Consider the following 55,942-nt stretch of genomic DNA (forward strand, 5'->3'; position numbering starts at 1 on the left):
TGCCGCTGCTCCTGCGTCTGGTCGCGGCCGCCGGACTCGCCGTCGACGCCGCCGTACCCGCCCGCCCGCTCAGACCAGCAGCTTGTCCTTGGCCTTCTGGTACTCCTCCTCGGAGATGGCGCCCTTCTCCCGGAGGTCGGCCAGCCTGGCGAGGTCGTCGACGTGGCTGCCGCCCGTGCCGCCCTCCGGCCCGCCGGCGGCCGCGTCGCGGATGTACGTCTTGAACGCGGCCTCGGTCTGTCTGGCCTGCTCGACGTCCCGCTCACCCATCGACTTCCCGCGGGCGATCACGTAGATCAGCACGCCGACCAGCGGGATCAGGATCACGAGGATCAGCCAGCCGGCCTTGCCCCAGCCGCTCATGTCGCGGCTGCGGAAGATGTCCGTGATGATCTTGAACAGCAGGAAGAACCAGAGGATCCAGAGGAACAGCTCCAGCATCGTCCAGAAGATGTTGAGCAGCGGGTAGTTGTCCATAGCCGAGTCATATCACCGCAAAACGGACATCGTGCTCCGGTGTACGGCCATTCCGGTGGTTCTCGGTGCCGGCGGGAATAACCCCGGCCGCGGGAGACCGGGTGTCAGCCGGCGCCGGCAGCCGGGTGCCGGCCGACCTCGGGTGCCGGGCCCCGGCCGATGCGGCAGGCCGGGTGCCGGGCCCTGGTCGATGCGGCAGGCCGGAAGTCGGCCGTTGCGGCCGGACCGGTGTCAGCCGAGCCCTGCGCGGCGGCGCAGCTCCACCGCCAGGCCGACCAGCTCGCCCCACCACTCCTCGTGCCCGGCCAGCAGCAGCCGCTGCGCCTCGGCCGCCGGCACCGCCCGCACCTCGACCACCTGCTCGCCGTCCGCCGGGTTGGTCGGCGTCGAGTCCACCGAGACCTCCGCCCAGCCCCACAGCCACGCCTTCTCGGGGTGCGGCTGCCACGGCCGGTACGGCGTCGGGTCGTCGGTGCGGCAGCGGTGCGCGCCCAGCCAGTCCGGCTCGCCCAGCAGCCGGGCGCCGGCCTCCTCCCGCAGCTCGCGCTCCAGGCAGGAGGCGATGCTCTCGCCCTGCTCCCGGGTGCCGCCGGGCAGGAACCAGTGGTCCCGGTCGTCGCGGCAGAGCACCACCCGGTCCCCGGTGAAGCCGACCAGGTGGATGTTGGTGACCAGTTCGTCCGGCGGCAGCTCGGTGGAGAACAGGGCGTCGTACCTGCCCCACGTCCAGTACTGCGGCGCGTGCAACGCCGGGAAGAGCGCCGCCAGTTCGGCGGCTCTGCCGGAGGTGTCGGTGCGGTCCGTGGTGTCTGTCATTCGGTGATCGTAGTGCCGGCCGGGAAACGGCGGGGGGCGCTCGGATGGACGAGGGAGATGTCGGAGGTGGAGATGGCGCGCGGCCGCCGGACCCCCGAACCGGTCGCTTCGCCGACCCAACTCCCCAGCGCCATCTCGGCGGTGATGCCCGGTCCGAAACCGGCGATCAGCCCCGGGGTGCCGTCCGGCACGCCCCCCTCGGCGAACAGCCGGGCGAGCGCGTCGAACACCACGGCGCTGGCGATGTTGCCGCGTTCGGTGAGGGTCGCGCGGCTGTGCCGGAAGGCGGCCGGCTCCAGGCCGAGGAACCGGCAGAGGTCGTCGAGGATCCGCGGGCCGCCGGCGTGCACGATGTAGAAGCCCAGCCCGGAGGCGTCCCAGCCGTGGTCGCCGGCCAGGCCGCGCAGGGCCGGGGCGAGCATCTCCATGGTGCCGGGCACCCGTTTGTCCAGCTGGAAGTGGAAGCCGGTGTCCTTCACCCCGTACGAGATCCAGTCCTCGGTGTCCGGGACGAGGTGCGAGCCGTTGCGCTCCACCTGTACGCCCGTGCCGCCGCGCCCGCGCATCACGACGGCGGCGACGGCGTCCCCGAACAGCCCGTTGGAGAGCAGCGAGCCGACGCCGAGGTCGGTCGGCTGGTAGCAGAGCGAGCAGAACTCGCAGGAGACGATCAGCACGTTGGCGCCCGGGTACGCGCGGCAGAAGTCGTGCGCGCGGCTGACCGCGGCCCCGCCGGCCGCACAGCCGAGCTGGGCGACCGGCAGCTGGCGGGTGTCGGGGCGGAAGCCCAGGGTGTTGATCAGCCAGGCGGTCAGCGAGGGCATCATGAAACCGGTGCAGGACACGTAGATGATCAGGTCGACCTCCCGGGCGCCCAGCTCGGCGTGGAGCAGGGCCCGCTCCACCACCTCGGGGACGCGTCGCCGGGCCTCCCGCTCGTAGACCGCGTTGCGGGCGGTGAACCCCGGGTGGGTGAGGGTCCGCTCGATCGGCTGGACCAGGTGCCTGGTCCGCACCCCGGTGTTCTCGATCAGCCGCAGGGCGAGGCCGAGTTGCGGGTGGCCGGCGTGCAGGGAGCGGGCCAGGTCGAGCGTCTCGTCGAGGGTGACGACGTGCTCGGGCACGGCGATGGCCGGGCGGCAGAGTGTTGCCATGGGTGAGGGTCTCTTGTGAGGGGCCTGGACGGGCGGGGTGCGGGGGGTGGGGGTGTGCGGGCGGGGGTGCGTGGGTGGGGCCTGGACGGGCAGGGGGGCGCGGGCTGGGGCGTGCGGGCTGGGGTGTGCGGGCGGTCGGTCGCCGGGGGCCGGTCACCGGACCGCTCGGTGACCGGCCCCCGGGGTCGGTCACCAGGCGACCGGCAGGGTGCGCGGGTAGCGCCAGATCGAGCCGGTCTGCCAGTCCAGTTCGGACGGGTCGACGGCGAGCCGCAGCCGGGGGAAGCGCCTTAGCAGGGTGCCGACGGCGACCTGCAGCTCCATCCGGGCCAGGTGAGCGCCGAGGCAGTGGTGCTGGCCGTGGCCGAAGGCCATGTGGGTCGGCGCCCCCCGGTCGAGGTCCAGCTCGTCGGGCCGCTCGTAGACGGCCGGGTCCCGGTTGGCGGTGAGGTAGGACACGTGTACGGCCTCGCCCGCCCGGATCGGCGTGCCGCCGAGCTCCACGTCCTCGGTGGCGACCCGGGCGATGCCGACGCCCTGGCGGAACGGGATGAACCGCAGCAGCTCCTCCAGACCGCGCGGCAGCAGTTCGGGCCGGGCGCGCAGCTTGGCCAGCTGCTCGGGGTGGGTGAGCAGCGTGTAGGTGATGTTGCTGAGCTGGTAGGTGCTGGTGTCGTGACCGGTGACCAGCAGGACCATCGCCATGACGGCCAGCTCCTGGTCGTCCAGCAGCTCCTCGCCGTCCCGGGCGGTGGCCAGGGCGCTGATCAGGTCCTCGCCGGGGTGCGCCCGCCTGGCTGCCGTGAGCTCGGTGAAGTAGCCGCGCAGCGCCGCCTTGGCGGCCTCCTGGCCGTCCCGGCCGCCCGGGCCCGTCGCCATCATCGCCACGGCGTGCCCGCGCAGTTCGGCGCGGTCCGGCTCCGGGATGTCCAGCATCTCGCAGATGGTGGTGAGCGGGAGCCGGCCGGACAGGAAGTGGGCCAGGTCGGCGGGGGAGCCGTGCTCGGCCATCTCGTCGAGGCAGCCGTCCACGATCCGCTGGGTGGCCGGGCGCATCCGCTCCACCTGGCGGTTGGTGAAGCCCCGGGCGACCAGCCTGCGCAGGCGGTTGTGGGCCGGCGGGTCCATCAGGTTGATCGACTCGACCTGGGCGATCGGGGCGGGCGTCATCCGCGGCAGGTCGCGTCCGATGCCGGCGGCGCGGCTGAACCGGCGGTCGGTGGTGACCACCTTGACGTCCTCGTAGCGGGTGGCCAGCCAGGCCTCCCCCTCGCCGTGCGGCAGCCGGATCCTGGCGACCGGGGCCTCGGTGAGCAGCCGCCTGAGGAGGGGGTCGAACTCCAGGCCGTCGGTGTGGTCGAAGGGGCAGTCCCACACGGGGGCGGTGGTGGTCACGGGCCTGTCCAATTGTCCTGGTACTGCTTTCTGTGTCCTGCCTGCCGTGAACGGCCTGCTGTGAGCCGCCCCCGGTGCGACCCGGCCGGATGGGCCGGGTGGAGCGCCGTGGGCGTACCACCCGGGGGCGGATTCCTCGCCGGGCCCTGTTGTTCGGGCCCGGACAAGCCGATGTTCCCCCATGGATCGGCAAAAATCTTGCCTGCCAAGGGAGTTCGCTCAAATGAGTGAGCCGGATGATGGTCATGTGATGCGACGGCATTCTCGCGGTGTTCTCGCCGTCTTCTCGCGCGGTATTTCCGGCGTGCGCGGGGCACCGGTGGCCGGTGGGTGGCGGTCGGTGGCGAGGGCGTGGCGGGGCGTCGGCCGTTCGGTGCGACCCGGTGGCCCGACACCTGACGTGCGGTCAGGGGCGGGTGTTCGAGCGCCTATCATCACGCCATGGCCACCCCTGAGCTGATCCGCATCGTCTCCCGCTCCTCGCCCATGGCGCTCGCCCAGGTGGAGCGCGTCCGCGCCGAACTCGCCGCCCTGCACCCGGGGCTGCGCACCGAGGTGGTGCCCGTCACCACCTCGGGCGACCGCTGGACCGGAGACCTCGCCCGGCTGGGCGGCAAGGGCGCGTTCACCAAGGAGGTCGACGCCGCACTGCTCGCCGGGGAGGCCGACGTCGCCGTGCACTGCCTCAAGGACGTCCCCGCCGACCGCCCGCTGCCCGCCGGCACCGTCTTCGCCGCGTACCTGCGCCGCGACGACATCCGCGACGCCCTCGTCCACCCCGGCGGACTGACCCTGGCCGAACTGCCGCCCGGAACCCGGATCGGCACCTCCTCCGTCCGTCGGGTCGCCCAACTCGCCGCCTCCCACCCGCACCTGGTGTGCGTGCCGATCCGCGGCAACGCCAACAGCCGGCTGGCCAAACTGGCGGCGGGCGAGGCCGACGCCCTGCTGCTCGCCGTCTCCGGCCTCGAGCGCATCGGCGAGCAGGCGCGGATCACCGAGGTCCTGGACGTCGACGCGATGTGCCCGCCGATCGGGGCCGGCATCCTCGTCCTGCAGTGCCGTGAGGACGACGAGGCGACGATCGAGGCCGTCGCGGCGATCGGCCACCGTGACACCTGGCGCGAGGCCGCGGCCGAGCGGATGTTCCTGCACGTGCTGCAGGGGCACTGCAACAGCCCGATCGCCGGCTACGCCAGGGCCGAGGCGGACGGCCGGCTCTCGATGCGCGGCCGGGTGTTCAGCCCGGACGGCAAGCAGGTGCTGGACGCCCACGAGTGGGCGGGTGCGCTCAGCCCCGAGGACCTCGGCACCTCGACCGCGCTGGCGCTCAAGCGGCAGGGCGCGCAGGAGCTGATCGCGGGCATCCCGCACTGATCGGGCGGTGGGCGGGTGCCGGGCGGGTGCCGGTCTTGTGCTGACTGCGCCGGTCGGGCCCGGAGGCCGGTCGGGTCGCCCGACCGCCGGGCGTGCGTCCGGATCGTGCACGCCCGATCGTCGGGTGGGCCCGGAGGCCGTCCGCCCGCCCGAGGGCCCCGGCGGGTCAGGCCGCCCGGGTCGTGTGCCCGCCCGTCCGTCCGCAGGTCAGGCCGTTCGCACGCCCCTCTTCCGGCCGCTCGGTTCGCCGGGCTTGCGGCAGAACCGGGCGGGTGTTCGAAGCGTCCGTTGGGGCGTGATCAGTGGAGTTATCGACCGAATCCCGATGTTCTGGCCCGGACTGCTGCTCGCCCTGGTCCCGGCGGCGCTGCTGAACCGGCCGGCGGGGCGGCTGCTGCGCGCGCACTGGGCGGTGGGCTTCCTGCTGCTGCTCGGGCTCGGCGGGGTGGTCACGGCGACACTGCTGCCGGACGCGTTCCGACTGTCCGCGGACGCCGTCCGGCACTGCGCCGTGGCCGGCGGGCGGCCGCGCTCGGCACACGAGCTGCTGACCGTCCGGCACCTGGACCTCAAGCTGGCGGCCTTCGCCCCGGTCGGGCTCGCGGCCGCCCTGGCCGGCACCCGGCGGCGGGCCGTGCAGGCGCTGATCGGCGCGGCGGCGCTGCCGTTCGTGGTGTCCGCGGTCCAGTACGCGGTGCCCGCGATCGGGCGCCAGTGCGACGTACAGGACGTCTGGGACGGCGTGCAGGGCATCGTCATCGGCGCGGGCACCGGACTGCTGGCCGGGCCGCTGCTCCGCGCCGGGTGGTCCCGGTCGCGCCGGGAGGGCGCGGCCGGCTGAGGCGCGTCCGGCGGATCCCGCCGGATCCTCCTCGGCCAGTGGGAGGGTGCGGCCGGGCGCGGCCAGTGCTCGGGTCGGTGTTCGGGGCAGTGCTCCGGGCAGTGCTCGGGGCAGTGCTCAGGCCAGTGCTCGGGTCAGTGCTCCGGCCCGTCCTCGCCCGGCAGGAGCGGGAAGAGGCGGGCCACGGCGGCGACCGGGCGGGCGTCGGCGGGCCGGGCGGCCGGGTCGTCGTCGCGGTCGCGGTAGCGGGCGAGCACCCGGCGGATCTCCGCACCGACGGCGGACAGCTCGGCGGGGGTGAGGTGGACGACGGCACTGAACGCCTCGTCCCGGCGCCAGTCGGCGCGAGCCCCGTCCCGGTGGGCGAGCCAGCGACGGTAGCTCTCGTCCTCCAGGCCGCGCGCGAGCTCGCCGAACCCGTCCGCCTCCTGTCCCGCCCCCCGGGCCGGGTGCCCGGCGGGGGCCTCGGCAGGGTCCGGCTCCCGCGGCAGGCGCCAGGGCCGGGCACGTCCGTCGACGGGCGGGGCCTCCTCGACGAGCCCGTGGCGGGCCAGCTGGCGCAGGTGGAACGAGCACAGTCCCGAGCTGAACCCGAGCCGGGCGGCGGCCTCGGTCGAGGTGAGCGTGCCGGTCTCGGCGAGCAGCCGGAGCAGGGCCGTGCGCACGGCGTGCTCGGGCAGTGTGCCGGTGGCGGGGGCGGTGAGGTCGTCGGTCACTTTGCAAAGTCTGCTACTTTGCAAAGCAGCTGACAAGCCGTCGGCCACCCGTGGCCGGAGCCGAATCGACGAGGGAGCGCCGATGTCCGAACTGCGTGAACGCCCGACCGTCCTGCGGATCACCGAGGTCGGGGAGGAGATCCTCCGTCGCACCTGCCGCCCGGCCGACGCGACGGACTACGGCAGCGAGCGGCTGGCCCGGCTCATCGACGACATGTTCGCCACCATGTACGCCGCCGACGGGTGCGGACTCGCCGCCAACCAGGTCGACGTGGACCTCGGCCTCTTCGTCTACGACTGCCTCGACGACCGGGGAACCCGGCACGTCGGCCACGTCCTCAACCCGGTCGTCGAACCGCAGGAGCCGGGCCGCCGACTGATCGAGGACGCCGAGGGCTGCCTCTCCGTACCCGGCGCCAACACCGAACTCGCCCGCCCCGCCCGGGTGGTGGTACACGGCTTCGACCGCGACGGCGAGCCCGTCACCATCGAGGGCACCGGCTACTTCGCCCGCTGCCTCCAGCACGAGACCGACCACCTCAACGGCGGCCTCTACATCGACCGGCTGTCCGGCCGCGACCGCAAGCGCGTCCTGCGGCAGTCCGCCGACCGCCGCGAGTCCGTCTTCGCCGAGCGCGCCGCCCGAGCCGCAGCCGCAGCCGCCGCGAGGCCCGCGGGCTGACCATCGCGCCTGTTCACGCGGTCCGGCCCCGTCGAGGATCCTCGGATGCGGTCCGGCCGAGTGGGCCGACGTTCCGGCGACGGGCGACGTGACCGGCGCGGTCAGGGAAGCACACCCTGCCGGTTCGTCCATGGCCTGCTCCGCCGGATCGGTCGGATCGGTCGGGTCGATCGGCGAGGCGGCGTCCGGCCTCCCGTCCACGGGGTCGGTCGCTCCCGACTCGCCTGACTCCGAACGAGTTTCACCGCTCCGGGCGGCGGCCCGGGCGGCGGCCGGGCGTGGGTGGGGCGGTGCGCCGGTAGATGCTGCCGCCCGGTGCGTACCAGCTCGCCTTCTTCCGGACGGCCGGGCTCGGATCCCCGGTGCGGGACGCTTCCAGCGCGGCGGCGGCGCGCGCGTCGACGTGGACGAACTTGCCGACCAGCTCGGCGGCCATCGACCGGACCAGCGGGGAGGAGTCGGTGGCCAGATGCCGCAGCGCGGGTTCCAGGACCCGGTCCGCCCCCGGCGCGCAGGTGTCCCCCTTGCACCGGTCACAGGCCAGCGCGTGGAACGCGGCCACCCGCACCCGGGCGTCGGAATCGTCGGCCATGGTGATGAGCGCGGGCATGGACTCGATGTCCACCAGGTGGTCCAACAGGCGGCAGCAGCCCTCCCGGACGGCCGCGTCCGGATGGGACAGCCCGGCGCGGACGGCGGCGATCACGCCCTCCCCGCGCCGCAACAGCTCCTGGTAGGCCGGCACGGCGCGTTGCGGGTCGGCCAGGCAGGAGACGAGGGACTGGTCGTCGGTGCTGACGAATCCGAGCATGGCCCGAGTGTCCGGCGGCCCGGCCCCTTCCGGCAACGGGATTTCGCCGCCCCCGACGGCGCCGCCGGCCGGGGGTCGGCGTCGGCCCCCGGTCAGGCGTCGGCCCCGGTCAGGCGCCGGTCCCGGTCAGGTGCCGGTGGAGCGCCCGTGCCGAGGAGGCCACCTGCGCGGCGGGCACCTCCAGGTGGCCACCGGGATTGGCGTGCAGCACCTTCGCCCGGGTGCCGAAGGCGTCGAACAGCGCGAGCGCCGCCTCGCGCGGCACCAACTCGTCGTCCCACTGCACGACGAACTCCACCGCGGCCTCGACCCGGGCCGCCGGCCGGTCCAGCGAACCGTGCCCGGCCAGCCCGAACACGGCCGCCGTGATCCGGGGTTCGGCGGCGGCGAGCGGAACGCCGACCACACTGGCCAGCGACAGACCCCAGTACCCGACGGGACCGTCCGCACCGACCTCGTCCAGCCGCTGCAGGGCGTCCAGCACCGCCCGCCACTCGGGGACGGCCCGTTCCGCGAGCGCGGCGGTGTGCCGGGCGACCCGTTCGCCGATCGGCTCACCGTTCGCCAGCAACTCGCCGACGGCGGCCGGGAACCACTCGTCCTCGGCGGTCCGCGGGCGTTCACCGTGCCCGGGCGCGTCGAGGCCCGCGACCGCGAAGCCGCACCCCGCCACCCACCGGCGCGCCCGCTCCACCAGCCCCGGTGCCAGCTTGTGCTGACCGCCACCGTGCCCCTGCAGCACCAGCGGGCGGCCGCCGACCGCACCGGCGGGGGACCACAGCACCCCCGGGACGCCGTCGAGCGTGAACCGTCGTTCCGTGACGCTGCCTTCGGTCGTCTCCGAACTGAAGCGCATGAGCCCCCCGACCCTCGCGGGCGGCGCCGGATCCCGCCCTGCCCCCGTCCCCGCCCGCCGCATTCTCGCCGAGAACCCTCGCACGCTCCTCCCGGTTTCGCCCTCAGCAGCCGTGCGACGATCCCGGACGGCTCTGCGCTCCCCCTTGGACGACGACGGAAGCGGCCCGGGGAGGGGCTCCTCCGCGCCACCGACCGGGCGGCGCAACCCCAGCAGGCCCGGTCCTTGCTGCGCAGGAAGTCGGCCCATCCGACTTCCCGTGCGCAGCTCCTGTGTCGCCCGTGCGGTTGGAATATGTAGACCGGGCGTCATATTCTGCGGGGTGGCGAGGCGTGGAGTGAGAAGTCGGTGGGGTCGACTTTCTGTGCGGCGGCTGCTGTGGAGGGGGCTGCATATGTAGACCGGTCGTCATATTCGATTGCCCGCTTTCTCGCTGATTGCTGGGAAGGCGCACAGGAAGTCGATGGCTTCGACTTCCTGTGTGTGAGGGGTGCGACACTCGCGGAGTCTGTAGACCGGTCGTCATATTCGCTTCGGGTGCCCGGGGTCCTGGGGGCGGGGGTGTGTCGGGGGGCGGGGCTAGGGTGTGGCTGGTGGACGACCAGTACTTCGCGTTGGCGTACAGGGGTGAGGCTCGGTGCCCCGTCTTCCTGAACGGTGTTCTCCACGAGGAGTTCGCCGAGGGGGCCTTCGACCGGCCGATGACGTACGGCTGGCAGCACGACGCCCCCGGGCAGGGGCCGCCCGATGACCTTCCGGCCGAGCTGTGGCTCGTCACCAAGGACCGGTCCTACGGCTTCGACTTCCACACGGCCTTCGGCGGACACGTCGTCAGTGCGGGTTTCCTGGAGCTGCTGCGGGCCGGGGACACGGGTGACTGGCAGGTGTCGCGGCTGCAGGTGGTGTCCGCGAAGGGGCGTCCGATCCCGGCGAAGGAGTACTACTTCGTACGGTTCCCGCGGTCCGCGCTGCTGAGCACCGAGCGGCTGGTCGATCTGGAACGGTCGCGGATCGACCTGCGTCGTGACGGTCAGGTCAAGAAGGTGTGGGAGTTGCGCTTCGCGGAGTCGCCGGAGCGGGACTTCTTCCTGCTCGACTCGGTGGCGCTGTCGGGGGTCGCGTTCTGCTCCCGCCGCTTCGCCGAGGCCGCGGAGCGGCTGGGGCCGAAGGGTGTCGAGTTCGTGCCGTTGCCGGGGATCGGATCGCTGCAGAGCGCCTGACCCGGACTCGTCCGAGCCCGGGCCGGGCGCCCAGGGCCGGGTGCCGTGGGCGGTCAGTGTGGAACGGGCGGCGAGGTGGGGCCGAAGGCGCGCTCGGCGGCGGTCATCACCCAGAGCGGGAACTGGTCGAGGGGGAGTGCCGGCGAGGCCGGGAAGTCCGGGCGGATGGCGGCGTCGGGGAAGAACGCCGTCCGGCAGCCGAGGCAGAGCCAGCCGGCCTGCCAGACGCTCAGGTTCTGCTGCCACTGGGCCTTCTGGGCGGGCAGGACGATCGCGGCCGCCTGGCGGCGCCGCCGCCGGGACACGGCCTGCACGATCAGGCCGCAGACCACCAGGAGGCCGGGGAGGACGAACGGGCCCAGGCGGTAGCCGAGCCGGTAGGCGGCGTCGTAGCGGTCGAGGTCCCGGGCTCCGTGGAGCAGCGAGACGACGCCGAGCACGGCGAGGGCGGCGGCGATGCCGTAGAGCACCGTCGATGCCGTGCCGGCCTGCCCGGGTGCCGGTCGGGGTTCGGGCGGCGGGGCCAGCAGCGCGCGGGTCGGGCCGTCGAGGGGTGTGCTCGGGTCGGCCACCGCCCGGGGTATCGGGACGGTGTGGTCCGGCGCGGCGCACTGGGGGCAGGTGGCACTCATCGAACGGGTTCGCTCCTGGTGCGGACTGGTGCCTGAACGGTGGACCCGCGTAGTACACCACGGGCGGTCGGGCGGCTCGGTGCCCGGTCGGGCGGTGCCCGGCCGGTGGGCTACCGGCCGTTGCCGTCGAGGAGGGAGCGGGTGAGCCGGTCGGCGACCGTACCGTCCAGTGGGGCGTGGCCGAGCAGGAAGCGGTACCAGAAGACCCCGTAGACCTGGTCGACGACCAGGTCGAGGTCGGTGTCCTCGGCGAGTTCGCCGCGTTCGCGGCCGCGGGCGAGGAGTTCGCGCAGGGCGGTGCGGCGGGTGGCGGTGAAGCTCTGCATGAGGTCGGCGAGGTGGGGGTCGCGGGCGGCTTCGCGGACGAGGGTGCGCAGGGCGGGGGCGGTGGGGCCGCGTTGGGCGCCGTCGAAGGTGGTGGCGACGAAGGCGCGGAGGTCGCTGCGCAGGGTGCCGGTGTCGGCGCCGGGGACGTCCTGGTCGGCGCGGTCGGTGAGCGCGTCGAGCAGGACGGCGCCCTTGGACGGCCACCAGCGGTAGACGGTCTGCTTGCCGACGCCAGCGGTGCGGGCGATGGCGTCGATGGTGACGGGTGTGCCGTCGGAGGTGGCGAGCAGGCGGAGAGCGGCGTCGAGGATCGCCTGGTGGGCGGCCTCGTTGCGGCGGCGTCCGGTGTGCGGGCGGGTGGGGGTCGCGGGGGCGCCCGGGTCGGTGGTGTCCGGAGTCGCGGTATACGGAGCCGCGGTGTCCGGAGCAGGGGCGCCCGGGTTGGCCGGGGTGTCGGGCCGGGGGTCGGTCGCTGGCATGGCGGTCCCTCTTCTCTGCTGCGGTTCGCTGCATCCCCTTGACAAGACTAACAGTCTCGACAACCATCATTACCGGAACTAGCGGTCTCGACAAACCGGAGGATGCACCACCATGAGCACCACCTCTGAACTCTTCGCCGGACAGCACGTCGTCGTGATGGGCGGCAGCTCGGGCATCGGCGAGGCCTCGGCCGCCGCCTTCGCCGCGGACGGCGCCGAGGTCGTGATCACCGGCCGCGACCGGGAGCGCCTGGACGCGGCCGTCGCCCGGATCGGCGGCAAGACCACCGGTCACCGGGTGGACGCCGCGGACGCCGAGGCGGTCGCCGCCTTCTTCGCGGAGGTCGGCACCGTCGACCACCTGGTGGTCGCGGTCAGCGGCGCCGCCGGCAGCGGCCCGTTCGCCGGGCTCGATCTGGCCGATCTGGCCACCGGGTTCGACGCGAAGTTCTGGCCGCAGGTCCGCGTCCTGCAGGCGGCGCTCCCGCACCTGCGCCAGGACGGTTCGGTCACCCTGATCACCGCGGCCTCCGCCCGCGCCGCCATCCCCGGCACCGCCGGGCTGGCCGCCATCAACGGCGCCCTGGAGGCCATGGTCCCGCCGTTGGCCGTCGAGCTCGCCCCGCTGCGGATCAACGCGGTCTCGCCGGGCGTGATCGACACCCCGTGGTGGGACCGCGTCGCGGTCGAGCAGCGGACGGCGCTCTTCGACGGCCTCGCCGCGACCACCCCGGTCGGTCGGGTCGGCCGGGCCGAGGACGTCGCGCGGGCGATCCACCTGCTCGCCGCCAACACCTTCGTCACCGGTGTCGTGTTCGACTGCACCGGTGGGGCCAACCTTCCCACCGGGCGCTGAACCGGGGATAGTCGGATGATCGCGCCCGGTCCGGAGTCAGCCCCGGACCGGGCGCGCACCCGGGCGGACGACCCGGGTGCGGCCGGGCGGTCCGCTGCCCGTGCGCACATCCGTGCGGTGGAGGTTGACGACCCGTCGCCGCGGCCCGGGGTGTCACCCGTGCGGGGGCGTCACCACGCGGCCTCGCGGTAGTCCTTGAGGAACACTCCCGACACCGGGTGGCCGGCCTCCCCGCGCACGATGGGGTCGTAGACCCGGGCCGCGCCGTCCACGACGTCCAACGGGGTGCGGAAGCCCTGGTCGGCGAGGTGGGCCTTCTTCGGCGCCGGGTTCTCGTCGGTGATCCAGCCGGTGTCGACGGCGCACATGTGCACGCCCTGTCGGGCGAGTTCGGCGGCACTGGTGCGGGTGAGCATGTTGAGCGCGGCCTTGGCCATGTTGGTGTGGGGGTGGCCTGCGGTCTTGTTGCGGACGGCGAAGCGGCCCTCCACCGCGGTGACGTTGACGATGTAGCGGGCGGGGTGCGGCGAGGCGAGGAGGAGGGGGAGGAGGCGGTCGCACAGGAGGGTGGGGGCGAGGGCGTTGACGAGCTGGGTCTCCAGGACCTCCGCCGGGTCGAGCGAACCGAGCCGGACGGACCAGGAGTTGGCCGGGGAGAGGTCGGGCAGCAGCCCGGCCTCGTCGGTGAGGTCGAGCAAGGAGGCGGCACCCGAAGGGAGTTGGGCGAGCGCGGAGAGCGGCTGGAAACCGGGGGCGTGGGTGACGGCCCGGCGCTCGGCGGCGGGCAGGGCGCTGCGCTCGCCGGCGGCCAGCAGGGCGTAGGACTCCGGCGGGCGGCGCAGGGTCTGCGCGGCGTTGTTGACGAGGACGTCCAGCGGCCGGCCCTCGGCGGTCAGCCGGTCGGTGAGCCCGATGACCTGGCGCGGGTCGCGCAGGTCGATGCCGACCACGGTGAGCCGGTCCCACCACTGCCCGCTGCCCTCGGCGGCGCGGAAGCGGCGGACGGTGTCGTGCGGGAAGCGGCTGGTGACGATGAGCTCGGCGCCGTCGCGGAGCATCATCAGGGCCAGGTGGTAGCCGATCTTGACGCGCCCGCCGGTGAGCAGGGCGCGGCGGCCGCGCAGGTCGGTGCCCAGGGTGCGGCGGCCGGTGTTGTCGGCGGCGCAGTCCGGGCAGAGCATGTGGTAGAAGGCGTCGACCTGGTGGTACGGCCCCTTGCAGACGTAGCACTTGCGCGGGATCCGCAGGTCGCCGACCGGCCCGTGGGCGGTGGCGAGCGGTGCGTCCTCGCGGCGGTGCCGGGCGCCGGTCGCGGTGCCGGCGAGCAGCTCGGCGTCGGCCTGGCGCAGGGTGTCCCTGGCCTCGCGGCGGCGGAGTTTGCGGCTCTCCGTCACGAAGGAGCGGAGCTGCCGCTCGGCGTGCTGCCGGGTGCGGGAGTGTGCGGGGAGGGTGCGCAGTCGGCCGAGGGTGCGGTCGAAGGCGGCGAGCTCCTCGGCGGTGAGGTCACGGCCCGCATCGCCGACGCGGCCCGCATCGCCGACGCGGCCCGCAGCTTCGACACGGCCTGCATCGCGGACGCGGCCCGCAGGGCCGGTCGTGCCGCGGCCGTCGGCGGCTTCGGCCGCCGACGTGGTGCCGGTGTGCTGGTTCTCGTCGTCCCGGACCGTCATGCCGGTCATGTCCGCCCCCTCTGGTCGTGCAGGTGGGTGGGACTGTAGTGGACGGTCCGGCCTGATGAGATGCCAATTTCCGGGCGGTCGGCCCCCCGGCATCGCCGCCCGCCGGGAACGGGCCTCGGTCCTCCGGAACGCCGAGGTGCCGGCGGCCTCCCGGCCCGCCGGCACCTCGCCCCGCGGTGATCGGCCCGCGGATCAGCCCGCGTACTGCGCGAAGATCTTCGCGAACTCGTACGGCTGCTGCGGGATGTTGGTGCACTTGGACAGCGAGCCGCCGGTGCAGGCGTTGGCGTCCCGGGTGGCGTCCCAGAAGGCCAGCATGCCGAGGTGGTTCTGCTTGGCGAAGTTCACCAACTGCTGGGCGGCGGCCTGGTTGTAGATCTGGTGGTCGTCGTTCTCGCCGAGCATCGGGGTGACCCCGACCATGGCCCACAGCTGGGCGTCGGTCCGGGCCGGGTAGAGCGCCTTGAGCTGCCCGAAGAGCGCCTGGGCGGCCTGGACGGCGGCGTTGCCGTAGTCGGTGCCGGCCCGGTAGTAGTCCATGGCCATGATGTTCACCAGGTCGACGGCGACGCCCGCGTCCCGGGCCGACTTGACGATGGCGACGCCCTCGGAGGTCAGGCCCTCGGGCAGGACGGGCAGGGTGAACGAGACCTTGAGGCCCGGGTGGGCCTGCTGGAGCCTGGCGAGCGCGGCGGAGCGGCGGTCGTTGGAGACGGTGTCGGCGATGGCCGCGCCCTCGATGTCGAAGTCGACGTAGCGCAGGCCGTAGGCGTTGACCACGGCGTCGTACTCGTTGAACAGGGAGTCCACCGAGGTGCAGGCGGCGGCGAGTTCGGTGCCGCTGGCGCCGCCGAAGGAGAGCTTGACGTCGCCGCCGGCCGCCCGCAGCGCGTCGATCTGGTCCTTGGCCCAGCCGGTGCGCGGGTCGTAGGCGTTGAACCAGCTGGCCTTGCAGCCGACGGCGGTGACGAAGCCCATGGTGTAGGCCTTGAGGTTGCCGGCCTTGGCCATGGCGGGCATGGACGGGGTGGGCCAGGCGCCCATGTCGATGTACGGGGCGACGGGCACGGCGACGTTGGGCGGCGGGGTGCTCGGCCCGCCGGTCGGGGTGCCGGTCGGGCCGCCGGTGGGCGTGCCGGTCGGGGTGCCCGAGGTGGGCGGGGTGGTGGGGGTGCCGCCGGGGCCGGTGAGCGTGACGTCGTCGGCGAGGTAGGCGCCCTGCCCGTACCAGCCGTGCAGGTAGACGGTGACGCTGGTGGTGGCCGGTCCGGTGGTGAAACTCGTCGACAGCTGCTGCCAGTCGGCGCCGCCCGGGGTCCAGGTGGCCGGGTCGGTGACGCCGCTGCCGGTGGCGCCGAGGTAGACGTACTGGCCCTGCACCCAGGCGCTGAGCTGGTAGGTGGTGTTGGGCCGCACCGCGACGCTCTGGCCGCACTGCGCGGTGTCGCTCGCGCCCACCGCCCCCTTCAGCGCGTGGCTACCGCTGTGGGCGCCGGAGTTGACGACGCTGCCGGTGCCGCCGGAACAGCTCCACGGGCTCAGTGCGCCGCTCTCCAGGCCCGGGTTGGCGAGCAGGTTGCCGGGAGCGTCGGCGGCTCCGGCGTTCCCGGCGACGACGGCCAGACCGCCGGCGGCGAGCGCGGTGGCGGCGGCCAGGCCGAGCAGCTTGGTGCGGCCGCCGGAACGGCGGTGCGTGGGGGTGGGTCGGGGCGCGCTGGGCATGGGGGTGCCTCTCGGGACGTGGGGCCGCCCGCGCCGCGAGGGGGGAGACACGGTGCGGGCGGCAGCTTGGGGGCTGGTCCGGTGCGGGGGCGGATCCGGTGCGTGGGGAGCGCGGTGCGGGGGAGCGGTGCGGGGTGGGGCTGCGCGGTGCGGGGGAGCGGTGCGCGGTGGGGCTGCGCGGTGCTGAGCATCAAACTGGACTAGACCAGCTGTGCACGTCAAGCACTTCCGGCGCATCGGAAGGCCGCCCTGGGAAGGTTTTAGGAAGTGTTTAAGGCGGGGTTCCGGACGCGCCGGTGGGCCGACGGCGGTGCCGTCGGCCCACCGGGCCCGCGGGTCGGCCGGAGCCGGTCAGTGGCCGCAGCAGGAGGTGCACTCCTTCACCTGGACGTCGTCGAGGACCGGGCCGTACGCGCCGCCGACGGTGCTGACGAAGCTCAGGGTGGTGGACGTGCCCTGCGCGACGAAGGTGAACTGGCGCCCCACGTAGCCCATGGCGGCCCTCGTCCTGCCGGTGACGTCGAAGGAGAAGTCCTGGAAGTCCTGGCCGTCGATCAGCGCCCGGCCGGTGCGCAGGGCGACCCCGCCTTCGGGGTTGCCGGCGAGCGCGTAGGTGACGGAGTAGGTGGTGCCCGGGGTGGTGGTGAAGCCCTGGGCGACGGTGCCGCTGCCGGAGCCGTTGAGGTCGAGCGACTGGTCGCCCTCGGCGGCCTGCCAGAACCCGGCGCCGATCAGGTCGACGTTGCCGGCGGTGACCTTCCACGGGCCGATGGTCTGACCGGCGGACACCCCGGTGAAGGAGTTCGCCGGGACCTTCGGGGTCTCGAAGCTGCCGTCGTCGAAGCGGCTGAGCGCGCGGTGGCCGCCGGCGGCCTGGGCCGGGGCGGCCAGGGCGGTGGCGCCGACGACGAGCAGGACGGCGAGGGCGGTGCGGGTGCGGGAGAGCGGCACGGGTGGTCCTCCGAGGAGTGGTGGGGATCAACCGATGATCGGCCGATGATCGGCTGTGCACAGAGCGTCTTCGGTCACGGTGATCGCTGCCAAGACGGGACGGGCGGCGCCCGGTGGCGTGCACGGCCCCCGGGCAGGCTCTCGCGCGCCGGTTTCGACCGGGCCGGTGCGGCGGCGCCGGGCGGGAGGACCGTTCCCGGCGGTCGGCCCGGGCCGATCCGCCGTCATCAGGACGGCCCCGTCCAGGGAGTGGGACGATCCGCGCGAGCCCCCACCCCGTCGTGCGCTCCGGCCTAGGCTGAGCCGGTGATCGACGACACGCGCATCTGCTTCATCGGGGACTCCTTCGTCCAGGGCCTCGGCGACCCGGAGTTCCGCGGGTGGGTCGGCCGGGCGCTCCAGGCCTGCGCGGCCGACGTCACCGCGTACAACCTGGGCGTCCGCCGCAACACCTCCACGGACGTGCTGCGCCGCTGCTGGGCGGAGGTCGAGGCGCGTACGGTGCCCGGCGCCGACCACCGGCTGGTCGTCTCGGTCGGCAGCAACGACTCCACCGAGTCGCCGTCCGGCGGCCCGCGCGTCCCGCCGGACCGGACGCGGACGAACCTGGCCGCGCTGCTCGACGGCGCCCGGGACCGCAGCCACGGCGCCCTGGTGGTCGGGCCGCCCCCGGTGGTCATGGGCGGCGCCCGGCAACTGGACCGGATGCTGGCCCTGGTCCCGCTGCTCGCCGAGGTCTGCGCGGAGCGCGCCGTGCCGTTCGTCGACGTCACCCGGGCGCTGGCCGGGAACCCCGCGTGGGTGGCCGAGGCCACCGCGGGGGACGGCGCCCACCCGGGCGCGGGCGGCTACGCGGCGCTGGCCGAGCTCGTCCTGGCCGGCGGCTTCCGGGACTGGCTCCTGGCGGGCCGGGCCGACCGGGCGGCGCGCGCGGGCAGCGCGGACCGGCAGACCCCGACGGCCCCGGAGGCCCTGGCGACGCCCGAGGCCCCGACGGCCCCGGAGTCCCCGACGGCCCGGCCGGCCTGACGCACACCCGGCTCCGGGAGACCCGCCCGCCCCGGTGGCCCGGCCCCGGCGGACGCGCTTGACCTCGAGAGCACTCCAAGGTGAATGCTGGACGCGTCGGTCCACCGCACGACCGCCGCACCACCACCGCACAGATGGGAACACCGCCATGCGCAACGCCACGTTCGGTACCAACGGCCCGGAGACCGGTGTCATCGGCCTCGGCTGCATGGGGATGACCTGGGCGTACGACGTGCACAACCGGGACGACGACAACTCCGTCCGGGTGATCCGCCAGGCGCTGGACCTCGGGGTCACCCTCATCGACACCGCCGACATCTACGGCCCCTACAGCAACGAGGAGGTGGTGGGCGCGGCCCTGGCCGGCCCGTACCGGGAGCGCGCCTTCCTGGCCACCAAGGTCGGCCTCGTCCCGGGCGCCGGCGGCGAGCGGGTCGGGCGCGACGGCCGGCCCGAGCACGTGCGGCGCGCGATCGACGACAGCCTGCGCCGGCTCGGCACCGACCACGTCGACCTCTACCAGCTGCACCGGGTCGACCCGGAGGTCCCGATCGAGGAGACCTGGGGTGCGCTCGCCGAGGCCGTGGAGGCCGGCAAGGCCCGCCGGATCGGCCTGTCCGAGGTGAGCGTCGAGGAGATCGAGCGGGCCCGGGCGGTGCACCCGGTGGCCTCCGTGCAGTCGGAGCTGTCGCTCTGGACCCGGGACGCCCTGGCCGACGTCCTGCCGTACACCGAGGAGCACGGGATCGCCTTCCTGCCGTTCTCCCCGCTCGGCCGGGGCTTCCTGACCGGCAGCATCTCCTCCTTCGACGAGCTCCCGGCGGACGACTTCCGCCGTGCCCTGCCGCGCTTCCAGCAGGACGCGCTGAAGGCGAACCTGGAGCTGGTCGGCAGGGTCGAGGCGGTCGCCGAGCGGGTCGGCGCGACCCCGGCCCAGGTGGCGCTGGCCTGGGTGCTGGCGCAGGGGCGTCACGTCTTCCCGATCCCGGGGACCCGCACGCCGCGCTACCTGGTGGACAACGCGGGGGCGGCCGAGGTCGTGCTCACCGCCGCCGACCTGGCCGAGCTGGACGCGCTGCCGGCGCCGACCGGCGGGCGCTACTGACCGGCGGGCGCCACCGGCCGGCGCCCGCGCCAGCCGCGACGAACCCGCGCCCGCCACCGCCGGCCACACCGGCCGCCCGCCACCCGTGGGCGCGGCCCCGCTACCGCTCCATCACCCAGATCAGCTGCCGCCCGGTCTCGGCCGGCGCCCGGACGGCGGCCGCGGCGACCCGGTCGAGCCGGTAGCCGAGCTTGCGCGGGACGGCCGCGCTGGCGCCGTTCGCCTCGTCGCAGTGGATCTCCACCCGGGCGATGCCGGGCAGGGCCAGCGCGGCCTCGGTGAGCGCGGCGGTGGCGGTGGTGGCGATGCCGCGCCCGGCGTGCCGCGCGGCGACCCAGTAGCCGATCTCCAGCGCGCCGGGGCCGATCCGGCCGTGCAGGCCGAAGGCGCCGATCACCCCGCCGGGTTCGGCGTCCAGGCCGACCAGGTACATGAAGTCGGTGCCGGCCTCCCAGGCGAGGGCGCCGGCCCTGGTCAGCTCGGCGGACTGGGCCCGGCTGGGGGCCTCGGCCGCCCACTCCATCCAGGGCCGCAGGTGGTCGAGGTTGGCGCGGACGGCCTTGTTGAGGGCGAGCGCGTGGGTGGTGCGGCGGCGCAGCAGCGAGATCCCGCCGGGCAGCCGCAGCACCTCGGGCGGCCGCCCGGTGGTGACCTCCTGCGGGCCGGGGCCGGGGCCGGGGCCGGGGCCGGGGAACGGTGCGGGCGGGTGGTCGCAGGACCGTGGCTGCGGGTGGCTCATGACCGCGATTATGTCCTTGGCCGGGACCTGTCACCAGCCGGGTCCCGGGCGGCGCCCGCCCGCACGCCCCGGCGTGCGCGACCGGCCGCTCAGAGCCGGACGAGCACCTCGTCGAGCTCCTTGCGCCGCAGGTCCGGGACGCGCGCCCCGTCGGCCGGGTAGCCGACCGGGATGACGTAGGCGGCGCGCTCCTCGACCGGGCGGTCGCACACCTCGTTGAGGAACCTCATCGGGCTCGGCGTGTGGGTCAGGGTGGCCAGGCCGGCCTGGTGCAGGGAGGCCAGCAGCAGGCCGACGGCGATGCCCACCGACTCCTTGGTGTAGTACGGGCGCGGCGAGTCGGGCCCCTTGTGGACCTCGAACACCACGATCACCGCCGGTGCGTCCTCCAGGAACGGCTTGCGCCAGTCGGTGCCGATCGGTGCCAGTGCGGCCAGCCACTCCGCCGAGGCGCGGTGCGCGTAGAACTCGCGCTCCTCGGCCTCGGCGGCCTCGCGCAGCCGCCGCTTGCGCTCCGGGTCGGTGATCACCACGAACCGCCAGGGCTGGACGTGCGCGCCGCTGGGCGCGGTGTTGGCGGTCCGGACCGCCCACTCGACCACGCCGTCCGGGATCGGGCGGGTCGCGTAGTCGCGGACGGTCCGGCGCAGCGCCATCACGTCGTGGAAGGACCTGCTGCGGGCCTCGGCCTCGTGGGCGGGCACCGTCATGGGGCGGAGCGGGACGCTCGGGTAGGAGCTGCCGTCCGCCGTGCTGTCGATCGTACGGTTCTCAACCATGGTCGACAGCACAGCACATGGGCGCCGTGCCGGGAAGAGGTAGAGACCAATGGCGGTCTACAGCTCGTGCACCCGCCCGCCCCGGACCTCGATCCGCCGGTTCACCGCGACGGTGTCCAGCATCCGCCGGTCGTGGGTGACCAGCAGCAGGGTGCCGGTGTACGAGGAGAGCGCGGACTCCAACTGCTCGATCGCGGGCAGGTCCAGGTGGTTGGTGGGCTCGTCCAGCACCAGCAGGTTGACCCCGCGCGCCTGCAGCAGCGCGAGCGCGGCCCGGGTGCGCTCGCCGGGGGAGAGGGTGTCGGCCGGGCGCAGGACGTGCACCGCCTTGAGGCCGAACTTGGCCAGCAGGGTGCGCACCTCCTCCGGCGTGAGCTCCGGCACGGCGGCGGCGAACGCCTCCGCCAGCGGCTCGCCGCCGAGGAACAGCCCGCGCGCCTGGTCGACCTCGCCGACCACCACGCCGGAGCCCAACGAGGCGTTGCCGGAGTCGAGTTCGAGTCGGCCGAGCAGGGCGGCCAGCAGCGTGGACTTGCCCGCGCCGTTGGCGCCGGTGATGGCGATCCGGTCCGCCCAGTCGATCTGCAGGTCCACCGGGCCGAACGCGAAGTCGCCGCGCCGGGCGACGGCCGCGCGCAGGGTGGCGACCACCGCGCCGGAGCGCGGCGCGGTGGCGATCTCCATCCGCAGCTCCCACTCCTTGCGGGGCTCCTCGACCACGTCCAGCCGCTCGATCATCCGCTGGGTCTGGCGGGCCTTGGAGGCCTGCTTCTCGGTGGACTCGGCGCGCACCGCGCGGCCCATCTTGTCGTTGTCGCTGGACTTGCGGCGGGCGTTGCGCACGCCGTGCTCCATCCAGCCGCGCTGCATCCGGGCCCGGGCCTCCAGCCCGGCCTTGGTGTCGGCGTACTCCTCGTACTCCTCGCGGGCGTGCCGGCGGGCGACGTCGCGCTCCTCCAGGTACGCCTCGTAGCCGCCGCCGTACAGGTTGACCTGCTGCTGGTGCAGGTCCAGTTCGAGCACCTTGGTGACGGTGCGGGCCAGGAACTCGCGGTCGTGGCTGATCAGCACGGTGCCCGCGCGCAGGCCCTTGACGAAGGACTCCAGCCGCTCCAGGCCGTCCAGGTCGAGGTCGTTGGTGGGCTCGTCGAGCAGGAAGACGTCGTAGCGGGAGAGCAGCAGCGAGGCGAGGCCGGCCCGGGCGGCCTGGCCGCCGGACAGCGCCGTCATCGGCAGGTCGAGCGAGACCTTCAGCCCGAGCGAGTCGGCGACCTCCTCGGCGCGCTCCTCCAGGTCGGCGCCGCCGAGGTCCAGCCAGCGGTCCAGACTGACGGCGTAGGCGTCGTCGGCGCCCGGGCGGCCCTCGACGAGGCCCTCGGTGGCCTCGTCCAGCGCGGCCTGCGCGGCGGCCACCCCGGTGCGGCGGGCCAGGAAGTCGCGGACGGACTCGCCCTCGCGTCGCTCCGGCTCCTGCGGCAGGTGGCCGACGTTGGCGCTCGCCGGGCTCAGCCGCAGCGAACCGCCCTCGGGTGTGTCCAGGCCGGCCAGCAGCCGCAGCAGCGTCGACTTGCCGGCGCCGTTCACGCCGACCAGGCCGATCACGTCGCCCGGGGCGACGACCAGGTCCAGGCCGGAGAAGAGGGTGCGTTCGCCGTGGCCGGCGGCGAGGTCCTTGACTACGAGTGTGGCGCTCATGATGAGCCCGATTGTAGGAGGAGGGCGCCGGGCGGCGGAAAACCCGCAGGGTGCCGGGCCGGCGGGCCCGGCGCGGGCGGCGGGTGCAGGGGGACGCCCGGGGGCCGCGGCCGCGCCGGCCGCGGCCCCCGGGCGCGTGAGGGTCGCCCCTCAGCGGATCACTTGGCCTTCTTCGAGAAGTAGTCGAACATGTGCGCCGCCACGTCCTCGAGGTACGGGCCGGCCTCGTAGGTGTTCGCCCCGTTGCCGATGGAGGTGTCGCTGACCAGAGCCGGCTTGCCGTCCTTGGTCGCGTACCAGCCGCCGCCGCTGCTGCCGCCGGTCATGTTGCAGCCGATCAGCAGCATCGCCGGGCGGCTCGGGTCGCCGGTCTTCTTGGCGGGCTTGCCGCCGTCGCAGTGCTCCAGCTCGACGCCGTCGAAGGGCTTGCCCTCCGGGAAGCCGTAGTTGCTGACGGAGGCGAGCTGCTCGCGCGGGGCGTTGAACCACAGCGGCACCGAGCCGCCGACGGTCTCCTCGAGCGACTTGCCGTTCGGGTCGGGGTTGGCGACCTTGATGATGCCGAAGTCGTACTGGCTCCAGGGGCCGCCGTGCTCCGGGTCGGCCTCCGAGGTCCACTGCGGGGAGACCATGCCGGCGGTCGCGCCCCACTCGCCGTACGGCTCGGCGTCGTCCAGCTTGGACTTCTGCTTGTTGCCGTTGCTCAGCACGCCGTTGCTGTTGAAGGCCGGGGCGAAGGTGATGTCGGTGTAGTACTTGTTGCCCTTGCCGCCGTGCAGGCAGTGGCTCGCGGTCCACACCAGGTTGCTCTTGCCGGGGTTGGCCGGGTCGGAGACGACGGTGCCGGAGCAGACGTAGTCCTCGTTGCCGTCCTTGAAGAAGATCTTGCCGTTGACGTGCATGTTCTTCGGGAACGGGTGCGCCACGGGCTTCGCCGGGACGACGGCGGGCAGCTGGTCGGGCCCGGTCGGCGGCTGGGCGGCGGTGGGCTGGGCCGGGGCCGCGGTGGTGGGCTGCGCCGGGGCAGCGCCGGTCGGCTGGGCGGGCGCCTGCGTCGGGTCCTGGGCCGGGGCCTGCGGCAGCGGCTTGGGCTTGGCGTTCAGCAGCTTCTGCAGGGTCCAGTAGCCCTTGACCGCCGGGGTGACGACGTTCTCCTTGGCCCACTTGTCCCAGTCCTCGAGCTTCCAGGTCTTCAGCTCTTCGACGGTCGGCAGCTTGAGCGGCGCCGCGCCCGGCTTGCCGGAGGCGCTGGCGGCCACCGTGGGGGCCGCGGTCTGGGCCCCGGCCGGGTCGCTGTTGTCGGGGCCGCACGAGGTGGCGGCCAGCACGGTCAGCGCGGCGACGGAAGCGCCCAGGACGGCACGGCTCGGCCGGGATATCGGTGACATGAGTTCAGTTCCCCCTGTGAATAACGGCCGCACGCCCCGTTCCGCGGGTACGGCCCCGGGAGGGGCCGCAGGTGCGGCAGGTGAGGAGTCTGCCATGCGGATAAGGACCTCCTTACGCCCGCCCCGGGCTGGGACGGAGCCGTCACCGGATCGGCACCGGATCGGCACCCGCCCTCCTCCGGCGCCCGAAAACCGGTTGTCCGCGTCCGGCGGCGTGCGTAGCGTGGTCCGAGCCACCAGCCAGACAAGGAGAAGGCCGTTGCTCTACTGAGGTCCCGGGACACCGCCCCCGCCGCGCAGGCCTGTTGCCGTGCGGTGCGCGAGTGTGCGACCTCGGTCACGGCCCCCTGGCGAGCCCGGTCCCCGCGCGTCCTCCTGGACGCGCGGCCGACCTCCGGCGACTCCCCCCGGCCGTAGCGGCCCGCACCCGCGGTGTCTCCCCGTGTTGCTCCCCCTTCCTTCGGCAACCATCCGGGAGTCCCTTCATGGCACAACCCACCACCGCCGTGCTCTGCACCGACCTGTCCTTCGAGTGGCCGGACGGCAAGCCCGTCCTGGACGGCTTCCACCTCGCGGTCGGCCCCGGCCGCACCGGCCTGATCGGGCTCAACGGCGCCGGCAAGTCCACCCTGCTGCGGCTGCTGGCCGGCGAGCTGACCCCGACCGGCGGCACCGTCCGGGTCGACGGCGAACTCGGCCACCTCCCGCAGGGCCTGACGCTGGACACCGGGCTGCGGGTGGACGAGGCGCTCGGCGTCCGGGCCGCCCGCGAGGCCCTGCACGCCATCGAGTCCGGCGACACCGACCAGCGCCACTTCGACGCGGTCGGCGACGACTGGGACGTCGAGGAGCGCGCCCGCGCCACCCTCGACCGGCTCGGCCTGCACCGGCTCGACCTCGACCGCACCACCGGCGAACTCTCCGGCGGCGAGGCCGTGTTGCTGCGCCTCGCCGCGCTGCTCATGCGCCGCCCCGACGTCCTGCTGCTGGACGAGCCCACCAACAACCTCGACCGGGCCGCCCGGGAGCGGCTCTACGAGACGGTGGCGGGCTGGCACGGCGTCATGCTGATCGTCAGCCACGACCGCGAACTGCTGCAGCACGTCGACCAGATCGCCGACCTGAGGGACGGCGCGGTGACGTGGTACGGGGGCAACTTCGCCGCGTACGAGCGCACCCTGGCCGCCCAGCAGGAGACGGCCGAGCGGCTCCTGCGCAACGCCGAGGCCGACGTCCAGCGCCAGAAGCGGGACCTCACCGAGGCCCGCGTCCGGCTCGAGCGCAGCGCCAGCTACGGGAGGAAGCGCTCGATCGCCCGCAACGACCCGCACATCGTCGCGGGCAAGCTCAAACGCCAGGGCCAGGAGACGGCCGGGCGGCTCCAGGGCATGCACACCGAACGCCTGGAGGAGGCCAGGCAGCGGCTCACCGCCGCGGAGGAGGCCGTCCGCGACGACGCCGCGATCCGGATCGACCTGCCGCGCACCGCCGTCCCGGCCGGGCGCACCGTGCTCACCCTGCAGAAGGTCCGGCTGCCGCACGGCATCACCGCCGACCTCGATCTGCGCGGCCCCGAGCGGGTCGCCCTGGTCGGCCGCAACGGCGCGGGCAAGAGCACCCTGCTGCGAGCCGTCGCGGGCGAACTCGCGGCGCTGGAGGGGGAGATCACCACCCCGGTGCCGCTGCGCCACCTGCCGCAGCGGCTCGACCTGCTGGACGACGGGCTCACCGTGGTGGAGAACGTCAAGTCCTTCGCCCCCTCGGCGGGGGACAACGCGATCCGGGCCCGGCTGGCGCGCTTCCTGTTCCGCGGCGGCCGGGCCGACCAGCGGGCCGCCACCCTCTCCGGGGGCGAGCGGTTCCGGGCCACCCTGGCCGCCCTGCTGCTGGCCGACCCGCCGCCGCAGCTGCTGCTGCTCGACGAGCCGACCAACAACCTGGACCTCGCCAGCGTCCGCCAGCTCACCGAGGCGCTCGCCGCCTACCGGGGCGCGCTGATCGTGGCCAGCCACGACCTGCCGTTCCTGCGCGGCCTGGGCCCGACCAGGTGGTTGGAGCTGGACGGCGACCTGCGGGCGGTGGACCCGATGTGACGGCGCCGGTGCGGTGCCACCGCCGGCCGTGCCCGGGCCGTGCCCCGGGCACGGCCGGCTCCCCGGCGGCGCCGTGGCGGGGCGCCCGGCCGGAGCCCGTGGGCCCTGTCGCGGGCTCCGGCGGGCTCCGGCGGCGGGGCCGGTTCGGTACCCAACTCCGGTGTGCTCCAGTACCATCGGCGCCATGCCTGCGCTCAACATCGAGTACACGGAGCACGAGCTCGCCGCGATCCGCGAGGCCGCCGCCGCCGACGGGAAGAGCGTCAAGGCCTACGTCCACGACCTGAGCGTGCGGGAGCAGCAGCGGCGGGTGTTCGTGGACCACGCGGTGGCGTTCTGGAAGGCGCACCGGGCCGAGTTCGACGCCGCGTTCCCGGAGGACGCGCCCGCCGCGTGAACGGCAGGGGTGCGGAGCGGGCGCTGCTCCACGTCGACCTGCGCTGGCTGCTGGACGTCCAGGAGCTGGCCTCGCCCGAGGACCTCAGCGTGCGGGACTACTCGGCGCTGCAGGCCGCCGTCGCCCGGCACCGGGTGAACACCGCCCAGCTCGGCCACGACGCGGACGCCGCCTGGTGCGCGGCCACCCTGATGCACACGATCGTGCTGCTGCGGCCGCTGCCGGTGCGCAACAACCTGTACGCCTGCATGACGACGGCCGCGTACATGCACGCGGCCGGGGAGGGCGTCGACCCGCCGTACGGGGCGCTGGTCGAGCTGGCGAGGGACGTCGCCGAGGGGCGGGCGGACGTGTACGCGGCGGCCGACCGGATCCGCGCCTGGCGGATCTGAGGCCGGTCGCCGCTCGCGGCCGTCGTCGGGCGGGGACCGGTGCGCCCGGGCGGGCGTGCTAGGCCCGGGCGGGCCGGAGTCTGGCGGCCACCAGGGTGCCGAGTCGGTCGAGGCCGACCACGGCGGCCGCGAGCACGGTGAACTCGACGGTCAGCAGGGCGATCTGGCCCCAGACGTAGCCGTAGCCCTTGGTGGTGGGGTCGAAGAAGAAGTAGGGGTAGGGCGTCGGGTAGTCGTCGAAGAGCGCGTTGCGGGTCAGCACGATCGCGGCGTAGCCGAGCGGGAACGCCAGCCACAACGGGACGTCCTTCCAGGCCGCCGCGTTGCGCGGCTTCAGCACCAGCCAGTCGACGATCACCATCACCGGCGTGACGTAGTGCAGGAAGAAGGACGACCAGTGGGCGAGCCGGTCCGGCCCGTCGACCAGCCCGGGCAGCGGGTTGGCGCCGTGCTGGAGCAGGATGTGCGAGACCAGCCCGGTGATCAGGATGTAGAGGGTGGCGGCGCCGCGCAGCCGGGGCGCGGGCGCGTCCACGGTGCCGCGCTCGGTCATCCAGTACACCGCGCCGATGAAGTAGCCGAGCACGATGACGTTGCTCTGCACGGTGAAGTACACCAGTGGCGCCGTCCCGAGGGTCAGGCCGAGGCCCGCCGAGAGCACGATTCCCATGCGCCACCAGAGCGCGGGGCGGGTCCGGACAGTCATGCGGCCACCAGTTCGTTCCAGGCGATACGGGAGGTATCGGGCGGTTGCGGGGGAATCCCGCACTCTACTCGCAGGTAGCGGCCGGACGGAAGAAACGTCCCTGCCGGTGACCGGACGGCCCGGGCGGTCCGCTCACCGGCAGGTGTCCTCAGCCCGGCAGCACGAAGCCCGACTCGTACGCGGCGATCACCGCCTGGGTGCGGTCGCGGGCACCGAGCTTGGCGAGCACGCCGCCCACGTGCGTCTTCACCGTCTCCTGGCTGACCACCAGCTCCCGGGCGATCTCGCCGTTGTTGAGGCCGGTGGCCATCAACCGCAGCACCTGGCCCTCCCGTTCGGTCAGCCGGCCGATCGGCCCGCGCTCCGGGGCGGCGGCCCGGCGGGACTCCGCGCCTTGGCGCAGCGCGAGTTCGCGGACGGCCGCCGGGAAGAGCAGCGAGTCGCCGCGCGCGACCAGCCGCACCGCTTGGACCATCTCCTCGGCCCGCGCCCGCTTGAGCAGGAACCCGGCCGCGCCGGCCCGCAGCGCGTCGTACACGTGGTCGTCGTGCTCGAAGGTGGTGACCACCAGGATCCGCGGAGGCTCGGCCATCCCGCCGACCAGCTGCTCGGTGGCCCGGATGCCGTCGATGCCGGGCATCCGGACGTCCATCAGCACCACGTCCGGTCGCAGCTCGCGCACCAGCGGGACGACCTCGGCGCCGTCCGCGGCCTCGCCGACCACGGTGAGGTCCGGCTCGGCGTCGATCACCACCCGCAGGCCGGCCCGCACCAGCCGCTCGTCGTCGGCGATCACCACGCGGACGGTCCCGCCGCCGGCACCCCCGTCGCGGTGGTGCCCGTCGCGGTGCTGGCCGTCGCGGTGCTGGCCGTCCTGGCGGACGCCCCCGTCGCGGCGGTGCCCGTCGCGGTCGTACTCGTTCATCCTGCTGTTCCTCCCACCGGCAGCCAGACGGCCAGCCGCCACGTCGTCCCGTCCGCGCTGGGCCCGGCCGTGCTGCCGCCGCGCAGGGCCGTCGCGCGCTCCCCGATCCCGCGCAGCCCCCGCCCGCCGCCGGGGCGGCTCGGGCGGGCGGTGCCCAGCGGGTTGGTCAGTTCGATCTCCAGCCGGCCCCCGGCCAGCGCCACCCGCAGCCCGGCCGGTGCGGGCCCGGCGTGCCGCAGCACGTTGGTCAGGCCCTCCTGCACGATCCGGTAGGCCTCGCGGGAGACCCCGGCCGGCAGCCGGGCCAGGCCGGGGGCCAGGTCGGCGGACACCGTGACGCCGGTGCGGGCCAGTTGGCGCAGCAGGTCGTCCAGCCCGCCGAGGGTGGGGCCGGCCGGTCCGGCGGCGTCCTCCTCGCGCAGCAGCCCGAGCACGGTGTCCAGCTCGGCGACGGCCGCCCGTGCGGTCTCCTCGATCGCCTGCAGCGCCTCGGCCGCGAAGTCCGGGTCGCTGCGCAGCACCCGGGCGGCCGCCGAGGCCTGGATGCCGACGGCGCTGAGCGCGTGGCCGACCGAGTCGTGCAGCTCGCGGGCCAGCCGGTTGCGCTGGGCCAGTACGGTGGCCCGGCGCTCGGCCGCGGCCAGCCGCTCCTCCGGGGTCGGGCCGAGCAGGACGGGGGCCCAGCGGGCCAGCAGCGCGCCGCAGGCGGCGTTGGTGACGACGATCAGCAGTAGGACGGCGAGGCCCAGCGCCGGCCCGGTGAGCATCCAGCCGGGGAAACGGTTCTCCCAGTACTGCGCGAGGTCCGCGGCCCCGCCGAAGGAGAACATCAGCACCACCGCGAACGGCACCCCGGCGAGCGTCATCCCGGAGACCACCCCGCCGAAGAACAGGTGCAGCACGTACCAGAGCGCGGTGCGCCGGCGGGCCGCCCACGAGCGGGACGGACCGGTCGCCAGCTCCTCGGGCCGCTCCGCCGCGCACAGCGCCCGCGCCGCGGCCCCCTCCAGCGGGCGGACGGTCGGCACCAGCGCGGTGACGGCGGCCATCGGCAGGGAGGTGAACAGCGAGGCGATCTGCAACAGCACCTGGCGCAGGTGCCCCTGGGCCGGGTTGAGCGCCCCGAACAGCACCACCGAGAGCATCCAGTACGGCATCAGCAGGGCGCCGCCCAGCACCAGGTGCGTCCAGCGCAGTCGCGCCCGCCGGCCGAACCCGGCCCCGGCCGCACGCCGGATCCGGCTGCCCACCCCCGTGTTCACCCGGGCGACTCTACGTCAGCGGCCGCTCCGGGGAGAGCCATCCGCCCGGGCCGGGGCCCGGTACCGGCCGTACCGGCCGCACCCGCCGCCACCCGTCGCGCCGCCGCCCGCTCCACCAGCGCCACCGCGCCCACCACCAGGACCAGCAGCCCCGTCACCACCTGGGCGGCCTGCACCAGCGGCATCAGCCCGGGAACGGCCTTGCCCAGGTCCGTCACCCTGGTCGTGGTCGCGCCGAAGGCCACCACCTGCCAGCCGCCCCAGCCGAACAGCGAGCCGGAGGCCGTCCAGGCCACGAGCAGCGGCCCGACCAGCCGCCGCCGCGGCCCGGCCCGGAACACGAGGGCCAGCAGCGCGCCGACGGCGGCCACCGCCATCACCGCGGTCACCCCCTCCATCACCGCCACGCCCCGGTTGTGGTCCTCGGCCATGGTCGTCGGCAGCCCGGCGGTGCCGCCGCAGGCCCAGTAGGTGCGGGCCGCCGCGACGCCCAGGGCGAGCAGGGCGGCGGCGCAGGCGAGCGTGCGCTGCACGGTCAGCGTGGGGGAGTCGGGCAGGTCGCCGATCCGCTCCCGCAGCAGGCCCGGCCAGCGCCGCCGGGCGTACAGCGCGAAGGCGGTGAGCAGGGCGACCCCCTGGACGGCGAACCCGCCGTACACCACCCCGAAGACCCAGCCGCCGAGCCCGTCGGGGCCGTCCTGGCGGCTCTCCGGAGCGGGGCCGGCCAGCAGGGTGCTCAGCAGGAGCAGCGGCAGCGCGACGAGGATGGTTCCGAGCAGTCCGGTGGCGACCCACATCGGGAACGCCACCAGCCCGGCGGGCGCCCGCCGGCCCCATGGCCGGACGAAGGCCAGGGCCAGGGCCAGGGCGACGGCGTCCATGCCGAAGGTGAGCAGGTTCACCAGCCAGAGCGCGTCCAGGGCGGCCGGGTCGTCGGCGCCCACCGGATGGCCGGTCAGCCAGAGCGTCTTGAGCGTCAGGTACGGCACCGTCGCCAGGACGGCGACCCAGGCCGCCCCCGCCCGCACCGCGTTCTCGTAGGTCCTCATGGGTTCCACGGTCGCGCCCCGCCCGGGGGCGCCACGTCAACCCGGTGAAGGGTCGCCCTCCCCCTCCCGGGGGATCTTCCCGCGCGCCCCTCCTCCCGGCCCGGGGGAGGCTCGTTGATCCGCACGCGCACCGTACGAACCGCACGCGCACCGCAGGAACCCGCACGCGCGGCGCGCGCCCGTCGGCGCACCGTACGGGCCGGCGGGCGCAGCGCACCGCACCCGCACCCGCGCCGGCCGGCGCGGGTGCGGGGATCCGCAGTCGACGGGAGGGGACCCGCCATGACCGAGCCGTCCGCACCGGTACCGCCGCCCCGGCGGCCGCAGACACCCCCGCCGCCGCCCGGCGTCCCGGCGGTGGACCCGCTCCAGCAGCTCATCCAGGCCCAGACCGGGACGCCCCGCGGCGACGCCACCGCCTACCTGCGGGCGGGTGCCCACCTCGATCCGGCCTTCCGCGACGCGGTGATCGAGGAGCTGGCCGAGCACCCCTACCGGGTGCCGCCGCCGACCCCCGGGGTCGACCTGGTGGCGGTGCTCGCGGAGTGCTACGCCGCCCGGCGCCAAGCCGTCGCCCGGGCGGTGCTGGTCCTGCTGGCGGCGGCCGTGGTGCCGGTCCTCACGGTCTGCGCCGTCCTCGCCGTGGCGGAGGGCGGCCCGGCCGGGGCGCTCGACCCGCTGCTGCGGATCTGGCTGTTGCAGCTGGCCCTCCCGCTGGCGCTGGTCGCGGCCTGGCTGGTCCGGTCCGGGCGGCCCGGGCGCCGCCGGCTCGGCAACTGGCTGGCCGTCGGCTGGGCGCTGACCTCGGCCGCGGCCATCGGGTGGCCGTGGATCGCCGGACTGGTCGCGGTCTGGTTCGCGGTGGCCCTGGCCGGCCACCGGCGCCTCGAACTGACCCTGCACGACCTCGGAACCGGCCGCGCCGCCGCCCCCGAGGACCCGGACCCGGCCCACCAGGACCTCTACCGGCGGCTCGCCCGGCAGCAGGCCGACCCCGACGTGGTCTACAGCGACTACGCGCCCTTCGTCGGCGCCGGGATCGAGGTCGACCACTGGTCCTTCGCCGACGAGCTGGTGCCCGACCCGACGGCCGGCGACCCGGCCGACTTCTCGGCAGGTCCTTCGGTAGGCCCCTCGGCGGGCCCCTCGGCAGGTCCGGACGCCGCCCGGGCACCGCTGACCGCCCCGGCCGTCCACGCCCGGCTGCGCACCGAGCTCGCCCGGCTCGGTGCGGCGGGCGCCCCGGCCTACCCCGGCGACCGCCTGCACGGCATCGCCGTGGACGACCTGGTGTTCAAGAGCGGCAAGCGCCTCGGCCCGGCCGGCGACTGGTGCGGGCACGGCCCGGGCACCGCCTTCGCGGCCCTGGCGCCCTACGCGGCCCGCTGCGCCGCCGCCCTGAACCGCGGCCTGCGGGACCCGGCGGGCTGGTGGGTGGAGAGCGTCGACCTCGCGGCCGAGGAACGCCTGCGGCACTTCCTCGCGGTGCGGGTGTCCGGCTGGCACGAGGAGATCGTCGTCACCGTGTTCGTCCGGGCCCAACTCCAGGGCGGGCAGCTGTTCCTGGAGAGCCGGGCCTTCGTGCTCCCGCCGGTCGCCCGGGCCTACCACGCGATCGACACCGCCACCCCGGCCACCGGGGCGGCCGAGTGGACCGGTCTCGCCGCGGCGGCGCTGCTGTCGCTGCCCGCCCTGGTGGCGGGCTCGGCCGGGGTGGTGCGCCGCGCGGCCCGCAGCCGCCGGGCCGCCGTGCGCAACGCCGCCTGGTACGCGCGGATGTGCCGGGAGAACCGGCTGGTCGACCACGGGCCCGCGCTGTCCGTCCGGGAGCTGGGCGCGGAGCCCGCGTACCAGCAGCTGTTCCAGGAGATGGACGTCCAGCGGTACCTGAAGTGCGTCCGGGCCCGGATCGTGACGGCCGTCCAGGAGTGCCTGCGCGAGCACGGCTACCGGACGGAGGGGGCGCGGGCGCTCCAGAACGTGGTGGTCAACCACGGGGTGCAGGTGCACGGCGACGTGCACGGCGTGGTGCAGAGCGGGGAGTCGGCCGCCGCCTGGTACCAGCCGATCGCCACCCCCGCGCCGCGCGTCGGCAGCCCCCGGCCGGACTGAGCCCCGCCAGGGTCGGGCCCCGGCAGGACTGCGCCCCGGCAGGACTGCGCCCCGGTGACACCGCGGGCCACCCCAGAGCGTTCCGGCCCGGGACGACCCCGGACCGGACCACCCGAAGAGCAGAGGAGTCGACCGAGATGGCGAACGCGTCCGACGGCGGGACCGGGATCAGCATCACCGGGAACGTCACCGGCATCGTGCAGAGCGGCGGCCACGCCCGCGCGGAGTACACCCACCAGCAGGGCGCCCCGGCCCCGGGCGAGGCGCCGGAACTGCGCGCCCTGCTCGACGCCGTGGAGGCGCTGCGGGCGCAGCTGCGGGCGCTCGCCCCGGGGGAGCTGCCGCCGGGTGCGGCGGACGTGGCCGGTGAGGCCCTCGCCGAGGTCGCCGACGCGGCGGGGGCCGGCGGGGCCGGGAGCGGGGCCGGGGCCGGGCGGATCAGGCGCGCGGTCTTCACCCTGACCGGTGCCCTGGGCGCCGCCACGGCGCTGACCGCGGCCCTGCAGGCCCTGACCGCGGCGGCCGCCCCCTGGTTCTAGGCCCGTCGGGTCCGGGCCGGTCGGTTCCGGGTCGGTCGCCTCGGCGTCGTCGTACCGTCGCCGCCTGGTCCCGGAGCGCGTCGCCGTACCGTCGTCGGACCACCGCCCCGGCGGTCACCCCGGCCGTCGCCCGGCCCGCGGGGGTCTTGTTACCGGCGGGTCGCTTCCCTATCATCGCGAGTGTTACAGCTTTACTGTCAAACCCCGAAGGGTCTGCAGCCAGTGCGTGACACGAGCACTCCGCCGGGCACCGGGGCCGGTCCCTTGGCGGGGGTCAGGGTCGTCGAGCTCGCCGGGATCGGGCCGGGGCCGTTCGCGGCGATGCTGCTGGCGGACCTCGGCGCCGACGTCGTGCGGGTCGACCGGCCGGACCCGTCCCCGCTGGGGATCGACCCGGCCCGGGACGTCACCAACCGCAACAAGCGCTCGGTGCTGATCGACCTGAAGTCCCCGGAGGGCGCCGGCCGGGTGCTCGACCTGGTCGAACGGGCCGACCTGCTGATCGAGGGGTACCGCCCCGGCGTCGCCGAACGACTCGGCGTCGGCCCGCACGCCTGCCTGGCCCGCAACCCCGCCCTGGTGTACGGGCGGATGACCGGCTGGGGGCAGCAGGGGCCGCGTGCCGCCGCGGCCGGCCACGACCTCGGGTACGCCGCCGTGGCCGGGGTGCTCGGGGTGGTCGCCGCGCCCGGCGGGCCGGACCAGCCGCCCGGCATCCCGGCCAACCTGCTGGGCGACTACGCCGGCGGCTCGCTCTACCTCGCCGTCGGCCTGCTCGCCGCCCTGCACCACGCCCGCGCCACCGGCGCCGGCCAGGTCGTGGACGCGGCGATCGTGGACGGCGCGGCGCACCTGTCGAGCATGCTCTGGGGCCTGCTCGCGGCCGGCCACTGGCAGGACCGCCGGGGGGTGAACCTGCTGGACGGCGGTGCGCCGTTCTACGCGGTCTACCGGGCGGCGGACGGCGGGTACGTGGCGGTGGGGGCGCTGGAGCCGCGGTTCTACGCCGAGTTCGCCCGGCTGCTGGAGCTCGGCCCGGACGCCCCCGGCCAGCACGACCCGGCCCGCTGGCCCGAACTGCGGGGCCTGATCGCCGCCCGCTTCGCCACCCGCACCAGGGCCGAGTGGGAGGCCGTCTTCGCGGGCTCCGACGCCTGTGTGGAGCCGGTGCTGACGATGCGTCAGTCAGCCGCGGACGCGCACCTGGTGGCCCGCGGCACCTATCTGGAGGTGGACGGGGTCACCCAGCCCGCCCCCGCCCCGCGGTTCTCCGCCACCCCGGGCGCGGTGCGCCGCCCGCCCGCCCGGCCGGGCGCCGACACCGCCGAGGTGGCGCGCGACTGGGCGGTGCCCTCGCTCCGCCCGACGGCCACCGATGCCGGGGCCGTGGCCCCCGATGCCGAGGCGGCGCGACCCGATGCCGGGGCCGTGGCGCCCGACGCCGGGGCCGCGGCAGCCGATTCCGGGACGGCGGCACCCGATTCCGAGACAGGACAGGGAGCGTAGCGTTGCAGCGCGAGATCTACACCGAGCAGCACGAGGACTTCCGGCAGGTCGTGCGGGCCTTCCTCGCCAAGGAGGTGCTGCCGCACTACGACCGCTGGGAGAAGGCCGGCATCGTCGACCGCTCCGCCTGGCTCGCGGCCGGCCGCCAGGGCCTGCTGGGCACGGCCGTGCCCGAGGAGTTCGGCGGCGGCGGCGCCGCGGACTTCCGCTACGCCGCCGTACTGGCCGAGGAGTTCGCCCGGGCCGGCGCCTCCGGGCTGGCGATCGGCCTGCACAACGACATCATCGGCCCCTACCTCACCTCGCTCGCCACCGAGGAGCAGAAGCGCCGCTGGCTGCCCGGGTTCTGCACCGGCGAGCTGATCACCGCGATCGCGATGACCGAACCCGGCACCGGGTCCGACCTGCAGGGCATCCGCACCCGCGCGGTCGACCAGGGCGACCACTACCTGCTCGACGGCGCGAAGACCTTCATCTCCAACGGCATCCTCGCCGACCTGGTGATCGTGGTCGCCCGCACCACCCCGGAGGGCGGCGCGCACGGGCTGAGCCTGCTGGTCGTCGAGCGCGGGATGCCGGGGTTCGAGCGCGGGCGCAACCTCGACAAGATCGGCCAGAAGGCCCAGGACACCGCAGAGCTGTTCTTCCAGGACGTCCGGGTGCCGAAGGAGAACCTGCTCGGCGAGCTGAACGGCGGCTTCGTCCACCTGATGCAGAACCTCGCCCAGGAGCGGCTGACCATCGCGGCCGCGGCGATCGCCGGGGCCGAGTACCTGGTGGAGATCACCACCGACCACGTCAAGCGGCGCGAGGCCTTCGGCCGCCCGCTCGCCAAGCTCCAGCACGTCCGCTTCGAGATCGCCGAGCTCGCCACCGAGTGCGCCGTCACCCGGGCCTTCGTCGACCGCTGCATCACCGAGCACAACCGTTACGCGCTCACCCCGGCGGACGCCTCGATGGCCAAGTGGTGGGCCACCGAGCTGCAGAAGCGCACCGCCGACCGCTGCCTCCAACTGCACGGCGGCTACGGCTACATGAGCGAGTTCCCGGTCGCCCGGGCGTTCACCGACGGCCGGATCCAGACCATCTACGGCGGCACCACCGAGATCATGAAGGAGATCGTCGGCCGCTCCATCCTCGGCTGAGCACCCGCCCCGAGCCCGAGCCCGAGCCCGAGCCCGAGCCCGGACCCGCCCGCCCCGGAAGCCACCCCCCGAAAGCTGCCCCCGAAAGGCTCTCCACCGTGACCACCGAAGCGTACGTCTACGACGCGATCCGCACCCCGCGCGGCCGGGGCAAGGCCACCGGCTCGCTGCACGGCACCAAGCCGATCGACCTCGTCGTCGGCCTCATCCACGAACTGCGCCGCCGGTTCCCCGACCTGGACCCGGCCGCGGTCGACGACATCGTGCTCGGCGTGGTCAGCCCGATCGGCGACCAGGGCTCGGACATCGCCCGGATCGCCGCCATCGCGGCCGGCCTGCCCGACACGGTGGCCGGCGTCCAGGAGAACCGCTTCTGCGCCTCCGGACTGGAGGCCGTCAACCTGGCCGCCGCCAAGGTCCGCTCGGGCTGGGAGGACCTCGTCCTGGCCGGCGGGGTGGAGTCGATGTCCCGTGTCAAGATGGGCTCCGACGGCGGCGCCTGGTTCGCCGACCCGATGACCTCCTACGAGACGAACTTCGTCCCGCAGGGCATCGGCGCCGACCTGATCGCCACCCTCGAGGGCCTCTCCCGCACCGACGTGGACGCCTTCGCCGCCGAGTCCCAGGCCCGCGCCGCCAAGGCCCAGGCGGACGGCCTGTTCGACCGCTCGGTCGTCCCGGTGCGCGACCGCAACGGCCTGGTCGTGCTGGAGCGCGACGAGTTCATCCGCCCCGGCACCACCGTGGAGACCCTGGCCGGCCTCAAGCCCTCCTTCGCCGCCATCGGCGAGGCCGGCGGATTCGACGCCGTCGCCCTGCAGAAGTACCACTGGGTGGAGGCCGTCGACCACGTCCACCACGCCGGCAACTCCTCCGGCATCGTCGACGGCGCCGCGCTCGTCGCCATCGGCAACCGCGAGGTCGGCGAGCGGTACGGGCTGCGCCCGCGGGCCCGGATCGTCTCCGCCGCCGTCTCCGGCTCCGAGCCCACCATCATGCTCACCGGCCCCGCCCCGGCCACCCGCAAGGCGCTCGCCAAGGCCGGGCTCACCGCCGCCGACATCGACCTGGTCGAGATCAACGAGGCCTTCGCGGCCGTCGCCCTGCGCTTCATCCGCGAACTCGGCTTCCGGCCCGACCAGGTCAACGTCAACGGCGGCGCCATCGCCCTCGGCCACCCGCTCGGCGCCACCGGCGCGATGCTGCTCGGCACGGTCGTCGACGAGCTGGAGCGGCGCGACCTCCGGTACGGCCTGATCACCCTGTGCGTGGGCGGCGGCATGGGCGTGGCCACCATCGTCGAGCGCGTCTGACCCCCTGGTAGACCTGGAGACCCTGAACTCATGAGCGACACCACCACCATCCGCTGGGAGCAGGACCAGGACGGCGTGGTCACCCTCGTCCTCGACGACCCCACCCAGTCCGTCAACACCATGAACGAGGCCTTCACCGCCGACTTCGACGCCGTCGTCGAGCGGCTGGCCGCGCTCGCCGGGGCGGGGGAGCTGCGCGGGGTGATCGTCACCTCCGGCAAGCGGACCTTCTTCGCCGGGGGAGACCTGCGGATGCTCTCCGCCGCCCGCCCCGAGGACGCCGCCGCCGTCCTGGAGAAGTCCCTGCGGATCAAGCGCGCGCTGCGCAGGCTGGAGACCCTGGGCCGGCCCGTCGTCGCCGCCGTCAACGGCAGCGCGCTCGGCGGCGGCCTGGAGATCGCCCTCGCCTGCCACCACCGGATCGCCCTGGACACCCCGGCCAGCCGGCTCGGCCTGCCCGAGGTCACCCTCGGCCTGCTGCCCGGAGGCGGCGGCGTGGTCCGCACCGTGCGACTGTTCGGCATCACCGACGCCCTGCTGAAGTTCCTGCTGGAGGGCCGCCAGTACCGCCCGGCGCAGGCCCTGGAGCACGGGCTGGTCCACGAGCTCGTGGCCACCCCGGAGGAGCTCACCGCCCGGGCCCGGGCCTGGATCGAGGCCAACCCGACCGCCGTCCAGCCCTGGGACGTCAAGGGCTACCGGATCCCCGGCGGCACCCCGGCGACCCCGGCCTTCGCCGCCAACCTGCCCGCCTTCCCCGCCAACCTGCGCAAGCAGCTGAACGGCGCCCCCTACCCGGCCCCGCGCAACATCCTGGCCGCCGCCGTGGAGAGCGCCCAGGTCGACGTCGACACCGCGATGGTGGTCGAGGCCCGCTACTTCACCGAGCTGGCCTGCGGCCAGACCAGCAAGAACATGATCCAGGCGCTGTTCTTCGACATGCAGGCCGTCAACTCCGGTGCCGGGCGCCCCAAGGACGTCGAGAAGCGGACGGTCCGCCGGGTCGCCGTGCTCGGCGCCGGCATGATGGGTGCGGGCATCGCCTACACCTGCGCCAGGGCCGGCATCGAGGTCGTGCTCAAGGACGTGAGCCTGGAGGCCGCCGAGCGCGGCAAGGCCTACTCCGCCGGGCTGCTGGACAAGGCGATCGCCCGCGGCCGCTCCACCGAGGCCAAGCGCGACGCGCTGCTCGCCCGGATCACCCCCACCGCCGAACCCGCGGACCTGGCCGGCTGCGACGCGGTCATCGAGGCGGTCTTCGAGAACACCGAGCTCAAGCACGAGGTGTTCCGGGAGATCGAGGGCGTCGTCGCCCCCGACGCGCTGCTCTGCTCCAACACCTCCACGCTGCCGATCGGGGTGCTCGCCGAGGGCGTCGAGCGCACCGCCGACTTCATCGGCCTGCACTTCTTCTCCCCGGTCGACAAGATGCGCCTGGTCGAGATCATCCGCGGCCCGCAGACCGGTGACGAGGCGCTCGCCCGCGCCTTCGACCTGGTCCGGCAGATCGACCGCACCCCGATCGTGGTCAACGACTCGCGCGGCTTCTTCACCTCGCGGGTCATCGGGCAGTTCCTCAACGAGGGCGTCGCCATGATCGGCGAGGGCGTCCACCCGGCCAGCGTCGAGCAGGCCGCGGCGCAGGCCGGCTACCCGGCCAAGGTGCTCTCGCTGATGGACGAGCTCACCCTCACCCTGCCGCGCAAGATCCGCGACGAGTACCGGCGGGCCGTCGAGTCGACCGGCGGCAGCTGGACCCCTCACCCGGCGGACGCCGTGATCGACCGGATGGTCGACGAGTTCGGGCGCCCCGGGCGCAGCGGCGGCGCCGGCTTCTACGAGTACGGCGAGGACGGCGGCCGCGGGCGGCTCTGGCCCGGACTGCTGGAGCACTTCTCCGGCGCGGGCGGGGCCGAGGTGCCCTTCGAGGACCTCAAGGAGCGGATGCTGTTCAGCGAGGCGCTGGACTCGGTGCGCTGCCTGGAGGAGGGCGTGCTGACCTCGGTGGCCGACGCCAACGTGGGCTCCATCCTCGGCATCGGCTTCCCGGCCTGGACCGGCGGCGTCTTCCAGTACGTCAACGGGTACCGGGGCGGCCCGGCCGGCTTCGCGGCCCGCGCCCGCGAACTCGCCGCCGCCTACGGCGAGCGGTTCGCGCCGCCGGCGCTGCTGGAGCGGATCGCGGCGGAGGGGCGCACCTTCACGGACTGACCGCCGCTCAGGCGAGGGACCGAGTGACCGTCGTTCCGCACCGGACCGAGTGACCGCAGGTTCCGCACCGGACCGAGCGACCGTCAGTCCCGCGCGGGCGGGGCCGTGCCCAGCACGGCCCCGCCCAGCTCCTCCCGCAACGACCGCTGGAACGCCGTGACCAGCGCCTGCGCCACCATCGGCTGGATGTGGTCCGTCAGCGCCTTCATCCGGGCCAGCTCCTCCGGAGCCGGCTCGCTCTCCCGGTACGGCTTCCACACCGTCTCCCGGAACAGCCGCTGCAACTCCCGGGCCGTCGCCCGGCTGTGCTCCAGCACCACCGCGCGGGCGGCCAGCAGCGTCTCCAGCGGGATCGGGACGTCCAGGATCCGCACCCCGAGTGGCAGCAGGCCCGGATCCACCCGGAACACCTCGGGATCGGCCGTGCGCTCCACGGCCCCCATCGCCGCCAGCCGGCCGACCTGTTCCTCCGACAGGCCGCGCCCGGCCCGCCGCTCCAGCTGCGCCCGGCCCAGCTCCTCCACCGCCTCCGGCGTCCAGGACGCCACCAGCGCCCGGTGGATCGCCAGGTCCAGCGGCGTGCTGTCCTCCGGCAGCTGCGCCAGGTACCGCTCGATCGCGGCCAGGGTGAGGCCCTGGCGCTGCAGTTCCTCGATCAGCCCCAGCCGGTCCAGGTGCGCCGGGCCGTACAGCCCGACCCGTCGCGGGCCCAGCTCCGGCGGCGGGAGCAGCCCCTTCGTCCCGTAGAACCGGACCGTCCGCACCGTCACCCCGGCCCGCGCCGCCAGCTCGTCCACCGTGAGCCGGACCACCCCGTCCTCCACGGCTTCCCCCATCCGTCGCCTCCTGCGCTGGCACACTTCCGCTGTGACAGCTGCAGTGTGACAGTGCCGGGCGTGCGGGTCCACCACGTGCCGGTCCGGGCCCGCGCCGCCCCGCGTCCGCACACGGGTCCGCCCCCGGCGCGTGGTGGCGGCGGGGGCGGACGGGGCGCGCGGACGGCCCACGGGGCCCGTCGGGGCCTGGCCCGTCGGGACCTAGCGGGACGAGGCCTCGGCGAGGTCGGCGTGGTGGCGGCGGGTGACCTCGGGATGGGCCCGGGTGTACCCCTTCCACTCGTTGAGGCCGAACTCGGCGAACAGCGGGTTCTCCGGGTCCTCGGTGGCGCCGGGGGCGTGGTGGGCGAGCGGGAAGTCCAGCGGCTCGATGTGGGCGTCCAGGCGCGGGTTGTAGAAGAACGGCACGGAGAACCGCTCGCGGGCGCCGGCCGGGCTGACCACCCGGTGGTTGGTGGCCTTGAGGTACCCGTCCGTGGCCACCTCCAGCAGCTCGCCGAGGTTGACCACGAAGGCGCCCTCCATCGGCGGGACCTCCAGAAAGGTGCCGTCCGGGCGCTCGACCTGGAGCCCGCCGACGGTGTCCTGGAGGAGCAGCGTGATGAAGCCGTAGTCCTTGTGGGCGCCGACGCCCTGGCCGGCGCCGTCCGGCGCGGTGCCGGGGTAGCGCACCAGCTTGAGCCGCAGGTGCGGGTGGCCGGCGAAGGCGGCGTCGTAGAAGTCGGGGCGGGCGCCGATCGCGGCGAGGAGTTCGTGCAGCAGGCGGCGGGCGACGTCGCCGAGGTGGTCGATCCAGCCGAGCGCGGCGGTGCGCAGCTCGGGCAGCGCGGCCGGCCACTGGTTGGGCCCCTCCAGCCACCAGTACGGGGGCTCGCCGGTGCCGGGCACGTGCGCGGGCAGCTCGGCGCCTATGTCCAGCTGGTCGCGCCAGTCCTGGCTGCCGCCGGTGCGCTCGTCGCCGGTGCGGGTGTAGCCGCGGTAGTGCGGGGAGTTGAGGTTGCTCACGGCGAGCCGGTCGGCCTCGGGGAGGGCGAAGAAGGCGCGCATCGCCGCGGTGAGCGAGGCCGTCTCCGCCGGGGTGATGCCGTGGCCGACGAGCTGGAAGAACCCGACGCCGGTGGCCGCGGCACGGAGTTCGTCGTGCAGGCGGCGACGGTCCTCGGGGCCGCCGTGGGCGAGCGAGAGGTCGATCACCGGGAGGGAGTCGGGTACGGGCGTGTGCTGCTGCGACATGTGTGACATCCGCTGGTCTCGTCCCGGCGGGGCCCGGTGATCGACCGGGGGCGGCCGGAGGAACCGCCTGGTGCGGCGGGTGCTCCGGGGGCCGGGAGGTGGTGGCGGCCACGTGGGGGCCGCCCTGAGGGTGGTTGGCGCGAGGTTCAGCTGGAGCGTCGACAGGACATGCTCGTCACGCGGAGCAGGTCCACGTGGCGACGACGAACAAGGATGAGCACGTCACCAGCCTAGATGACCCCCTCGTCGGCGAGCGAGCCCCCTGCCGCGGAGTGAGCCCTCTCACTTGTCGGTGGGCGATCAAAGGTCGTCCGGGTCCGTCCGCCCGCGCCCCCGGCACCACCCTCCCGGGTGCCCCGGTCGGCCCGCCCCGGACCCCCGTTCCGGGGCGGGCCCGCCGGATCAGCCCAGCCGCGCCGCCGCGTACGCCTCCATGGCGGCCCGCTGGTAGGCGGCCAGACCCGGGGCCACGGCCTCGTACACGGCGCGCCACTGGTCGTTCCCGGTGCAGGAGCGCGCGATCGCGAGGTACTCCCCGACCGGGACGCCGCGCAGGGCGGTGAGCTGCCGGTACTCGGCGTCGACGTGGCTCTGCACGGTCTCCGCGTCCGCCGGGTGGCCGGCGGTCATCAGCTCCGCGAGCCGGACCATCCGCGCCGTCCGCTCGCGCTGGCCGGCCTCCACCTCGGCCGGGCTCATCGCGGCGGTGGTGCGGCGGGCGGCCTCGGCGTGCTCGGGGAAGTCCCGCAGGCTCCGCTCGACGTCGGCGGGCTGGATGCCCTCGAACAGGTTCTCCGGTCGGTTGATGCTGGTCATGGGTGTGCCGTCCCTTCGGGAACGTTCCAGGTCGGCGATCGTGCGGGAGACGGTGGCGGCCAGGGCGGCCAGCCGGTCGCGCTCGGCGAGCAGCCGGCGCTGGTGGTCCCGGAGGGCCTCCAGCTCGTCCACCTGATCGCCCGTGATCCGGGCGATCTCGGTCAGGCCGACCCCCAGCGCGCGCAGCACGAGGATCTGCTGCAGCTGCAGCAACTGCCGCTCCTCGTAGTACCGGTGGCCGTTGGAGCCGATCCGGGCCGGTGGCAGCAGCCCGATCTCGTCGTAGTGCCGCAGGGTCCGGGCGGTCACCCCGGACATCCGGGCGACCGCCGCGATCGGCCAGGCCGCTGCCATCCGTCTTCCCCCTCGTTCACGTCCGCTCGGACCGGGGCCGGTTCCTCCGGCCCTGGTCACGACCGTAGGAGCTGCCGTTGCGGCAACCGCAAGCCCTGACTCCGCCCGGATTCCGGCCGGTCTCCGCCTGCACCCCGTCGGGCGTCCCTCCGCACCCCGCCGGGCGTCCGCCTGCGCCGCCCCGCCCGGCGTCCGCCTGCGCCCCGCCCGGCCGCCGGGGCGTCCGGTGCGGGGCCCGCCCGGATCAGCCCAGCAGGCCGCCCAGGTGCGCGTCCTCGGCGAGCAGCCGCCACGAACGCCCCGGCGAGGCGAACGCCTCCGGGTCGACGGCCTCCACCAGACGGTCCACCACGGTGCTCAGCAGCGACTGCGGGTCGAACACCGCCCAGGTGTCCCGGCCCCGCCCGTAGTCCCAGCGGTCCCACTCCGCGCGCAGCCGTTCGCACGTCCACAGCGCGTAGAGCAGGGCGGACAGGTCGCGGTTGAGGTAGGCCTCCGGCTCGCCGTCGTCGTACCAGTCCGGCAGTTCGAGCCGGCCGGTGACACCGTCCAGCGCGATCGTCAGATCCGTCGGCCAGTCCCCGAGCGCCAGGAACTCCCGCTGGTACGGGCGCTCCTCCTCGCCGTCGAAGTACTCCGGGTACGCCTCCGCCATCGTGACCAGCGGCTCGGCGCCCACCCCGAACATCGCCCCGCCGAGCGGCAGCCCGATCTCCGTCAGCAGCCGCCGGGTCGGCTCGTGCACCAGCCCGGCGGGCAGCTCCTCCGCGCGGAAGCGGTGCACCGCGCCCGCGCCGTCGTCCTGGTCCGTCAACGCGGCGAGATCGGCGACCAGCTCCGCGCCCACCTCGAACGCCGGCCCGCCCGGACCACCCGGCAGCGCACCCCAGCCCAGCGCCCGCACCAGCAGTGCCGTGCCCCAGTGCGCCGGCGCGGCGGCCCGCCCGAACAGCTCCGGGTCGGCCTCCCGCATCCGGCGCTCCGCCCCGGCCGTCACCTCGGCGACCACCGCCGGTCCGCGCCGCCCGTCCAGGGCGTCCGCCCGCCGGGCCGCCGCGGCGACCTCCTCGACCTCCCGCACCAGCCCGGCCAACGCGGGCAGGCCGGAGGCCAGCGGATCCCGCCGCACCTCCCCGTCGGCCGTGCCCTCCTCGCCCAGGAACACCTCGCCGGTCACCCCGTCCAGCAGCACCGGGCCGCCGGCCGCGGCGAACGGCGCGCAGTACTCCGTCTCCCCGAGGACGAACCACCGCTCCGACCCCGGCAGGGCCTCCAACGTGCCGTCACCGATCACCCCGAAGTCCAGGAACGCCCCCGAGGCCGGCAGCCCCTCCCGCACCAGGAACTCCCGGCTCCCCGCGTGCACCACCCCGTCCGGCAGCCCTGCCGCCGCGACCCGAACCTGCCCCACGTGCCACACCCTCCCCAACCCTGACCCCCAGACCCTAGGGTCTGCCTTCGAACCCGCGTCCACGGGGGGCGGGGCACGCACTCCCCGAGCCATCGGCCGGAAGGCACCCCCACCGCGCGGACTTCCTCTCCGCCCCTGCGGCGCACGCACCCCCAGGCCACCCCGCCCGCCCTCCGAGCGGACGACGGGGGTTCGACGACAGACCCTAGCCGCCCCGCCCGACACCGCCGCCGACGGAGCCCTTCCGGCGACGGCGCGGGCAGGAGGCGCCGGAAGCCCCGGGCGAGCCCCGCCCGCCCGGACGCCACCGGGTGGCCCCGTACGTCGTCGCGCCCGCGGCGGTGCCGGCGGCCGTGATCCCGTTGCGGCGTCAGGCCGGTGCACGCGGCCGGTGCACGCGGGCGGGGGATGCGGGCGGGGGATGCGAGGGGCGCGACGCGGCGGTGCCCGCCCGCCTTGCGGCCCGCTCCGGCGGAGGGCCGCCGGATGCCGATGTCGGTTGAGTGGTGACTGTCGGTCACTCGTCGCGCAGTCGTCGGCCGTTGAGTTCGTCGTCCGGTGGGGGTGGGTTGTTCGGGGGCGTGGCGCTCACTCGCCCGGTGCGGCCTCCCGGCCTGCCTGCCGTGGCCGTCCGGCGAGGAGTGCCGGCTCCGGGTGGGGTGGGGTGGGGGCTCCCGATCCGGCGGGATCCCCCGGTGGCCGGCTTCCCCGCCGGGCGCCGCCTGCCGTCCGCCGTTCGGCGGATGCCTCCGGTGGTGGCGACCGGCCTGTTCCGGATCGGCTTCGCGCCCGTCCGCGGCCGGCGCCGGGGCGGTGTCGCCCGCAGCCGCAGGGCCTCTCGGGTCGCCGACCGTCCGGCTGTCACGGAGTGTGACGGGTGGGGTGGCCTGGTCGGACTTGAATCTTTGCGAACGAATGTTCGATCCTGGGGGTGTGCCCGTAATCGAATCTGTTTTCGAATCTGCTGCCGAGCGGCCGACGCTCCGGCCGGTGGCGTCGACCGCCGTGCCGGGGGACGGGCCGGCCGGCCGCGGGCTGCTCCCGGTGCCGCCCGCGCTGCGCGAGGTGCTGCCGGACGGCGGGCTGCGCAGGGGTGCGGCGGTGTCGGTGGCGGGCGGGGACACCGGGCTGCTGCTGGCGCTGGCGGCCGGGGTGAAGGAGACGGAGGGCGGCTGGGCCGCGGCCGTCGGCCTGCCGGAGCTGGGCCTGGCCGCGGCCGAGGGGTACGGGCTGGACCTGCGGCGGCTGCTGGTCGCCGACGACCCGGGGCCGCACTGGGCCGAGGTGGTCTCGGTGCTGGCCGGTGCGGTCGAGCTGGTCATGCTGCGCCCGGACGGCCCGGTGGCGCCGAAGCTGGCCGCCCGGCTGGCGGCGGTGCTGCGGCGCAGCGGGTGCGTGCTGCTGGTGGCCGGGCCCTGGCCGGGGGCGGTGCTGCGGCTGGGGGTGCGGTCCGGGCGCTGGTTCGGGCTGGGGGACGGCTACGGGCAGCTCGCCGGCCGACAGGTCGAGGTGGTGGCCGAGGGGCGCGGTTCGGCGGTGCGCGGGCGGACCGCCCGGCTCTGGCTGCCGGACGAGCACGGCGCGGTGCGGCCGGTCCGGGAACCGCAGGCCCTGGAGCACCCGGTCCTGGACCACCTCGCCCCGGACCGTCCGGTCACGGCACACCCGGTCACGGCAGGCCCGCGCGCGACCGGGCCGCGGCCGCTCGAGCAGGCGGCGGTGGTGTGAACGGCATGAGCAGCACGAGCGGCACGAGCGGCGCGCGCGGCACGAACAGCACGAGCGGCACGAGCGGCACGACGGAGGACGCCGACCGGACGCCGCGGGTGCTGGTGGTCTGGTGCCCGGACTGGCCGGTGGTGGCGGTGACCGGTGACGACCCGGTGGCCGTGACCGAGGGCGGGCGGATCCTCGCCTGTTCGGCCGGGGCCCGGGCGGCCGGGGTCCGGCAGGGGCAGCGGCTCAAGCTGGCCCAGCGGCTCTGCCCGGCGCTGGAACTGCGCGACCGTGACCCGGAGGCGGAGACCCGCCGCTTCGAGCCGGTGGTCGCGGCGGTGGAGGCGTTCACGCCCCGGGTGGAGGTGATCCGCCCCGGTCTGTGCGCGATCCCGGTGAAGGGGCCGGGCCGCTACTTCGGCGGTGAGGAGGCGCTGGCGGCCAAGGTCGGGACGGCGGTCGCGGAGGCGCTGGCGCGGCGGCCGGTCCCGGACGCCGTCCCCGGCGCGGAGCCCGTACCCGAGCCCGCCCCGACCCCTACCCCGACCCCTACCCCGACCGCCCCGGAACCCGCCGCGGAGCCCCCGACCGCCCCGGCACCCGCCCCGGAGCCCCCGACCGCCCACGTCGGCGTGGCCGACGGCCTGTTCGCCGCCGTGCTCGCCGCCCGGGCCGGGGTGCTGGTGCCGCAGGGGCGGACCGCCGAGTTCCTCGCGCCCTACCCGGTGGGTGCGCTCGGCGACGAGGCGTTGGCGGAGCTGCTGGGGCGGCTCGGCCTGCCGACCGTCGGGGCGTTCGCGGCGCTGCCGCCCGAGGCGGTCGCGGACCGGTTCGGCCCGGTCGGGACGGTCGCGCACCGGCTGGCCCGCGGTCTGCAGCCGCGCCCGCTGGTGCCGCGCGACCAGGAGCCGGACCTCGCCGTCGAGCAGCGCTTCGACCCGCCCGAGCCGCTGGCCGAGCCCCTGGTGTTCGTGGCCCGCACGCTGGCGGAGCGCCTGCACCAGCGGCTGGCGGGGGCCGGGCTGACCTGTCGGCGGGTGGCCGTCGAGGTGGTCTGCGCGGACGGGCGGGCGGCCTCGCGGCTGTGGCGGCACGAGGGGCGGCTGTCGGCGACGGCGCTGGCCGAGCGGGTCCGCTGGCAGCTCCAGGCCTGGCAGGGCGCGGGCACCTTCGCGGCGTCGGTGTCCGGGGAGGGCGGCGGCTTCACCCTGCTCCGGCTGGCCCCGGACGGCCTCTCCCCGGACCAGGGGCGCCAGTTGGCGCTGTGGGGGCAGGCGGTCGCGGACGACCGGGTCGAGCGGGCGGTGGCCCGGGTGCAGGCGGTGCTCGGGCACGCCGGGCTGCGCCGGATCGAGCCGTCGGGCGGCCGGGGCCCGGGTGAGCAGGCGGTGAAGGTGCCGTGGGGCGAGCCGTACGAGGCGGCGGCGCCGGCCGACGCGCCGTGGCCGGGCCGGCTGCCGGACGTGTGGCCGGCGGTGGTGCTGCGGGATCCGGCGCCGGTGCGGGTGCTGGACGGGGCCGGGCTGCCGGTGACGGTGGACGGCCGGGCGGGGGTGTCGGCCCGGCCGGTGCTGGTGGTGTTCCAGGGGCGGGAGGAGCGGGTGGAGGGCTGGACCGGGCCCTGGCCGGCGGTCGAGTACTGGTGGGACCAGGCGCTCGCCCGTCGCCGGGCGCGGTTCCAGGTGGTGGTGGGTGGCGGCCGGGCGCTGCTGCTCACCGTGGAGGGGGGTGCGTGGTACCTGGAGGCCGGTTACGACTGACCGGCGGCCGGGCCCTGTGGGGGGGATCCGAGCACGAGAACGACGAAGGCGACTCCCGATGGGCTTCACCAGCCACCCCACCGTCCCCTGGAGCGAGCTGCACCGCCGCCTGGCCGGCGCGGCGCCGGACCGCACGGTCGTCCCCCTGCACCGCCCCGCCCGGCAGGACGCCGCCCCCGGCGGCCCGGGACACCCCGGCGGCCCGGGACACCCCGGCGGCCCGGGGCGCCCCGGAGGTTCCGGCGACGGCCCCGGTGCCCCCGCCGACGAGCCCTGGGCCGAGCTGCACGTCCACTCCGCCTTCAGCTTCCTGGACGGCGCCAGCGACCCGGAGGACCTGGTCGCCGAGGCGGCCCGGCTGGGGGTGGAGACCCTGGCGATCACCGACCACGACGGCCTGTACGGTGCGGTCCGGCTGGCCGGGGCGGCCCGCGGCACGGGCGTGGCCACCGCGTTCGGCGCCGAGCTGACGATCCGTCACGACGGTGCCGGGGACGAGCACCTGCTGGTGCTGGCCCGCGACCCGGACGGCTACCGCCGGCTCTCCGCCGCGATCGCCGCCGCCCAGCTGGCGGGCGGGGCGAAGGGCCGCCCGGCGTACGACCTGGCGGCGCTGGCCGGGGCGCACGGCGGCCACTGGGCGGTGCTCACCGGCTGCCGGCTCGGCCGGGTCCCGGCCGGGCTCGGGGACGGCACCGCCGGGCGGCGGCTGGACACCCTGGTGGAGGCGTTCGGCCGCGACAGCGTCCACGTCGAGCTGATCGACCAGTGGCTGCCCGGTGACGACCGGCGCAACGACGCCCTCGCCGCGCTCGCCGCCGAGCACGGCCTGACCGCCGTCGCCTCCACCAACGCCCACCACGCGGGCCCCGCCCAGGGCCGGCTCGCGCAGAGCCTGGCCGCGCTGCGCGGACGCCGCACCCTGCAGGACGCGGCCGGCTGGACGCGGGCCGCCGGCACCGCGCACCTGCGCTCCGGCCGCGAGATGGCGGCCCGGCTGGCCCGCTTCCCGGGGGTGCGGCGGGCCACCGCCGAACTGGGCCGCGCCTGCGCCTTCGACTTCGCCCGGCTGGACCCCGAGCTCCCGGGCTTCCCCGTCCCGGCGGGCGAGACCGAGATCGGCCACCTGCGGGCCCTGGTCGCCGCCGGCGGCCCGGCGCGCTTCGGGCCCGGCAACGCGGCCGCCCGGCGTCAGCTCGCCAAGGAGCTGGACGTCATCGAGGACCTCGACCTGGCCGGCTACTTCCTGATCGTGCACGACATCGTCGACTTCTGCCGCCGGGAGGACATCTGGTGCCAGGGCCGCGGCTCGGCGGCCAACTCGGCGGTCTGCTACGCGCTGGGGATCACCGCCGTCGACCCGGTCCACTACCGGCTGCTGTTCGAGCGCTTCCTGTCCACCGCGCGGGACGGGCCGCCCGACATCGACCTGGACATCGAGAACCGCCGCCGCGAGGAGGTCATCCAGTACGTCTACCGCCGTTACGGCCGCGAGCACGCCGCGCAGGTCGCCAACGTGATCACCTACCGGCCGCGGCTGGCGATCCGCGACGCGGCCCGGGTGCTCGGCTACCCGCAGGGCCAGGTGGACGCGTTCAGCCGGCAGACCGACTTCCGCTCCGCGCCCGGGGCGGACGCCGTGATCCCCGCCGACGTGCTCGCGCTCGCCGCCCAACTCCACGGCCTGCCGCGGCACCTGGGCATCCACTCGGGCGGCATGGTGCTCACCAGGGAGCCGATCGGCGAGATCTGCCCGACCGAGTGGGCCCGGATGCCCGGGCGTTCGGTGCTGCAGTGGGACAAGGAGTCCACCGCCGGCGCCGGGCTGGTGAAGATCGACCTGCTCGGCCTCGGCATGCTCGCGGCGCTGCACGACGCCTGCGACCTGGTCGCCGAGCACCACGGCCTGCGCTACGACCTGGCCGGCATCCCGGACGACGACCCGGGCGTGTACGCGATGCTGCGCCGGGCGGACACCGTCGGGGTGTTCCAGGTCGAGTCGCGGGCGCAGATGGCGACGCTGCCCCGGCTCAAGCCGGACCACTTCTACGACCTGGTGGTCGAGGTGGCGCTGATCCGGCCCGGGCCGATCCAGGGCGGCTCCGTCCACCCGTACCTGCGCCGCCGCGCCGGGGCCGAGCCGCCCGGCTGCCCGCACCCGCTGATGGAGAACGCGCTCGGCAAGACCCTCGGGGTGCCGCTGTTCCAGGAGCAGATGATGCAACTGGCCATCGACTGCGCGGGGTTCACCCCTCCCGAGGCCGACCGGCTGCGGCAGGCGATGGGTGCCAAGCGCTCGCACGAGCGGGTCGCCGAACTGCGCGAGAGGCTGCTCACCGGGATGGCCGAGCGCGGCATCCCGCCGGAGGTGGCCGAGGACGTCTACGGCAAGATCGAGGCGTTCTCCAACTACGGCTTCCCGGAGAGCCACGCGATCAGCTTCGCCTACCTGGTGTACGCCAGCGCCTGGCTCAAGTACCACTTCCCGGCGGCCTTCGCGTGCGCGCTGCTGGCCAACCAGCCGATGGGCTTCTACTCGCCGCTCAGCCTGGTCTCGGACGCGCGGCGGCACGGCGTGCGGGTGCGCGGGGTGGACGTCAACGCCAGCGGGCCGCGGCCCACCCTGGAGCCGTACCGGGGGCCGACCCCGAAGCCGCCGCTGACCGCGGGCCGCCCGCAGCCGGCGATCCGGCTCGGCCTGGAGACGGTGCGCGGCATCGGCACCCCGCAGGCCGAGGCGATCGCGGCCGGGCGGCCGTACGCCGACCTGGAGGACTTCGCCCGTCGCACCGCCCTGCCCGCGCCGGTCCTGGAGGCGCTGGCGACGGCGGGGGCCTTCGACTGCTTCGGTCTGACGCGCCGTCAGGCGCTCTGGTCGGCAGGGGCGTTCGCCGGAATATCGGACGGGGTGATCCCCGGCACCACGCCCGGCACCGAGGCACCGGAGCTGCCCGAGCTGAGCCCGGTCGAGGCGACCATCGCCGACCTGTGGGCCACCGGCACCTCCGCCACCAGCCACCCGCTCCAGCACCTGCGCACCCACCTGGAGCGCGGCGGCGCCCTGTCCGCCGCCCAGCTCCCGGACGTGCCGCCGGGGACGGCGGTGGTGGTCGGCGGCCTGGTCACCCACCGGCAGCGGCCGCCGACGGCCGGCGGGGTGCTCTTCCTCAGCCTGGAGGACGAGACCGGCCTGATCAACGTGATCTGCAACCGCCCGGTCTGGGAGTCCCAGCGCCGCACCGCCCTGGACCGGGCCGGCCTGCTGGTGCACGGCCACGTCGAGCGCGACCGCGGCGCCACCAACCTGATCGCGACCCGCCTCACCCCGCTGCGGATCGGCCTCTGAGGCCTGCGCCCTCCGAGGCCTGCGCCCTCCGAGGCCTGCGCCGAAGCCCGCCCCCGACGCGTTCGCCGGGGGTGGGCGGGCCGCCCCGCCGAACGCGTCAGGCGCCCGCGTCCCGTCCCTTCCCCGGCGCCCCGGCGAAGGCCTGGGCGATCGGCAGCCAGGCGGTGGCGACCGGGCCGGTGGCGGTGAGGGCGAGGTCGTCGCGGTGGCGGCGCTGGGTCACCAGCAGGCAGAAGTCCAGTGCGGGACCGGCCACCAGGTCCGTCGCCCCGGCCGGGCCGAAGGTCCACGACCCGCCGTCGGGGGCGGTCAGTTCGAGGCGCACCGGCTGCTCCGGCACGGGCAGTCCGCGCAGCTGGAAGGCGAAGCCGAGGGTGCGCAGCCCCAGGTGGGCGATGTGCCGCAGCCGGTCGGTCGGCTCCCGCACCACCCCCAGCGCGTCGGCGACGTCCTGGCCGTGCGCCCAGGTCTCCATCAGTCGCGCGGTGGCCATCGAGGCGGGCTTCATCGGCGGGCCGAACCAGGGCAGCCGCTGGTCGGCCGGGGCGGCGGCCAGCGCGGCCAGCGCCGCCTCCCGGCCGGCCCGCCAGCGGGCCAGCAGGGCCGCCGGTGCGGCCGCCGCCCCCTCCGCGGCACCGGCCTCCACCGGGTCGGTGCCGGCGTCCAGCAGCGCGCCGAAGTGCTCGCCGAGCGCCGTGCCGAAGCCCTCCGCGTCGCGGGCGGCGAGGGCGGTCCAGTCGTCGGTCCAGGCCAGGTGGGCGATCTGGTGCGCGACTGTCCAGCCCTCGGCGGGGGTCGGGCGGGCCCAGCCGTCCGCGGGCAGGTCGGCGACCAGGGCGTCCAGCACCGCGCTCTCGGCCCGCAGGTCGTCGAGCAGCCCGGTCAGGACGTCCGCCGCGGGCGGTGTCGGGGCGTTCGGATCCGTCATCGGTTCCCTTCCTCCGGTCCCGGCGCATTACCCGCCGGTAATCCACGGCCGCACCCTACGCCGGGCCCGGCCGGCCCGCCCGGAACTCCGCGGAACCCGCACGTCGGACCTCTCGCCAGCGGCCGTGGCGCGTGTGACAATCTCGCGGTGAAGACGGACCCCAGGGCCGCGGACACCCCCAGGCCGACGCCCGCGGACGACCCCGGGATCGGCGCGCGCGCCGCCGAGTTGGTGCGGGACGCGGTGCTGGGCGACCTCGCCCGCCGGGTGGTGGCGCAGTGCGGGGCGGACGTCGGCCTGGTGGGCGTGCCCGAGCCGCTGCCGGTGGCGGTGCCCGGGCACCGCGCGGGCGAGGACGGCCTGGTGCTGCGGCACTGGGCGGGCACCCGGGCGGACCTGCTGCACGACCGCCCCGTCCCGACCGGCACCGGGCTGGGCGGGCGGGCGCTGGCCGAGCGGGCACCCAGCTGGGTGCCCGACTACCGTGCCGCCACCACGATCTCGCACCACCACGACGCCGCCGTCAGTGCCGAGGGCCTGTACGCGATGCTCACCGTGCCGCTGCTGCACGGCGGCACCGTGTACGGCGTGGTGTACGCCTCGCTGCGCGCCGTCGTCCCGTTCGGGGACGTCCGGATCGCGGCCGTTGGCCGGCTCGCGGCGACCGCCACCCGGGCGCTCGCCGGCGCCGCGGCCTGGGGCCGCCCGGAGTCCGCACGGCCGGGCGCCGGGCCGGGCGCCGGGCCGGCAGGCTCCGGACGGACCGCCCCCGTACGGCCGTTGACCCCGCGCGAGCACGAGGTGCTGCGCTGGGCGGCGACCGGCCGGACCAACCCGGAGATCGCCGCCCGGCTTGGGCTGACCTGCAACACCGTGACGGGCTACCTGAAGTCCGCCATGCACAAGCTGGGGGTCCGCAACCGGACCGAACTCGCCGTGGCGGCCCGGGAGTCCGGCCTGGTCGACTGACCGGAGCCGGTCGGCCGACCCGCCCCCTGTGCCGGGTCGGCCGACCCGCGGTCCGCGCCGGCCCGGTCGACCCGCCGTCCGCGCCGGGTCAGTTGACCTGCCGTCCGCGCCCCGACCAGTACGGCTCGCGCAGCCGGAACTTCTGCAGCTTGCCGGTGGCCGTGCGCGGGAGGGCCTCCCGGAACTCCACCGAGGTGGGGGACTTGTAGCCGGCCAGCCGCTGCTTGCAGTGCGCGATCAGCTCGGCCTCGGTGACGGCCTCCCGGCCCTCCCGGAGCACCACCAGTGCCTTGACGGTCTCGCCCCACTTCTCGTCCGGCACGCCGATCACCGCGGCCTCGGCGACCGCCGGGTGGCTGTACAGGCAGTCCTCGACCTCGATCGAGGAGACGTTCTCCCCGCCGCTGATGATGACGTCCTTCTTCCGGTCCGAGATGGTCAGCTGGCCGTCGGTGAGGGTTCCGCCGTCACCGGTGTGGAACCAGCCGTCCCGGAGCGCCTCGGCGGTGGCCTCGGGCTGCTGCCAGTAGCCGTCCAGCACGGTGTTGGAGCGCACCAGCACCTCGCCGGACGGGTCCACCCGCAGCCGGGTGCCGATCGCCGGCGCGCCGGCCTGCACCAGCCGCTCGGCCCGCTCGGCGGCGGGCAGGGCGTCCCACTCGGCGCGCGAGCGGTTGACGGTGACCACGGGGGAGGTCTCGGTCAGGCCGTAGAGCTGCATGAACTCCCAGCCCAGCTGCTCCTCGACCTGCTGCACCACGGAGGTCGGCGGCGGCGCGCCGGCCACGATCATCCGCACCCGGTCGCGGCCGGGCACCGGGCCGTCCCAGTCGGCGGCCGCGTCCAGCACCATCTGGACGACGGCGGGCGCCCCGGACAGGAAGGTCACCCCGTGCCGCTCGACCCGGCGCAGGATCTCCGCGCCGTCCACCTTGCGCAGCACGATGTGCCGGGCACCGAGCCCGGTGAGCGAGAACGGCAGCCCCCAGCCGTTGGCGTGGAACATCGGCAGGGTGTGCAGGTAGACGTCCCGGTCGCTCGCGCCGTAGTGCAGGCCCATCAGCACCGCGTTCAGCCAGATGTTGCGGTGGGTGAGCTGGACGCCCTTGGGGCGGGCGGTGGTTCCGCTGGTGTAGTTGATCGTGGCGGTGTCGTTCTCGGAGAGCTCGTACCGCCGGGGGGCGTGGTCGAAGTCGTACAGCAGGGCGTCGCTGTCCGCGCCGAGCGTGAAGGTGTGCTTGGCCGTCACCCCGTGCAGGGAGTCGGCGAGTTCCGGGTCGACCAGCAGGACGGACGCGCCGCTCTGCTCGACGATGTACGCCACCTCCTCGGCGCGCAGCCGGAAGTTCACCGGCACCAGCACCCGCCCGTGGCCGCTCACCCCGAACAGGGCGGTCATCAGCCGGGCCGAGTTGTGCGACACGACGGCGACCCGCTCGCCGGGCCCGACGCCCAGCCGGTCCAACCCGGCCGCCTGCGCCCGGGCCAGTTCGGCGACCCGGCGGTAGCTCAGCTCGCCCCAGGATTCGGCCGGCTGCACCGGCTCGTCGACGATGCCGACCCGGTCGCCGTAGACCAGCTCGGCCCGGTCGAGGAAGTCCATCACGGAGAGTGGAATCTGCATGCGCCCACTGTCCTCCCCGGGCCGCCCGCCGCATACCCCCGATCGGGGGTGTCGCCCGCGCGGGCGTCCCCGTCCGCCGGTGCCGGCGCCGCCCGGGCCACCCGCCCGGGTGCCGGGGTCACGCTTTCGGGTGCGCCCCGGCCGCCGCGAGGGCCGCGACCAGCCGGTCCCGGGCCTCGGTCTGCGCGGCGATCCGGCGCTCCATGACGGCAAGCCGCTCCCGGGCGATCCGCAGCGCCTCCGCGGACGGAGCCTGCGCCAGCACGTCGCCGTCCAGGCAGCCGAGGAAGGGGCGGACGTCCTCCAGGGTGAACCCGGCCGCGACCAGCGCGCGGATGTTGCGCACCCGGACGGCGGCCTGCTCCCCGTACTCCCGGTACCCGTTGGCGGACCGCTCGGAGCCGATCAGCCCGGCCTGCTCGTAGTGCCGCAGGATGCGCGGCGTCGTGTCCGTCCGCTCGGCCAGCTCACCGATCCGCACCCGCACGGCCCCCGTTCCCGCTGCACGGCGCGTCACATCACGAGCGCGCCCCCGTCCACCGAGAACACTACCCCGGTGACGAACGAGGCCTGCGGTGAGGCGAGTTGGGTGACCGCCCAGGCGATCTCGGCGGGCTGCGCGATCCGGCCCAGCGGGGTGTGCGCGACCTGCCAGGCACGCAGCGCCGCCAGCTGTTCGGGGCCCAGCCCGGTGTGCTCGCCGATCGGCGTGTCCACCGCGCCCGGCGCCACCGCCACCACCCGGACACCGCGCGGCGCCAGCTGGACGGCCCAGCTGCGGGTGACCGACTCCAGTGCGGCCTTGCCCGCCGCGTACACCGAGTCCCGCGGCCAGCCGCGCTGACCGACGGCGGTGCTGATGTTGACGATCACGCCCCGGCTCCGGGTGAGCGCGGGCAGCGCGGCCTGGCCGAGCAGCACGGGGGCGACCAGGTTGGTGGCGAGCAGGGCCCCGACGCGCTCCCGGGTGAGGCCGCCGAGCTCCCCGCCGCCGACGACCGCCGCGTTGTTGACCAGTACGTCCAGCCGGCCGTACCGCTCCGTGGCCTCCCGCACGATCGCCTCCGGGGCACCCGGCCCGGTGACGTCCGCGACCAGCGGCAGGATCCGCTCCGGATGCGCGGCCGCCGTCCCTTCCAGCGGTTCGGGCCGCCGCCCGACCGCCACCACCCGCACCCCCGGGCCCTGCGCGGCGAACGCCCGGGCGGTCTCCCGCCCGATGCCCGTCCCCGCCCCGGTGACCACCACGACCCGCTGCCGTTCCGTCTGCTCGTCGTCCATGCCCCGAGTCTGCGAGCCTGCCGCCAGTGGCAGGGTCAAGCGGGCGGGGTCGAGCGGGCGGGCGCCTTCCCGCCGGCCTCCCAGTCGGCCTCCCGCCGGCCTCCCCACCGGCGGGGAGGCCGGCGTTCCACTTGCTGAGCCCGGCGCGAACAGACGCCGACCGGTGCGCCGGAGCGGCCGTCCACCTGTTAGGAAGGGCGCAGCACGCGGAGTCCCGCACGCGAACCACGGGGAGAACTGCCATGGGCGACGAACGCTCGACGAACCTCTACGAGGCCGTCGGCGGCCTGGA

49 protein-coding genes (1 of these 49 cut by a window edge) are annotated in these 55,942 nt (G+C 75.4%); 21 read left to right on the forward strand and 28 right to left on the reverse strand.

The window, feature by feature from the left end:
* Positions 1–69: 69 nt before the first annotated feature.
* From AB0N04_RS28325 to AB0N04_RS28340, 4 genes are all read right to left on the reverse strand, one after another.
* Positions 70–477, reverse strand: coding sequence for an SHOCT domain-containing protein (locus AB0N04_RS28325; RefSeq protein ID WP_360213068.1), 408 nt, complete (start codon positions 475–477; stop codon positions 70–72).
* A gap of 231 nt (positions 478–708) precedes the next feature.
* On the reverse strand, positions 709–1,293 hold the full coding sequence (locus AB0N04_RS28330; protein WP_360213070.1) for an NUDIX domain-containing protein: 585 nt from the start codon (positions 1,291–1,293) through the stop codon (positions 709–711).
* Positions 1,290–2,447 carry a type III polyketide synthase gene (locus tag AB0N04_RS28335; RefSeq protein ID WP_360213072.1) on the reverse strand — a complete coding sequence of 386 codons (1,158 nt, stop codon included), beginning with the start codon at positions 2,445–2,447 and terminating at the stop codon, positions 1,290–1,292. Before AB0N04_RS28335 ends, AB0N04_RS28330 begins: the two co-directional genes overlap by 4 nt.
* Positions 2,448–2,636: 189 nt before the next feature.
* Entirely contained in the window at positions 2,637–3,842 is a 1,206-nt protein-coding gene (locus AB0N04_RS28340) for a cytochrome P450 (protein WP_360213074.1), read from the reverse strand.
* A gap of 441 nt (positions 3,843–4,283) precedes the next feature.
* Here AB0N04_RS28340 and hemC point away from each other — a divergent pair, with 441 nt between their 5' ends.
* Both hemC and AB0N04_RS28350 read left to right on the forward strand, forming a co-directional pair.
* A complete protein-coding gene (hemC, locus tag AB0N04_RS28345) occupies positions 4,284–5,219 on the forward strand; it encodes a hydroxymethylbilane synthase (RefSeq protein WP_360213076.1) in 936 nt (311 codons plus the stop codon).
* Positions 5,220–5,544: 325 nt separating this feature from the next.
* Positions 5,545–6,060: a hypothetical protein gene (locus AB0N04_RS28350; RefSeq protein ID WP_360213078.1), complete on the forward strand. Its 516-nt coding sequence runs from the start codon at positions 5,545–5,547 to the stop codon at positions 6,058–6,060.
* Between the two features lie 134 nt (positions 6,061–6,194).
* Here AB0N04_RS28350 and AB0N04_RS28355 read toward each other — a convergent pair whose 3' ends face one another.
* Positions 6,195–6,776, reverse strand: coding sequence for a winged helix-turn-helix domain-containing protein (locus tag AB0N04_RS28355; protein WP_360213080.1), 582 nt, complete (start codon positions 6,774–6,776; stop codon positions 6,195–6,197).
* 82 nt (positions 6,777–6,858) lie between these two features.
* Here AB0N04_RS28355 and def point away from each other — a divergent pair, with 82 nt between their 5' ends.
* Positions 6,859–7,458 (forward strand): peptide deformylase, encoded by a 600-nt coding sequence (gene def / locus AB0N04_RS28360; RefSeq protein ID WP_360213082.1) that lies wholly within the window; start codon positions 6,859–6,861, stop codon positions 7,456–7,458.
* A gap of 241 nt (positions 7,459–7,699) precedes the next feature.
* Here the strand turns inward: def and AB0N04_RS28365 are convergent, their stop codons facing one another.
* Positions 7,700–8,269 carry a HEAT repeat domain-containing protein gene (locus AB0N04_RS28365; protein ID WP_360213084.1) on the reverse strand — a complete coding sequence of 190 codons (570 nt, stop codon included), beginning with the start codon at positions 8,267–8,269 and terminating at the stop codon, positions 7,700–7,702.
* A 109-nt stretch (positions 8,270–8,378) separates the two neighbouring features.
* Positions 8,379–9,125, reverse strand: coding sequence for an alpha/beta hydrolase (locus AB0N04_RS28370; RefSeq protein ID WP_360213086.1), 747 nt, complete (start codon positions 9,123–9,125; stop codon positions 8,379–8,381).
* Positions 9,126–9,718: 593 nt separating this feature from the next.
* On the opposite strand from AB0N04_RS28370, the gene AB0N04_RS28375 reads away from it, so the two are divergent.
* A complete protein-coding gene (locus tag AB0N04_RS28375) occupies positions 9,719–10,345 on the forward strand; it encodes a DUF1629 domain-containing protein (protein WP_360213088.1) in 627 nt (208 codons plus the stop codon).
* A gap of 53 nt (positions 10,346–10,398) precedes the next feature.
* On the opposite strand, the gene AB0N04_RS28380 is transcribed toward AB0N04_RS28375, so the two are convergent.
* Together AB0N04_RS28380 and AB0N04_RS28385 are read right to left on the reverse strand one after the other, a co-directional pair.
* Positions 10,399–10,977, reverse strand: a complete 579-nt coding sequence (locus tag AB0N04_RS28380) for a hypothetical protein (RefSeq protein ID WP_360213090.1) — start codon at positions 10,975–10,977, stop codon at positions 10,399–10,401.
* A 110-nt stretch (positions 10,978–11,087) separates the two neighbouring features.
* Entirely contained in the window at positions 11,088–11,783 is a 696-nt protein-coding gene (locus AB0N04_RS28385) for a TetR/AcrR family transcriptional regulator (protein ID WP_360213092.1), read from the reverse strand.
* 112 nt (positions 11,784–11,895) lie between these two features.
* On the opposite strand from AB0N04_RS28385, the gene AB0N04_RS28390 reads away from it, so the two are divergent.
* Positions 11,896–12,639: an SDR family oxidoreductase gene (locus tag AB0N04_RS28390; protein ID WP_360213094.1), complete on the forward strand. Its 744-nt coding sequence runs from the start codon at positions 11,896–11,898 to the stop codon at positions 12,637–12,639.
* A gap of 170 nt (positions 12,640–12,809) precedes the next feature.
* Here the strand turns inward: AB0N04_RS28390 and AB0N04_RS28395 are convergent, their stop codons facing one another.
* The 3 genes from AB0N04_RS28395 to AB0N04_RS28405 all read right to left on the reverse strand — a co-directional run bounded on the left by AB0N04_RS28395 (position 12,810) and on the right by AB0N04_RS28405 (position 16,991).
* Positions 12,810–14,318 carry an SDR family oxidoreductase gene (locus tag AB0N04_RS28395; protein ID WP_360213096.1) on the reverse strand — a complete coding sequence of 503 codons (1,509 nt, stop codon included), beginning with the start codon at positions 14,316–14,318 and terminating at the stop codon, positions 12,810–12,812.
* A 192-nt stretch (positions 14,319–14,510) separates the two neighbouring features.
* On the reverse strand, positions 14,511–16,040 hold the full coding sequence (locus tag AB0N04_RS28400; protein ID WP_360213098.1) for a carbohydrate binding domain-containing protein: 1,530 nt from the start codon (positions 16,038–16,040) through the stop codon (positions 14,511–14,513).
* A 351-nt stretch (positions 16,041–16,391) separates the two neighbouring features.
* Complete coding sequence (locus AB0N04_RS28405; protein WP_360214114.1) at positions 16,392–16,991, reverse strand: choice-of-anchor C family protein; 600 nt, start codon at positions 16,989–16,991, stop codon at positions 16,392–16,394.
* 306 nt (positions 16,992–17,297) lie between these two features.
* Here AB0N04_RS28405 and AB0N04_RS28410 point away from each other — a divergent pair, with 306 nt between their 5' ends.
* Both AB0N04_RS28410 and AB0N04_RS28415 read left to right on the forward strand, forming a co-directional pair.
* Positions 17,298–18,020, forward strand: a complete 723-nt coding sequence (locus AB0N04_RS28410) for a GDSL-type esterase/lipase family protein (RefSeq protein WP_360214116.1) — start codon at positions 17,298–17,300, stop codon at positions 18,018–18,020.
* 148 nt (positions 18,021–18,168) lie between these two features.
* Entirely contained in the window at positions 18,169–19,125 is a 957-nt protein-coding gene (locus tag AB0N04_RS28415; RefSeq protein WP_360214118.1) for an aldo/keto reductase, read from the forward strand.
* A 100-nt stretch (positions 19,126–19,225) separates the two neighbouring features.
* Here AB0N04_RS28415 and AB0N04_RS28420 read toward each other — a convergent pair whose 3' ends face one another.
* The 4 genes from AB0N04_RS28420 to AB0N04_RS28435 all read right to left on the reverse strand — a co-directional run bounded on the left by AB0N04_RS28420 (position 19,226) and on the right by AB0N04_RS28435 (position 23,726).
* On the reverse strand, positions 19,226–19,864 hold the full coding sequence (locus AB0N04_RS28420; RefSeq protein ID WP_360214120.1) for a GNAT family N-acetyltransferase: 639 nt from the start codon (positions 19,862–19,864) through the stop codon (positions 19,226–19,228).
* An 89-nt stretch (positions 19,865–19,953) separates the two neighbouring features.
* On the reverse strand, positions 19,954–20,643 hold the full coding sequence (locus AB0N04_RS28425; RefSeq protein ID WP_360214122.1) for a nitroreductase family protein: 690 nt from the start codon (positions 20,641–20,643) through the stop codon (positions 19,954–19,956).
* A 57-nt stretch (positions 20,644–20,700) separates the two neighbouring features.
* Complete coding sequence (locus AB0N04_RS28430) at positions 20,701–22,338, reverse strand: ABC-F family ATP-binding cassette domain-containing protein (RefSeq protein WP_360214124.1); 1,638 nt, start codon at positions 22,336–22,338, stop codon at positions 20,701–20,703.
* A 158-nt stretch (positions 22,339–22,496) separates the two neighbouring features.
* Positions 22,497–23,726 (reverse strand): hypothetical protein, encoded by a 1,230-nt coding sequence (locus AB0N04_RS28435; protein WP_360214126.1) that lies wholly within the window; start codon positions 23,724–23,726, stop codon positions 22,497–22,499.
* Positions 23,727–24,211: 485 nt separating this feature from the next.
* On the opposite strand from AB0N04_RS28435, the gene AB0N04_RS28440 reads away from it, so the two are divergent.
* The 3 genes from AB0N04_RS28440 to AB0N04_RS28450 all read left to right on the forward strand — a co-directional run bounded on the left by AB0N04_RS28440 (position 24,212) and on the right by AB0N04_RS28450 (position 26,608).
* A complete protein-coding gene (locus AB0N04_RS28440) occupies positions 24,212–25,819 on the forward strand; it encodes an ABC-F family ATP-binding cassette domain-containing protein (protein WP_360214128.1) in 1,608 nt (535 codons plus the stop codon).
* 184 nt (positions 25,820–26,003) lie between these two features.
* Positions 26,004–26,216, forward strand: coding sequence for a hypothetical protein (locus AB0N04_RS28445; protein WP_360214130.1), 213 nt, complete (start codon positions 26,004–26,006; stop codon positions 26,214–26,216).
* Positions 26,213–26,608, forward strand: a complete 396-nt coding sequence (locus AB0N04_RS28450) for a toxin Doc (protein WP_360214132.1) — start codon at positions 26,213–26,215, stop codon at positions 26,606–26,608. Before AB0N04_RS28445 ends, AB0N04_RS28450 begins: the two co-directional genes overlap by 4 nt.
* A gap of 58 nt (positions 26,609–26,666) precedes the next feature.
* Here the strand turns inward: AB0N04_RS28450 and AB0N04_RS28455 are convergent, their stop codons facing one another.
* The 4 genes from AB0N04_RS28455 to AB0N04_RS28470 all read right to left on the reverse strand — a co-directional run bounded on the left by AB0N04_RS28455 (position 26,667) and on the right by AB0N04_RS28470 (position 30,550).
* The gene (locus tag AB0N04_RS28455) at positions 26,667–27,314 is read right to left on the reverse strand and encodes a Pr6Pr family membrane protein (RefSeq protein ID WP_360214134.1); all 648 of its coding nucleotides are present in this window, start codon (positions 27,312–27,314) and stop codon (positions 26,667–26,669) included.
* A 148-nt stretch (positions 27,315–27,462) separates the two neighbouring features.
* On the reverse strand, positions 27,463–28,239 hold the full coding sequence (locus tag AB0N04_RS28460) for a response regulator transcription factor (RefSeq protein WP_360214136.1): 777 nt from the start codon (positions 28,237–28,239) through the stop codon (positions 27,463–27,465).
* On the reverse strand, positions 28,236–29,501 hold the full coding sequence (locus AB0N04_RS28465) for a histidine kinase (RefSeq protein WP_360214138.1): 1,266 nt from the start codon (positions 29,499–29,501) through the stop codon (positions 28,236–28,238). The genes AB0N04_RS28460 and AB0N04_RS28465 overlap by 4 nt, the downstream gene beginning before the upstream one ends.
* Entirely contained in the window at positions 29,498–30,550 is a 1,053-nt protein-coding gene (locus tag AB0N04_RS28470) for a hypothetical protein (RefSeq protein ID WP_360214140.1), read from the reverse strand. The genes AB0N04_RS28465 and AB0N04_RS28470 overlap by 4 nt, the downstream gene beginning before the upstream one ends.
* Before the next feature lie 282 nt (positions 30,551–30,832).
* Between AB0N04_RS28470 and AB0N04_RS28475 the strand changes: the two genes are divergently transcribed.
* From AB0N04_RS28475 to AB0N04_RS28500, 6 genes are all read left to right on the forward strand, one after another.
* A complete protein-coding gene (locus tag AB0N04_RS28475; protein WP_360214142.1) occupies positions 30,833–32,662 on the forward strand; it encodes a hypothetical protein in 1,830 nt (609 codons plus the stop codon).
* A gap of 137 nt (positions 32,663–32,799) precedes the next feature.
* Positions 32,800–33,201 carry a DUF5955 family protein gene (locus tag AB0N04_RS28480; RefSeq protein WP_360214144.1) on the forward strand — a complete coding sequence of 134 codons (402 nt, stop codon included), beginning with the start codon at positions 32,800–32,802 and terminating at the stop codon, positions 33,199–33,201.
* A 264-nt stretch (positions 33,202–33,465) separates the two neighbouring features.
* A complete protein-coding gene (locus tag AB0N04_RS28485) occupies positions 33,466–34,707 on the forward strand; it encodes a CaiB/BaiF CoA-transferase family protein (protein ID WP_360214146.1) in 1,242 nt (413 codons plus the stop codon).
* Between the two features lie 2 nt (positions 34,708–34,709).
* Positions 34,710–35,852, forward strand: a complete 1,143-nt coding sequence (locus AB0N04_RS28490; protein WP_360214148.1) for an acyl-CoA dehydrogenase family protein — start codon at positions 34,710–34,712, stop codon at positions 35,850–35,852.
* A gap of 98 nt (positions 35,853–35,950) precedes the next feature.
* Positions 35,951–37,165, forward strand: a complete 1,215-nt coding sequence (locus AB0N04_RS28495) for an acetyl-CoA C-acetyltransferase (protein ID WP_360214150.1) — start codon at positions 35,951–35,953, stop codon at positions 37,163–37,165.
* A 30-nt stretch (positions 37,166–37,195) separates the two neighbouring features.
* Positions 37,196–39,376: a 3-hydroxyacyl-CoA dehydrogenase NAD-binding domain-containing protein gene (locus AB0N04_RS28500; RefSeq protein WP_360214152.1), complete on the forward strand. Its 2,181-nt coding sequence runs from the start codon at positions 37,196–37,198 to the stop codon at positions 39,374–39,376.
* Between the two features lie 83 nt (positions 39,377–39,459).
* Here AB0N04_RS28500 and AB0N04_RS28505 read toward each other — a convergent pair whose 3' ends face one another.
* The 4 genes from AB0N04_RS28505 to AB0N04_RS28520 all read right to left on the reverse strand — a co-directional run bounded on the left by AB0N04_RS28505 (position 39,460) and on the right by AB0N04_RS28520 (position 44,119).
* Positions 39,460–40,212 (reverse strand): MerR family transcriptional regulator, encoded by a 753-nt coding sequence (locus tag AB0N04_RS28505; RefSeq protein WP_360214154.1) that lies wholly within the window; start codon positions 40,210–40,212, stop codon positions 39,460–39,462.
* 201 nt (positions 40,213–40,413) lie between these two features.
* Positions 40,414–41,454 (reverse strand): 2-oxoglutarate and iron-dependent oxygenase domain-containing protein, encoded by a 1,041-nt coding sequence (locus tag AB0N04_RS28510; protein ID WP_360214156.1) that lies wholly within the window; start codon positions 41,452–41,454, stop codon positions 40,414–40,416.
* A gap of 393 nt (positions 41,455–41,847) precedes the next feature.
* Positions 41,848–42,615, reverse strand: coding sequence for a MerR family transcriptional regulator (locus AB0N04_RS28515; protein WP_360214158.1), 768 nt, complete (start codon positions 42,613–42,615; stop codon positions 41,848–41,850).
* Positions 42,616–42,859: 244 nt separating this feature from the next.
* Positions 42,860–44,119: an SUKH-4 family immunity protein gene (locus tag AB0N04_RS28520; protein WP_360214160.1), complete on the reverse strand. Its 1,260-nt coding sequence runs from the start codon at positions 44,117–44,119 to the stop codon at positions 42,860–42,862.
* An 897-nt stretch (positions 44,120–45,016) separates the two neighbouring features.
* Here AB0N04_RS28520 and AB0N04_RS28525 point away from each other — a divergent pair.
* Genes AB0N04_RS28525 through AB0N04_RS28535 form a run of 3 tightly spaced genes read left to right on the forward strand, consistent with a single transcriptional unit; the run spans position 45,017 to position 50,848 of the window.
* Positions 45,017–45,754 (forward strand): hypothetical protein, encoded by a 738-nt coding sequence (locus AB0N04_RS28525; protein ID WP_360214162.1) that lies wholly within the window; start codon positions 45,017–45,019, stop codon positions 45,752–45,754.
* Between the two features lie 5 nt (positions 45,755–45,759).
* The gene (locus tag AB0N04_RS28530; protein ID WP_360214164.1) at positions 45,760–47,502 is read left to right on the forward strand and encodes a DNA polymerase Y family protein; all 1,743 of its coding nucleotides are present in this window, start codon (positions 45,760–45,762) and stop codon (positions 47,500–47,502) included.
* 58 nt (positions 47,503–47,560) lie between these two features.
* Complete coding sequence (locus tag AB0N04_RS28535; RefSeq protein ID WP_360214166.1) at positions 47,561–50,848, forward strand: error-prone DNA polymerase; 3,288 nt, start codon at positions 47,561–47,563, stop codon at positions 50,846–50,848.
* Between the two features lie 97 nt (positions 50,849–50,945).
* Here AB0N04_RS28535 and AB0N04_RS28540 read toward each other — a convergent pair whose 3' ends face one another.
* Positions 50,946–51,776, reverse strand: a complete 831-nt coding sequence (locus AB0N04_RS28540) for a TIGR03084 family metal-binding protein (protein WP_360214168.1) — start codon at positions 51,774–51,776, stop codon at positions 50,946–50,948.
* 147 nt (positions 51,777–51,923) lie between these two features.
* Between AB0N04_RS28540 and AB0N04_RS28545 the strand changes: the two genes are divergently transcribed.
* Positions 51,924–52,745, forward strand: coding sequence for a LuxR C-terminal-related transcriptional regulator (locus AB0N04_RS28545; RefSeq protein WP_360214170.1), 822 nt, complete (start codon positions 51,924–51,926; stop codon positions 52,743–52,745).
* A gap of 88 nt (positions 52,746–52,833) precedes the next feature.
* Here the strand turns inward: AB0N04_RS28545 and AB0N04_RS28550 are convergent, their stop codons facing one another.
* The 3 genes from AB0N04_RS28550 to AB0N04_RS28560 all read right to left on the reverse strand — a co-directional run bounded on the left by AB0N04_RS28550 (position 52,834) and on the right by AB0N04_RS28560 (position 55,650).
* Positions 52,834–54,369 carry an AMP-binding protein gene (locus AB0N04_RS28550; protein ID WP_360214172.1) on the reverse strand — a complete coding sequence of 512 codons (1,536 nt, stop codon included), beginning with the start codon at positions 54,367–54,369 and terminating at the stop codon, positions 52,834–52,836.
* Between the two features lie 118 nt (positions 54,370–54,487).
* Entirely contained in the window at positions 54,488–54,850 is a 363-nt protein-coding gene (locus tag AB0N04_RS28555; RefSeq protein WP_360214259.1) for a MerR family transcriptional regulator, read from the reverse strand.
* A gap of 32 nt (positions 54,851–54,882) precedes the next feature.
* Positions 54,883–55,650: an SDR family oxidoreductase gene (locus tag AB0N04_RS28560; protein WP_360214174.1), complete on the reverse strand. Its 768-nt coding sequence runs from the start codon at positions 55,648–55,650 to the stop codon at positions 54,883–54,885.
* A gap of 242 nt (positions 55,651–55,892) precedes the next feature.
* On the opposite strand from AB0N04_RS28560, the gene AB0N04_RS28565 reads away from it, so the two are divergent.
* Positions 55,893–55,942, forward strand: partial view of a group II truncated hemoglobin gene (locus tag AB0N04_RS28565; protein ID WP_360214176.1) — the 5' portion only. The gene runs 409 nt beyond the window's last position; only the first 50 of its 459 coding nucleotides appear in the window; its start codon is at positions 55,893–55,895; the stop codon falls past the right edge of the window.

It is taken from the genome of Kitasatospora sp. NPDC051702, from assembly GCF_040681575.1.
Taxonomy (GTDB): Bacteria; Actinomycetota; Actinomycetes; order Streptomycetales; family Streptomycetaceae; genus Kitasatospora.

Coding starts and splice junctions, on each gene's coding strand:
- AB0N04_RS28325 (WP_360213068.1), bottom strand. CDS start 477: ATGGACAACTACCCGCTGCTCAACATCTTCTGGACGATGCTGGAGCTG.
- AB0N04_RS28330 (WP_360213070.1), bottom strand. CDS start 1,293: ATGACAGACACCACGGACCGCACCGACACCTCCGGCAGAGCCGCCGAA.
- AB0N04_RS28335 (WP_360213072.1), bottom strand. CDS start 2,447: ATGGCAACACTCTGCCGCCCGGCCATCGCCGTGCCCGAGCACGTCGTC.
- hemC (WP_360213076.1), top strand. CDS start 4,284: ATGGCCACCCCTGAGCTGATCCGCATCGTCTCCCGCTCCTCGCCCATG.
- AB0N04_RS28350 (WP_360213078.1), top strand. CDS start 5,545: ATGTTCTGGCCCGGACTGCTGCTCGCCCTGGTCCCGGCGGCGCTGCTG.
- def (WP_360213082.1), top strand. CDS start 6,859: ATGTCCGAACTGCGTGAACGCCCGACCGTCCTGCGGATCACCGAGGTC.
- AB0N04_RS28365 (WP_360213084.1), bottom strand. CDS start 8,269: ATGCTCGGATTCGTCAGCACCGACGACCAGTCCCTCGTCTCCTGCCTG.
- AB0N04_RS28370 (WP_360213086.1), bottom strand. CDS start 9,125: ATGCGCTTCAGTTCGGAGACGACCGAAGGCAGCGTCACGGAACGACGG.
- AB0N04_RS28380 (WP_360213090.1), bottom strand. CDS start 10,977: ATGAGTGCCACCTGCCCCCAGTGCGCCGCGCCGGACCACACCGTCCCG.
- AB0N04_RS28385 (WP_360213092.1), bottom strand. CDS start 11,783: ATGCCAGCGACCGACCCCCGGCCCGACACCCCGGCCAACCCGGGCGCC.
- AB0N04_RS28390 (WP_360213094.1), top strand. CDS start 11,896: ATGAGCACCACCTCTGAACTCTTCGCCGGACAGCACGTCGTCGTGATG.
- AB0N04_RS28395 (WP_360213096.1), bottom strand. CDS start 14,318: ATGACCGGCATGACGGTCCGGGACGACGAGAACCAGCACACCGGCACC.
- AB0N04_RS28400 (WP_360213098.1), bottom strand. CDS start 16,040: ATGCCCAGCGCGCCCCGACCCACCCCCACGCACCGCCGTTCCGGCGGC.
- AB0N04_RS28415 (WP_360214118.1), top strand. CDS start 18,169: ATGCGCAACGCCACGTTCGGTACCAACGGCCCGGAGACCGGTGTCATC.
- AB0N04_RS28420 (WP_360214120.1), bottom strand. CDS start 19,864: ATGAGCCACCCGCAGCCACGGTCCTGCGACCACCCGCCCGCACCGTTC.
- AB0N04_RS28425 (WP_360214122.1), bottom strand. CDS start 20,643: ATGGTTGAGAACCGTACGATCGACAGCACGGCGGACGGCAGCTCCTAC.
- AB0N04_RS28430 (WP_360214124.1), bottom strand. CDS start 22,338: ATGAGCGCCACACTCGTAGTCAAGGACCTCGCCGCCGGCCACGGCGAA.
- AB0N04_RS28435 (WP_360214126.1), bottom strand. CDS start 23,726: ATGTCACCGATATCCCGGCCGAGCCGTGCCGTCCTGGGCGCTTCCGTC.
- AB0N04_RS28440 (WP_360214128.1), top strand. CDS start 24,212: ATGGCACAACCCACCACCGCCGTGCTCTGCACCGACCTGTCCTTCGAG.
- AB0N04_RS28445 (WP_360214130.1), top strand. CDS start 26,004: ATGCCTGCGCTCAACATCGAGTACACGGAGCACGAGCTCGCCGCGATC.
- AB0N04_RS28455 (WP_360214134.1), bottom strand. CDS start 27,314: ATGACTGTCCGGACCCGCCCCGCGCTCTGGTGGCGCATGGGAATCGTG.
- AB0N04_RS28460 (WP_360214136.1), bottom strand. CDS start 28,239: ATGAACGAGTACGACCGCGACGGGCACCGCCGCGACGGGGGCGTCCGC.
- AB0N04_RS28470 (WP_360214140.1), bottom strand. CDS start 30,550: ATGAGGACCTACGAGAACGCGGTGCGGGCGGGGGCGGCCTGGGTCGCC.
- AB0N04_RS28475 (WP_360214142.1), top strand. CDS start 30,833: ATGACCGAGCCGTCCGCACCGGTACCGCCGCCCCGGCGGCCGCAGACA.
- AB0N04_RS28480 (WP_360214144.1), top strand. CDS start 32,800: ATGGCGAACGCGTCCGACGGCGGGACCGGGATCAGCATCACCGGGAAC.
- AB0N04_RS28500 (WP_360214152.1), top strand. CDS start 37,196: ATGAGCGACACCACCACCATCCGCTGGGAGCAGGACCAGGACGGCGTG.
- AB0N04_RS28505 (WP_360214154.1), bottom strand. CDS start 40,212: ATGGGGGAAGCCGTGGAGGACGGGGTGGTCCGGCTCACGGTGGACGAG.
- AB0N04_RS28510 (WP_360214156.1), bottom strand. CDS start 41,454: ATGTCACACATGTCGCAGCAGCACACGCCCGTACCCGACTCCCTCCCG.
- AB0N04_RS28515 (WP_360214158.1), bottom strand. CDS start 42,615: ATGGCAGCGGCCTGGCCGATCGCGGCGGTCGCCCGGATGTCCGGGGTG.
- AB0N04_RS28520 (WP_360214160.1), bottom strand. CDS start 44,119: ATGGCTCGGGGAGTGCGTGCCCCGCCCCCCGTGGACGCGGGTTCGAAG.
- AB0N04_RS28530 (WP_360214164.1), top strand. CDS start 45,760: ATGAGCAGCACGAGCGGCACGAGCGGCGCGCGCGGCACGAACAGCACG.
- AB0N04_RS28535 (WP_360214166.1), top strand. CDS start 47,561: ATGGGCTTCACCAGCCACCCCACCGTCCCCTGGAGCGAGCTGCACCGC.
- AB0N04_RS28540 (WP_360214168.1), bottom strand. CDS start 51,776: ATGACGGATCCGAACGCCCCGACACCGCCCGCGGCGGACGTCCTGACC.
- AB0N04_RS28550 (WP_360214172.1), bottom strand. CDS start 54,369: ATGCAGATTCCACTCTCCGTGATGGACTTCCTCGACCGGGCCGAGCTG.
- AB0N04_RS28560 (WP_360214174.1), bottom strand. CDS start 55,650: ATGGACGACGAGCAGACGGAACGGCAGCGGGTCGTGGTGGTCACCGGG.